This is a genomic window from Streptomyces sp. NPDC003284 (genome assembly GCF_053589675.1).
The window spans coordinates 1-54,695 of the sequence record NZ_JBSFSI010000008.1 but is presented as its reverse complement, the minus strand read 5'-3'; the positions used below and the strand labels follow the sequence as shown (position 1 = coordinate 54,695).

Annotated in this window: 61 protein-coding genes, 4 tRNA genes and 1 pseudogene; 32 read left to right on the top strand and 34 right to left on the bottom strand. The window is 70.9% G+C overall.

Annotation, left to right across the window (positions count from 1 at the left end; genetic code table 11):
* Positions 1-162 precede the first annotated feature (162 nt).
* From ACWDYF_RS18585 to ACWDYF_RS18555, 7 genes are all read right to left on the bottom strand, one after another.
* Complete coding sequence (locus ACWDYF_RS18585) at positions 163-1,113, bottom strand: DUF1396 domain-containing protein (protein ID WP_389468931.1); 951 nt, start codon at positions 1,111-1,113, stop codon at positions 163-165.
* An 88-nt stretch (positions 1,114-1,201) separates the two neighbouring features.
* Entirely contained in the window at positions 1,202-2,134 is a 933-nt protein-coding gene (locus ACWDYF_RS18580) for a LolA-like protein (protein ID WP_389468928.1), read from the bottom strand.
* 171 nt (positions 2,135-2,305) lie between these two features.
* Entirely contained in the window at positions 2,306-3,031 is a 726-nt protein-coding gene (gene rplA, locus ACWDYF_RS18575; RefSeq protein ID WP_389468924.1) for a 50S ribosomal protein L1, read from the bottom strand.
* Between the two features lie 88 nt (positions 3,032-3,119).
* Positions 3,120-3,554 (bottom strand): 50S ribosomal protein L11, encoded by a 435-nt coding sequence (rplK, locus tag ACWDYF_RS18570; RefSeq protein ID WP_018564780.1) that lies wholly within the window; start codon positions 3,552-3,554, stop codon positions 3,120-3,122.
* 170 nt (positions 3,555-3,724) lie between these two features.
* Positions 3,725-4,645 carry a transcription termination/antitermination protein NusG gene (gene nusG / locus ACWDYF_RS18565; protein WP_381736739.1) on the bottom strand — a complete coding sequence of 307 codons (921 nt, stop codon included), beginning with the start codon at positions 4,643-4,645 and terminating at the stop codon, positions 3,725-3,727.
* Between the two features lie 80 nt (positions 4,646-4,725).
* Positions 4,726-5,010, bottom strand: coding sequence for a preprotein translocase subunit SecE (gene secE / locus ACWDYF_RS18560; RefSeq protein ID WP_018564778.1), 285 nt, complete (start codon positions 5,008-5,010; stop codon positions 4,726-4,728).
* A 107-nt stretch (positions 5,011-5,117) separates the two neighbouring features.
* A tRNA-Trp gene (locus tag ACWDYF_RS18555) sits at positions 5,118-5,190 on the bottom strand.
* 273 nt (positions 5,191-5,463) lie between these two features.
* Between ACWDYF_RS18555 and ACWDYF_RS18550 the strand changes: the two genes are divergently transcribed.
* The gene (locus tag ACWDYF_RS18550) at positions 5,464-6,690 is read left to right on the top strand and encodes a pyridoxal phosphate-dependent aminotransferase (RefSeq protein WP_381736740.1); all 1,227 of its coding nucleotides are present in this window, start codon (positions 5,464-5,466) and stop codon (positions 6,688-6,690) included.
* A 132-nt stretch (positions 6,691-6,822) separates the two neighbouring features.
* A complete protein-coding gene (locus ACWDYF_RS18545) occupies positions 6,823-7,854 on the top strand; it encodes an adenosine deaminase (RefSeq protein ID WP_389468917.1) in 1,032 nt (343 codons plus the stop codon).
* Positions 7,855-7,876: 22 nt separating this feature from the next.
* Here the strand turns inward: ACWDYF_RS18545 and ACWDYF_RS18540 are convergent, their stop codons facing one another.
* Positions 7,877-8,623, bottom strand: a complete 747-nt coding sequence (locus tag ACWDYF_RS18540) for a DsbA family protein (RefSeq protein ID WP_389468913.1) — start codon at positions 8,621-8,623, stop codon at positions 7,877-7,879.
* Between the two features lie 35 nt (positions 8,624-8,658).
* Complete coding sequence (locus ACWDYF_RS18535; protein ID WP_064534598.1) at positions 8,659-9,279, bottom strand: TetR/AcrR family transcriptional regulator; 621 nt, start codon at positions 9,277-9,279, stop codon at positions 8,659-8,661.
* A 135-nt stretch (positions 9,280-9,414) separates the two neighbouring features.
* Between ACWDYF_RS18535 and ACWDYF_RS18530 the strand changes: the two genes are divergently transcribed.
* Complete coding sequence (locus ACWDYF_RS18530; protein ID WP_389468907.1) at positions 9,415-10,044, top strand: NAD(P)-dependent oxidoreductase; 630 nt, start codon at positions 9,415-9,417, stop codon at positions 10,042-10,044.
* 51 nt (positions 10,045-10,095) lie between these two features.
* Here ACWDYF_RS18530 and ACWDYF_RS18525 read toward each other — a convergent pair whose 3' ends face one another.
* The 6 genes from ACWDYF_RS18525 to ACWDYF_RS18500 form a co-directional block, all read right to left on the bottom strand.
* A complete protein-coding gene (locus ACWDYF_RS18525) occupies positions 10,096-11,151 on the bottom strand; it encodes a UDP-N-acetylmuramate dehydrogenase (RefSeq protein ID WP_018564772.1) in 1,056 nt (351 codons plus the stop codon).
* 54 nt (positions 11,152-11,205) lie between these two features.
* Positions 11,206-11,634, bottom strand: coding sequence for a MaoC family dehydratase (locus ACWDYF_RS18520; RefSeq protein WP_389468904.1), 429 nt, complete (start codon positions 11,632-11,634; stop codon positions 11,206-11,208).
* Positions 11,635-11,641: 7 nt separating this feature from the next.
* On the bottom strand, positions 11,642-12,094 hold the full coding sequence (locus ACWDYF_RS18515) for a MaoC family dehydratase N-terminal domain-containing protein (protein WP_018564770.1): 453 nt from the start codon (positions 12,092-12,094) through the stop codon (positions 11,642-11,644).
* Between the two features lie 116 nt (positions 12,095-12,210).
* Positions 12,211-12,375, bottom strand: coding sequence for a 50S ribosomal protein L33 (gene rpmG, locus ACWDYF_RS18510; RefSeq protein WP_003948671.1), 165 nt, complete (start codon positions 12,373-12,375; stop codon positions 12,211-12,213).
* A gap of 91 nt (positions 12,376-12,466) precedes the next feature.
* Positions 12,467-12,539: transfer RNA gene (locus ACWDYF_RS18505), tRNA-Met, on the bottom strand.
* Between the two features lie 45 nt (positions 12,540-12,584).
* Positions 12,585-12,657 (bottom strand) — tRNA-Thr (locus ACWDYF_RS18500).
* Between the two features lie 281 nt (positions 12,658-12,938).
* On the opposite strand from ACWDYF_RS18500, the gene ACWDYF_RS18495 reads away from it, so the two are divergent.
* Together ACWDYF_RS18495 and ACWDYF_RS18490 are read left to right on the top strand one after the other, a co-directional pair.
* Positions 12,939-14,258 carry an amidohydrolase family protein gene (locus ACWDYF_RS18495; RefSeq protein WP_381736744.1) on the top strand — a complete coding sequence of 440 codons (1,320 nt, stop codon included), beginning with the start codon at positions 12,939-12,941 and terminating at the stop codon, positions 14,256-14,258.
* A gap of 142 nt (positions 14,259-14,400) precedes the next feature.
* Positions 14,401-15,057: an SDR family oxidoreductase gene (locus ACWDYF_RS18490; RefSeq protein ID WP_018564768.1), complete on the top strand. Its 657-nt coding sequence runs from the start codon at positions 14,401-14,403 to the stop codon at positions 15,055-15,057.
* A gap of 45 nt (positions 15,058-15,102) precedes the next feature.
* Here ACWDYF_RS18490 and ACWDYF_RS18485 read toward each other — a convergent pair whose 3' ends face one another.
* Both ACWDYF_RS18485 and ACWDYF_RS18480 read right to left on the bottom strand, forming a co-directional pair.
* A complete protein-coding gene (locus tag ACWDYF_RS18485) occupies positions 15,103-15,330 on the bottom strand; it encodes a hypothetical protein (protein WP_381736745.1) in 228 nt (75 codons plus the stop codon).
* 289 nt (positions 15,331-15,619) lie between these two features.
* The gene (locus ACWDYF_RS18480; protein ID WP_389468900.1) at positions 15,620-16,516 is read right to left on the bottom strand and encodes a YDG/SRA domain-containing protein; all 897 of its coding nucleotides are present in this window, start codon (positions 16,514-16,516) and stop codon (positions 15,620-15,622) included.
* A 497-nt stretch (positions 16,517-17,013) separates the two neighbouring features.
* Between ACWDYF_RS18480 and ACWDYF_RS18475 the strand changes: the two genes are divergently transcribed.
* The 4 genes from ACWDYF_RS18475 (at position 17,014) to ACWDYF_RS18460 (ending at position 20,250) form a co-directional block, all read left to right on the top strand.
* Positions 17,014-18,201: an AAA family ATPase gene (locus tag ACWDYF_RS18475; RefSeq protein ID WP_389468897.1), complete on the top strand. Its 1,188-nt coding sequence runs from the start codon at positions 17,014-17,016 to the stop codon at positions 18,199-18,201.
* Between the two features lie 4 nt (positions 18,202-18,205).
* Entirely contained in the window at positions 18,206-18,805 is a 600-nt protein-coding gene (locus tag ACWDYF_RS18470; RefSeq protein WP_389468895.1) for a hypothetical protein, read from the top strand.
* A gap of 417 nt (positions 18,806-19,222) precedes the next feature.
* A complete protein-coding gene (locus tag ACWDYF_RS18465) occupies positions 19,223-19,669 on the top strand; it encodes a GntR family transcriptional regulator (protein ID WP_389468892.1) in 447 nt (148 codons plus the stop codon).
* Positions 19,670-19,680: 11 nt separating this feature from the next.
* A complete protein-coding gene (locus ACWDYF_RS18460; protein ID WP_389468890.1) occupies positions 19,681-20,250 on the top strand; it encodes an HD domain-containing protein in 570 nt (189 codons plus the stop codon).
* On the opposite strand, the gene ACWDYF_RS18455 is transcribed toward ACWDYF_RS18460, so the two are convergent.
* Positions 20,238-20,711, bottom strand: a complete 474-nt coding sequence (locus ACWDYF_RS18455) for an NUDIX hydrolase (protein ID WP_389468887.1) — start codon at positions 20,709-20,711, stop codon at positions 20,238-20,240. The two genes, ACWDYF_RS18460 and ACWDYF_RS18455, sit on opposite strands and share 13 nt — an antisense overlap.
* Complete coding sequence (locus ACWDYF_RS18450; RefSeq protein WP_389468884.1) at positions 20,711-21,478, bottom strand: helix-turn-helix domain-containing protein; 768 nt, start codon at positions 21,476-21,478, stop codon at positions 20,711-20,713. The genes ACWDYF_RS18455 and ACWDYF_RS18450 overlap by 1 nt, the downstream gene beginning before the upstream one ends.
* Before the next feature lie 547 nt (positions 21,479-22,025).
* Between ACWDYF_RS18450 and ACWDYF_RS18445 the strand changes: the two are divergent.
* From ACWDYF_RS18445 to ACWDYF_RS18390, 12 genes and pseudogenes are all read left to right on the top strand, one after another.
* A pseudogene (locus tag ACWDYF_RS18445) lies at positions 22,026-22,293 on the top strand (protein kilB); the annotation flags it as partial.
* Positions 22,294-22,322: 29 nt separating this feature from the next.
* Entirely contained in the window at positions 22,323-22,745 is a 423-nt protein-coding gene (locus ACWDYF_RS18440) for an NUDIX domain-containing protein (RefSeq protein WP_389468881.1), read from the top strand.
* A 209-nt stretch (positions 22,746-22,954) separates the two neighbouring features.
* Positions 22,955-23,206 (top strand): DUF6284 family protein, encoded by a 252-nt coding sequence (locus ACWDYF_RS18435; protein WP_389468877.1) that lies wholly within the window; start codon positions 22,955-22,957, stop codon positions 23,204-23,206.
* Positions 23,206-23,646: a hypothetical protein gene (locus ACWDYF_RS18430; RefSeq protein WP_389468873.1), complete on the top strand. Its 441-nt coding sequence runs from the start codon at positions 23,206-23,208 to the stop codon at positions 23,644-23,646. The genes ACWDYF_RS18435 and ACWDYF_RS18430 overlap by 1 nt, the downstream gene beginning before the upstream one ends.
* Positions 23,643-24,752, top strand: a complete 1,110-nt coding sequence (locus tag ACWDYF_RS18425; protein WP_389468870.1) for a conjugal transfer protein — start codon at positions 23,643-23,645, stop codon at positions 24,750-24,752. The genes ACWDYF_RS18430 and ACWDYF_RS18425 overlap by 4 nt, the downstream gene beginning before the upstream one ends.
* Positions 24,749-25,573: a phosphoadenosine phosphosulfate reductase gene (locus ACWDYF_RS18420; protein WP_389468868.1), complete on the top strand. Its 825-nt coding sequence runs from the start codon at positions 24,749-24,751 to the stop codon at positions 25,571-25,573. The genes ACWDYF_RS18425 and ACWDYF_RS18420 overlap by 4 nt, the downstream gene beginning before the upstream one ends.
* A 55-nt stretch (positions 25,574-25,628) precedes the next feature.
* Positions 25,629-25,946: a hypothetical protein gene (locus ACWDYF_RS18415; RefSeq protein ID WP_389468864.1), complete on the top strand. Its 318-nt coding sequence runs from the start codon at positions 25,629-25,631 to the stop codon at positions 25,944-25,946.
* Between the two features lie 3 nt (positions 25,947-25,949).
* On the top strand, positions 25,950-26,120 hold the full coding sequence (locus ACWDYF_RS18410; protein WP_389468861.1) for a pRL2-8: 171 nt from the start codon (positions 25,950-25,952) through the stop codon (positions 26,118-26,120).
* Between the two features lie 128 nt (positions 26,121-26,248).
* Positions 26,249-28,393, top strand: coding sequence for an ATP-binding protein (locus ACWDYF_RS18405; protein WP_389468859.1), 2,145 nt, complete (start codon positions 26,249-26,251; stop codon positions 28,391-28,393).
* Between the two features lie 204 nt (positions 28,394-28,597).
* Complete coding sequence (locus ACWDYF_RS18400) at positions 28,598-29,056, top strand: hypothetical protein (RefSeq protein ID WP_389468856.1); 459 nt, start codon at positions 28,598-28,600, stop codon at positions 29,054-29,056.
* A 17-nt stretch (positions 29,057-29,073) separates the two neighbouring features.
* Positions 29,074-29,364 carry a hypothetical protein gene (locus tag ACWDYF_RS18395; RefSeq protein ID WP_389468853.1) on the top strand — a complete coding sequence of 97 codons (291 nt, stop codon included), beginning with the start codon at positions 29,074-29,076 and terminating at the stop codon, positions 29,362-29,364.
* A gap of 23 nt (positions 29,365-29,387) precedes the next feature.
* Complete coding sequence (locus tag ACWDYF_RS18390; protein ID WP_389468850.1) at positions 29,388-30,068, top strand: PP2C family protein-serine/threonine phosphatase; 681 nt, start codon at positions 29,388-29,390, stop codon at positions 30,066-30,068.
* Positions 30,069-30,129: 61 nt separating this feature from the next.
* Here ACWDYF_RS18390 and ACWDYF_RS18385 read toward each other — a convergent pair whose 3' ends face one another.
* Complete coding sequence (locus ACWDYF_RS18385; RefSeq protein ID WP_389468847.1) at positions 30,130-31,143, bottom strand: hypothetical protein; 1,014 nt, start codon at positions 31,141-31,143, stop codon at positions 30,130-30,132.
* A 201-nt stretch (positions 31,144-31,344) separates the two neighbouring features.
* Here ACWDYF_RS18385 and ACWDYF_RS18380 point away from each other — a divergent pair, with 201 nt between their 5' ends.
* From ACWDYF_RS18380 to ACWDYF_RS18355, 6 genes are all read left to right on the top strand, one after another.
* Positions 31,345-32,148, top strand: a complete 804-nt coding sequence (locus ACWDYF_RS18380) for a deazapurine DNA modification protein DpdA family protein (protein ID WP_389469152.1) — start codon at positions 31,345-31,347, stop codon at positions 32,146-32,148.
* A complete protein-coding gene (locus ACWDYF_RS18375) occupies positions 32,145-33,035 on the top strand; it encodes a bifunctional DNA primase/polymerase (RefSeq protein ID WP_389468844.1) in 891 nt (296 codons plus the stop codon). Before ACWDYF_RS18380 ends, ACWDYF_RS18375 begins: the two co-directional genes overlap by 4 nt.
* Positions 33,036-33,121: 86 nt before the next feature.
* Positions 33,122-33,388, top strand: a complete 267-nt coding sequence (locus ACWDYF_RS18370; RefSeq protein ID WP_389468841.1) for a hypothetical protein — start codon at positions 33,122-33,124, stop codon at positions 33,386-33,388.
* A complete protein-coding gene (locus tag ACWDYF_RS18365; protein ID WP_389468838.1) occupies positions 33,385-34,542 on the top strand; it encodes a DUF3631 domain-containing protein in 1,158 nt (385 codons plus the stop codon). The genes ACWDYF_RS18370 and ACWDYF_RS18365 overlap by 4 nt, the downstream gene beginning before the upstream one ends.
* Positions 34,543-34,716: 174 nt before the next feature.
* Positions 34,717-34,905, top strand: a complete 189-nt coding sequence (locus ACWDYF_RS18360) for a helix-turn-helix transcriptional regulator (RefSeq protein ID WP_389468835.1) — start codon at positions 34,717-34,719, stop codon at positions 34,903-34,905.
* A 60-nt stretch (positions 34,906-34,965) separates the two neighbouring features.
* The gene (locus tag ACWDYF_RS18355) at positions 34,966-36,345 is read left to right on the top strand and encodes a tyrosine-type recombinase/integrase (RefSeq protein ID WP_389468832.1); all 1,380 of its coding nucleotides are present in this window, start codon (positions 34,966-34,968) and stop codon (positions 36,343-36,345) included.
* A 173-nt stretch (positions 36,346-36,518) separates the two neighbouring features.
* On the opposite strand, the gene ACWDYF_RS18350 is transcribed toward ACWDYF_RS18355, so the two are convergent.
* A tRNA-Tyr gene (locus ACWDYF_RS18350) sits at positions 36,519-36,600 on the bottom strand.
* A 316-nt stretch (positions 36,601-36,916) separates the two neighbouring features.
* On the opposite strand from ACWDYF_RS18350, the gene ACWDYF_RS18345 reads away from it, so the two are divergent.
* Positions 36,917-37,405, top strand: coding sequence for a YajQ family cyclic di-GMP-binding protein (locus ACWDYF_RS18345; RefSeq protein WP_018564764.1), 489 nt, complete (start codon positions 36,917-36,919; stop codon positions 37,403-37,405).
* Positions 37,406-37,492: 87 nt separating this feature from the next.
* Here ACWDYF_RS18345 and ACWDYF_RS18340 read toward each other — a convergent pair whose 3' ends face one another.
* The 13 genes from ACWDYF_RS18340 to ACWDYF_RS18280 form a co-directional block, all read right to left on the bottom strand.
* The gene (locus ACWDYF_RS18340) at positions 37,493-37,759 is read right to left on the bottom strand and encodes a GlsB/YeaQ/YmgE family stress response membrane protein (RefSeq protein WP_018564763.1); all 267 of its coding nucleotides are present in this window, start codon (positions 37,757-37,759) and stop codon (positions 37,493-37,495) included.
* A gap of 144 nt (positions 37,760-37,903) precedes the next feature.
* Positions 37,904-38,296: a YccF domain-containing protein gene (locus ACWDYF_RS18335; protein ID WP_037887668.1), complete on the bottom strand. Its 393-nt coding sequence runs from the start codon at positions 38,294-38,296 to the stop codon at positions 37,904-37,906.
* Positions 38,293-39,156 (bottom strand): zinc metalloprotease HtpX, encoded by an 864-nt coding sequence (gene htpX / locus ACWDYF_RS18330; RefSeq protein ID WP_018564761.1) that lies wholly within the window; start codon positions 39,154-39,156, stop codon positions 38,293-38,295. Before htpX ends, ACWDYF_RS18335 begins: the two co-directional genes overlap by 4 nt.
* Positions 39,157-39,345: 189 nt before the next feature.
* Complete coding sequence (locus ACWDYF_RS18325; protein WP_389468827.1) at positions 39,346-40,869, bottom strand: NADH-quinone oxidoreductase subunit N; 1,524 nt, start codon at positions 40,867-40,869, stop codon at positions 39,346-39,348.
* Positions 40,866-42,440, bottom strand: a complete 1,575-nt coding sequence (locus tag ACWDYF_RS18320; RefSeq protein WP_389468824.1) for a complex I subunit 4 family protein — start codon at positions 42,438-42,440, stop codon at positions 40,866-40,868. Before ACWDYF_RS18320 ends, ACWDYF_RS18325 begins: the two co-directional genes overlap by 4 nt.
* 6 nt (positions 42,441-42,446) lie before the next feature.
* A complete protein-coding gene (locus tag ACWDYF_RS18315; RefSeq protein ID WP_389468821.1) occupies positions 42,447-44,441 on the bottom strand; it encodes an NADH-quinone oxidoreductase subunit 5 family protein in 1,995 nt (664 codons plus the stop codon).
* Positions 44,438-44,839: an NADH-quinone oxidoreductase subunit NuoK gene (nuoK, locus tag ACWDYF_RS18310; protein WP_389468818.1), complete on the bottom strand. Its 402-nt coding sequence runs from the start codon at positions 44,837-44,839 to the stop codon at positions 44,438-44,440. The genes ACWDYF_RS18315 and nuoK overlap by 4 nt, the downstream gene beginning before the upstream one ends.
* A complete protein-coding gene (locus ACWDYF_RS18305; protein WP_389468815.1) occupies positions 44,839-45,555 on the bottom strand; it encodes an NADH-quinone oxidoreductase subunit J family protein in 717 nt (238 codons plus the stop codon). The genes nuoK and ACWDYF_RS18305 overlap by 1 nt, the downstream gene beginning before the upstream one ends.
* Positions 45,552-46,127, bottom strand: coding sequence for a NuoI/complex I 23 kDa subunit family protein (locus tag ACWDYF_RS18300; RefSeq protein ID WP_389468813.1), 576 nt, complete (start codon positions 46,125-46,127; stop codon positions 45,552-45,554). The genes ACWDYF_RS18305 and ACWDYF_RS18300 overlap by 4 nt, the downstream gene beginning before the upstream one ends.
* A complete protein-coding gene (locus tag ACWDYF_RS18295; protein ID WP_389468811.1) occupies positions 46,127-47,095 on the bottom strand; it encodes a complex I subunit 1/NuoH family protein in 969 nt (322 codons plus the stop codon). Before ACWDYF_RS18295 ends, ACWDYF_RS18300 begins: the two co-directional genes overlap by 1 nt.
* The gene (locus tag ACWDYF_RS18290) at positions 47,092-48,372 is read right to left on the bottom strand and encodes an NADH-quinone oxidoreductase subunit C (protein WP_389468808.1); all 1,281 of its coding nucleotides are present in this window, start codon (positions 48,370-48,372) and stop codon (positions 47,092-47,094) included. The genes ACWDYF_RS18295 and ACWDYF_RS18290 overlap by 4 nt, the downstream gene beginning before the upstream one ends.
* Positions 48,369-49,025, bottom strand: a complete 657-nt coding sequence (locus ACWDYF_RS18285; protein WP_389468805.1) for an NADH-quinone oxidoreductase subunit B — start codon at positions 49,023-49,025, stop codon at positions 48,369-48,371. Before ACWDYF_RS18285 ends, ACWDYF_RS18290 begins: the two co-directional genes overlap by 4 nt.
* The gene (locus ACWDYF_RS18280; RefSeq protein ID WP_381736754.1) at positions 49,016-49,444 is read right to left on the bottom strand and encodes an NADH-quinone oxidoreductase subunit A; all 429 of its coding nucleotides are present in this window, start codon (positions 49,442-49,444) and stop codon (positions 49,016-49,018) included. Before ACWDYF_RS18280 ends, ACWDYF_RS18285 begins: the two co-directional genes overlap by 10 nt.
* A 249-nt stretch (positions 49,445-49,693) precedes the next feature.
* Between ACWDYF_RS18280 and ACWDYF_RS18275 the strand changes: the two genes are divergently transcribed.
* From ACWDYF_RS18275 to ACWDYF_RS18260, 4 genes are all read left to right on the top strand, one after another.
* Entirely contained in the window at positions 49,694-50,926 is a 1,233-nt protein-coding gene (locus ACWDYF_RS18275; protein WP_018564749.1) for a sensor histidine kinase, read from the top strand.
* Between the two features lie 227 nt (positions 50,927-51,153).
* Positions 51,154-52,521, top strand: coding sequence for a sensor histidine kinase (locus ACWDYF_RS18270; RefSeq protein WP_389468800.1), 1,368 nt, complete (start codon positions 51,154-51,156; stop codon positions 52,519-52,521).
* Positions 52,522-52,843: 322 nt separating this feature from the next.
* Complete coding sequence (locus tag ACWDYF_RS18265; RefSeq protein ID WP_064534555.1) at positions 52,844-53,539, top strand: LuxR C-terminal-related transcriptional regulator; 696 nt, start codon at positions 52,844-52,846, stop codon at positions 53,537-53,539.
* A gap of 289 nt (positions 53,540-53,828) precedes the next feature.
* A partial coding sequence (locus ACWDYF_RS18260; RefSeq protein ID WP_451584284.1) for a 2-oxoacid:acceptor oxidoreductase family protein occupies positions 53,829-54,695 on the top strand: 867 nt, incomplete at its 3' end.

Here is a 54,695-nt window from a genome sequence, read left to right as displayed (position 1 = left end):
TCTTCCACAGTCACCTGCGCGGGTCGCCCGCATTTTCAGCGGATCCTTCGGCCACCGCGTCCTCATCTGAGTGCACGGCAACGACCAGCGGTCTTTGGCTTCTGTAGGAGAGTACGGGACCGTGCCGCCGCGGAGCAAATCCGCTCCCGCGGCGGCCCGCGGTCAGCTCTGGTCCGCGCCGGCGCCCTTCATCATCTCGGCCAGGTCGACGACCTCACCGGCCGGCGGGGCGGCGACCTTCACCGGCTTGTTGGTGTCCAGGAAGGTGATCGTCATGTCCAGCGGGCCCTTGGCGGCGGTGCCGCGCATCCGGAACTGCCTGGTCTGGTCCTTGCCGTCGATCCAGGCGTCCATGGTGACCTTGTCGACCCCCATGCCCTTGTACTGCTCCAGGCTCTTCTCCCGGGTCTTGGCGACCTCCGGGCTCTCGCCCGGCTGCGGCTTGACCAGGTCGGCCAGGGCGACGGTGCCCGTGTAGTGGGTGGTCGCGACGCCCTCCACGGTCTCCGAGCCGACCTTGCGCAGGTCCTTGGCGCCGGTGAGGAAGGTGGACTCGGTCGCCGGGTTCTGCTCGGCCTGGGCCGCGCCGCCCCCGCCGAGCTGGTCCATCTGCTTGCCCGCGTCGGTCCCGGACAGGTCGAACTTCATCCAGCTCTTGCCGTCCATCTCCTTGGCGGCCTCGGCCCCGCCGTTGAGGTACATGACCTTGTCGACGAGACGGATCTCCACGGTGCCGGTGGAGGGCTGGTCGGGCATCGTCATCTTCATGCTCATGGCGATGGTGGGCTTCATCTGCATCTCGGCGTCGGCCTTGATGTGGCCCTGCTCCGGCACCTGGCCGGTCATGCGGTAGCGCAGCGAGGTGATGTTCTGCGAGTTCTTGGCGGCCTTGGCGACGGCCGCGGCCGGGGTGAGCTGCGGCGTCTCGGCCGCTCCGCTCTTGCCCGCGCTCTTCGAGTCGCTCTTGGAATCGCTCTTCGAGTCGTCCCCCGAACAGCCCACCGCGCCCGCGGCAAGGAGCAGCGCGGCCAGCGAGGCCGTCGCGACCCTGCGTCCGGACAGAGCGCGGGCGGGCGTGCGGGACGAGCGGGGCGTACGTACAGAAGTGTCCATGGTTTCCCCCCAAGGAACGGATGGCTTGCGCACAGTTCCGGTGAGCTTATCCGAGCGCTGATCATCCGGTCTTGGGGGATTCTTTGATTCAGGAGGCGCCGGCACCGGCCCCCTGGGCGGCCAGCAGCTCCTTGAAGTCCGCCGTGTCGCCGCGCGGCGGTGCGCCGACCGCGACCTTGACCCCGTAGTCGCTGTAGGTGGCGGTGGTGGTCAGGGCGCCCTTGGCCGTGTCCGCCGACTCGACCTTCCTGACCAGCAGGTTCCGGTCGTCGATCCAGAGGTCGACGGTGTCCGTCGTGATGCCGGAGTCGGTCAGCTGGCGCTTCATGTCCGCGAGCTGGGCGGCGGTGAGGCTGTGACCGGTGCGGGCGGCGAGGTCCGCGACCTTCACCGTGCCGTGGTAGTGAGTGGTGTGCACGCCCGCGATCCGCTCCTCGCCCGCCCTCTTCACGTCGCCGGAGGCCAGCAGCAGCTTCACGGCCTGGTTCGGCGTGTTGTTCTGCATCTGGTCCTTGAGGTACGCGCCGGAGCCGCCGCCGAGCCGGGCCATGTCGTCGTACCCGTACCTGATCCAGTGCTTGCCGCCGGCCTGTGCGGCGAACGCCTCGCTCATCCTGGCGTAGTAGGCGTCGGGCAGATAGCGGGCCTGGACCGAGGTGGTGCCGGTGGCGCGCATGGTGTCGGCCACCGTGCCGCCCGTGTAGGTGAGGCTGAGCGTGCCGGACAGGCCGTGGCCCCAGGAGAGGGCGCCGTGGCCCTTCATCGACATCAGCGTGCCCATGCTGACCGTCATGTCGACCCGGGCGGAGTCCGCGCGGCCGGTGGAGTCGGCGGCGGTGCGCAGGGCCGTCAGCGGGCCGGCCAGGGTGGCGGTGCCGCCCCGGGCGGTCTCCCCCGCCGCCTTGCCGTCCCGGTCCGCCGCCGCTCCGGAGGATCCCCCCGAGCCGCAGGCGGCCGCACCCGCCAGCGCGGCCGTCACCGCGATCGCCGATGCCGTACGGCGCACGGTCGTGCTCTTCATCCGGTCCCCCACCCCTGAGCGGTCTGTGTGCCGTGCACGCTAGCGCAGGGCACCGACAGCAGGGGTGCGCGCCGGGGGGATCGGCCGGTTCGCGACGGAACGGGACGAGCCCCGCCCCTCCGCTCGCGCGGAGGATGCGGGGCTCGTCGCCGACCTGGGTGAGCCGATGGCTCAGACCGCGGCCGGGTCCTCCTCGACGAGGAGGTTCCGGGTGCGGTTCGGGTCGAGCTGGATGCCGGGGCCCATCGTGGTGCTGATGGCGGCCTTCTTGATGTAGCGGCCCTTGGCGGCGGACGGCTTCAGACGGAGGATCTCCTCCAGCGCGGCGCCGTAGTTCTCCACCAGCTTGCTGTCGTCGAACGACGTCTTGCCGATGATGAAGTGCAGGTTCGAGTGCTTGTCGACGCGGAACTCGATCTTGCCGCCCTTGATCTCCGTCACGGCCTTGGCGGTGTCGGGGGTCACGGTGCCGGTCTTCGGGTTCGGCATCAGACCACGCGGGCCGAGGACGCGGCCGAGGCGGCCGACCTTGCCCATGAGGTCCGGGGTGGCGACGACGGCGTCGAAGTCCAGACGGCCCTTCGCCACCTCGTCGATCAGCTCGTCGGCGCCGACGATGTCGGCGCCCGCGGCACGCGCGGCCTCGGCACGGTCACCGGTCGCGAAGACCAGGACCCGGGCGGTCTTACCGGTGCCGTGCGGGAGGTTCACGGTGCCACGGACCATCTGGTCGGCCTTGCGCGGGTCGACACCCAGGCGGAAGGCGACCTCGACGGTGCCGTCGAACTTGGTCGTGGAGGTCTCCTTGGCGAGACGGACGGCCTCGAGCGGGGCGTACTGCTTCTCCCGGTCGACCTTGGCGTCCGCAGCGCGGAGAGCCTTGCTGCGCTTGCTCACAACTGCTCCTGTGGGTTCTGAAAGGAGTCGTGGTACGGGCCGAGCAGGCCCTGCCACGGTTCTACGAGGGTGGGACGGAGGCTGGGGTTCAGCCCTCGACCGTGACGCCCATGGAACGGGCGGTGCCGGCGATGATCTTCGCGGCGGCGTCCAGGTCGTTGGCGTTGAGGTCGGGCATCTTGGTCTGGGCGATCTCGCGGACCTGCGCGTCGGTGATCTTCGCGACCTTGGTCTTGTGCGGCTCGCCGGAGCCCTTCTCCACGCCCGCGGCCTTGAGGATCATCTTGGCGGCCGGGGGGGTCTTGGTCACGAAGGTGAAGGAACGGTCCTCGTAGACCGTGATCTCCACCGGGATGACCCAGCCACGCTGCGACTCGGTCGCGGCGTTGTACGCCTTGCAGAACTCCATGATGTTGACGCCGTGCTGGCCCAGCGCCGGGCCGACCGGCGGAGCCGGGTTCGCCGCACCGGCGTTGATCTGGAGCTTGATGAGCCCCGTGACCTTCTTCTTCTTGGGAGGCATAGCTCTCCGGGTCCTTTCGGTTCGGGTCCATGCCCGCGCTCGGGGACCACCCGGACGCAGGCATACCGCACAACGATAACGGGTATAGATGCGCGGCTGAAAACCGCGCAGGTCAGACCGGCTGTCACCAGCCCGCCTGACCTGCGCGGAAGCAGTACACCCAGAAAGAACTAGTTCTTCTGGATCTGGTCGAAGCTCAGCTCGACCGGGGTCTCGCGGCCGAAGATCTCGACGAGGCCCTTGACCTTCTTCGAGTCGGCGTTGATCTCGTTGATGGTCGCCTGGAGGGTGGCGAACGGACCGTCGGTGACGGTGACCGAGTCGCCGACCTCGAAGTCCAGCACCTGGACCTCGACCTTGCGCTGCGGGGCGGGCTTGCCCTCGGCCTCGGCGGCCTCGCGGGCGGCCTTCTCCTCGGCCTCCGGGGCGAGCATCTTCACGATCTCGTCCAGGGACAGCGGGTAGGGGTCGTAGGCGTTGCCGACGAAGCCGGTGACGCCCGGCGTGTTGCGGACGACGCCCCAGGACTCGTTCGTCAGGTCCATGCGGACGAGGACGTAACCGGGCAGCTTGTTCTGCCGGACGGTCTTGCGCTCGCCGTTCTTGATCTGGACGATCTCTTCCTCGGGGACCTCGGCCTGGTAGATGAAGTCCTCGACGTTCAGCGAGACGGCGCGCTGCTCCAGGTTGGCCTTCACGCGCTTCTCGTAGCCCGCGTAGGTGTGGATGACGTACCACTCGCCGGGCAGCGTGCGCAGCTCCTCGCGCAGCTTGGTGACCGGGTCGACGTCGGGCTCTTCCTCGACGGCCTCGGTCTCGTCCTCGGCGGCCGCCTCGTCCTCGTCGCTCTCCTCGGCGTCGGCAGCGCCCTCGGCGGCGTCGTCGTCCTCGACGTCGGCAGCGTCCTCGGCGCCCTCGGCGCCCTCAAGGGTCTCGTCCTCGACGTGGACGGCGGCCTCCTCGGCCGGCTCGCCCGCGGCGGCGTCGGCAGCCTCGGCCCCGTCCGCCTCGTCCGCACCCTCGACGATGTCGAGCTCGTCATCCACGGACTCGGTCGGCTCGATGGCGTCGTTCAGGTTCGGGTCAGACACGGTGGCTGCTTCTTCCTGGTACATAGGGGTGGAACATGCGAAAACGGGCGCCGGTAACCACGGCGCCCTTCGCTCTGGACTCAGCCGAAGACGTACTTGGCCGCGTGGTTGAGCCCATAGTCAATCACGGTCACCAGGGCGATCATGACGACGACGAAGCAGATCACCACAGTGGTGTACGACGTCAGTTCGTTGCGCGAGGGCCAGACGACCTTGCGCAGCTCGGCGATGATCTGCCGGTAGAAGGTGGCGAGACGCTTCAGCGGGCCCTTCTTGGCGCGCTTGCCGCCCTTGCGGGGCTTCTTGGACTCCGCCACCTCGTCCTGGGCATCAGGCGTGTCGATGGAGCCCACGGCGTCCGTCATTCGTCCTCACCTGATTCCGGGTCGTGGCCGTGCCGCGCCCGGTCGAGCCGCACGGCGGTGCATTGCTGTACGTACATGCGCACACATCCTGGCGAAGGTGTGTGTAGCAGGGCCGGAGGGACTTGAACCCCCAACCGCTGGTTTTGGAGACCAGTGCTCTACCAATTGAGCTACGACCCTTTGTGTGTCCCCCAACGTACCGCATCCGACCGCGAGTCCGGTGTGCACCGGGTGCGGCGGCCGCTTGCTGAAGGCCAACGAGGTGAGAGTGTACGTGGTCCGGGGCCGGGCGTCGAACAGAAAATGGTCTTCGGCGCCCGCCGGGGCCGATCCGTCCGGAAGATCACCTGGCCGGGGACCGGATCCGGACGCGTGTTCAGCACCCGACCCGCCTCCGCCCACTGTGTGAAACCGGTGTGCCCGCGGCGTTCGGGGTCTGGAACGATGGGCGGTATGAGCGCTGCAACTCCTCCGACCGAGCGCCGGGTCTCCGCCCGTATCGGCGCGATCTCCGAGTCCGCCACCCTCGCCGTGGACGCCAAGGCCAAGGCCCTGAAGGCCGCCGGGCGTCCGGTGATCGGCTTCGGCGCCGGTGAGCCCGACTTCCCGACCCCGGACTACATCGTCGAGGCCGCCGTCGAGGCCTGCAAGAACCCGAAGTACCACCGGTACACGCCGGCCGGCGGTCTGCCCGAGCTGAAGGCCGCGATCGCCGCGAAGACGCTGCGCGACTCCGGCTGGGAGCCGGACGTCTCGCAGATCCTCGTCACCAACGGCGGCAAGCAGGCCATCTACGAGGCCTTCGCCGCGATCCTCGACCCGGGCGACGAGGTCATCGTCCCGGCGCCGTACTGGACGACGTACCCGGAGTCGATCCGGCTGGCCGGCGGTGTCCCCGTCGAGGTCGTCGCCGACGAGACCACCGGCTACCGGGTCTCGGTCGAGCAGCTGGAGGCCGCCCGCACCGAGAACACCAAGGTCGTCCTGTTCGTCTCGCCGTCCAACCCGACCGGCGCGGTGTACTCCGAGGCCGAGACCGAGGCGATCGGCCGCTGGGCCCTGGAGCACGGCCTGTGGGTGCTCACCGACGAGATCTACGAGCACCTGGTGTACGGCGACGCGGTCTCCGTGTCCCTGCCGGCGCTCCTGCCCGAGCTGCGCGACAAGTGCGTCGTCGTCAACGGCGTGGCCAAGACGTACGCCATGACCGGCTGGCGCGTGGGCTGGGTCATCGGCCCCAAGGACGTGGTCAAGGCCGCGACCAACCTCCAGTCGCACGCCACGTCGAACGTGTCGAACGTCGCCCAGGCCGCCGCGCTGGCCGCCGTCTCCGGTGACCTGGAGGCGGTCGCGGCGATGCGCGAGGCCTTCGACCGCCGCCGCCGCACCATCGTGCGGATGCTCAACGAGATCGACGGCGTGATCTGCCCGGAGCCCGAGGGCGCGTTCTACGCCTACCCCTCGGTGAAGGCGCTGATCGGCAAGGAGATCCGCGGCAAGCGCCCGCAGAGCTCCGTGGAGCTGGCCGCCCTCATCCTGGAGGAGGCCGAGGTCGCGGTCGTCCCCGGCGAGGCGTTCGGCACCCCGGGCTATCTGCGGCTGTCCTACGCCCTCGGTGACGAGGACCTGGTGGAGGGCGTGAGCCGGATCCAGAAGCTGCTCGCGGAGGCGCGGGACTGACGTCCCGGGCGCTTCCCACGCGCGCGTGCGGGCCGTCTCCCTCCGGGGAGGCGGCCCGCTCCTGCGTTCGGGCAAGACCACGAACGGGGAAACGGCTTCCGGTCACGGCCCCGAGTGCGGCAGGATCGGCGGATGGAGCGTGTACGTGATGTCTCTGAGCTGCCGAAGGCCCATCTGCACCTGCACTTCACCGGGTCGATGCGGCCCGCCACCCTGCTGGAACTGGCCGACAAGTACGGCGTACGGCTGCCCGAGGCGCTGACCGACGCCCTGTTCGGCGGGGAGCCGCCGAAGCTGCGGGCGACCGACGAGCGGGGCTGGTTCCGCTTCCAGCGGCTGTACGACGCGGCGCGTTCCTGCCTGCGGGAGCCCGAGGACATCCGGCGGCTGGTGCGCGAGGCCGCCGAGGAGGACATCAGGGACGGCTCGGGCTGGCTGGAGATCCAGGTCGACCCGACCTCGTACGCGCCGCGTCTTGGTGGGCTGATCCCGGCGCTGGAGGTCATCCTCGACGCGGTGGACTCGGCCTCGCGCGAGACGGGCCTCGGGATGCGGGTCCTGGTGGCGGCCAACCGGATGAAGCATCCGCTGGACGCGCGCACGCTGGCCCGCCTCGCCGTGCGCTACCGCGACCGCGGCGTGGTCGGTTTCGGGCTCTCCAACGACGAGCGGCGGGGCATGGCCCGGGACTTCGACCGGGCGTTCGCCATCGCGCGCGAGGGCGGCCTGTTCGCGGCCCCGCACGGGGGCGAGCTGGCGGGCCCGGCCTCGGTCCGCGACTGCCTGGACGACCTGCACGCGCACCGGGTGGGCCACGGGGTGCGCGCCGCCGACGACCCGCGCCTGCTGCGGCGGCTGGCCGAGCGGGGGGTGACCTGCGAGGTCTGCCCCGCCTCCAATGTGGCGCTCGGGGTGTACGAGAAGCCCGCCGACGTGCCGCTGCGGACCCTGTACGACGCCGGTGTCCCGATGGCCCTGGGCGCCGACGACCCGCTGCTGTTCGGCTCCCGGCTGGCCGCCCAGTACGACTTCGCCCGCCGCCACCACGGCTTCACCGACGCCCAGCTGGCGGAACTGGCCCGCCAGTCCATCCGCGCCTCGGCCGCCCCGCAGGACGTCCGGGCCAAGCTGCTGTCGGGCGTGGACGACTGGCTGGCCGCCTGAGCGGCGGCGGCACGGCCGCGGGTCAGGACTGCGACAGCGCCCCGATGACCAGGGGCAGCGCCTCCTTGTCGAAGAGCGAGCCGTTCATCGACGCGGGGACCGCCTTGCCGTCGACCTTCAGGGTGGGCGTGCCGGTCACCCCGGAGGTGTCGAAGGCGCGTTCGGAGGCGGCCACGTAGTCGCCGTACTTCAGGTCCTTGACCGCGCGGTCGAAGTCGGCGCCGCGCAGCCCCTTCACCCGGGAGGCCAGCTCCAGCAGGTACGCGTCGGTGAAGCCGTCGACGCTCTCCTCGGGCTGGTGGGCGAAGAGGACGGCGTGGTACTCGGCGAAGCGGCCCGCCTCCAGCGCCGCCCGCAGCGCGTTGGCGGCCTTCTTGGAGCCCTGGCCGCCGAGCCGGGCGTCGAGGAAGGAGGCGAGCGTGTACTCCACCCGGACCTGGCCGGAGCGGACCAGCTCGCGCAGGGCCTCGCCGCCGCCCTCGGTCTCGAACTTCTTGCAGACCGGGCAGCGCAGGTCCTCGTAGACCTGGACGACGGTCTTCGCGCTCGCGGAACCGACGCGGACGGTGGTGCCGTCGGCCGCCAGGGTCTCGGTGGCGCCCGGTGCGCGGCTCGCCGCGGCGGCGGGGCCGGTGCCGTTCCCGCCGTCGCCGCCGCGCGCGGCGTCGTCGCTCCCCTTGTCGCACCCGGTGGCGAGCGTGCCCACCAGTACGGCCGCGGCCGTGATCACGATGCCCCGGCTGCCTCGCAGGCCTCGTACGCCCCGCATGATGCTTCCCCTCCCTGTCCGGACGGGGACCGACCCTATGCGATGTCTGTGCCCCGCCCCGCCCCGCCGGTGGTGAGGCCGGTCAGGAGTGTGCCCACCAGACGGGCGGCGAACGCGTCGGCGTCCGGGCGGGCGTCCGCCGCGTCGTACGCGAAGGCCCGCTGGGCGCAGGCGCCCAGGAGCAGGGAGGCGGCGGCGAAGGTGTCGGCGCCGGGGGCGATCCGGCCCAGCGAGCGCTCGGCGCGGAGGTAGGCGTCCAGTTCCTCGATGGGCAGGTGGGGTCCGGAGCCCATCCGCCGCATCGCCTCGTCGTGACGGCGCTTGAGCTGGGTCTCGGCGTACAGCGAGGCCGCGATCGGGAAGCTCTGCTCGTAGAACAGGGCGGCCTGGCGGGCGATCTCGGTGAGGTTCTCGGCCACGGTGCGCCGTTCCGGCTCGGCGGCGAGGGCGCGCAGCAGCGGGGTGAGCCGGGGCAGCCGCTCGTGCAGCACCTGGATGAACAGCTCCTCCTTGCTCGCGAAGTACTTGTAGAGGGCCGCCTCGGAGCAGCCGGCCGCCCTGGCGATCTCCTTGGTGGTGGCACGGGCGAGCCCGACGGTGCGCATCAGCTCGTGGGCGGCGTCGAGGATGCGGACGCGGGCCGGTCTCGTCTCCATGTCACGTCCAATCGGCCGGTCGGCCTTGACGGGTGGGTGAGTGCTTACCCACTCTAGGACCAGACGAGGTGAGTGAATACTCACCCACCTCCGGTGGTCCGGGGCGTCCCCGGACAGGCAGGCAGGAGCGGGATCGTGAACCTCACTGTTTTCGGCGCCACCGGCGGCATCGGCCGGGAGATCGTCCGGCAGGCGCTCGACGCCGGGCACCGGGTCACCGCCGTCGTCCGCGACCCGGCCCGGCTGACCGTGACCGGTGACCGCCTGGAGGTGTTCAGGTCCGGGCTGGTGGACCCGGAGGCCGTGCGCCCGGCCGTCGCGGGCCGGGACGCGGTGCTCTCCGGTCTGGGCGCCCGCAGCCGCAAGGACGCCGGGGTCGCGGCCCGGCTGACCCGTACGGTGCTGCGCGCGATGGAGGCGGAGGGCACGCGCCGCCTGCTCGTGGTGAGCGCGGGCCCGGTGGGCCCCGGACCGGAGGACGGGTTCCTCGACCGGACGGCCCGGAGCCTGGTCTCGGCGGTCCTGAAGGACGTCTACGCGGATCTGCGCGAGATGGAGGCCGAGCTGGCGCGCAGCGCCACGGACTGGACGGTGGTCCGGCCGCCGCGCCTCCAGGACAAGCCGCTCACCGGCACGTACCGCACGGTGACCGGCGGCTTCCCGCCGCACGGCCGCTTCATCGCACGGGCGGACGTGGCCCACGCGATGCTGGCGCTGACCGACGACCCGGCGGCGGTGAAGCAGGGCGTGGGGGTGGCGTACTGAGGGGATCGCGTACGGAGGGGGACCCGTCCGGCCGCCGCCGGAGGCCGGCCGCTACAGGCTGACGCCGACCGTCACCGGCTCGTTCACCAGCGTCACGCCGAACGCCTCGCGGACCCCGGCCACCACCTCGCGGGCGAGGTCCAGCAGGTCCTTCGTGCTCGCGCCGCCGCGGTTGGTGAGGGCGAGCGTGTGCTTGGTGGAGATCCGGGCCGGGCCGGTGCCGTAGCCCTTGGCGAAGCCCGCCCGGTCGATCAGCCAGGCCGCGGAGGTCTTGGTGCGCCCCTCCCCCGCCGGGTACGCGGGCGGCTCGGCGTCCTCGCCCAGGCGCTCGCGCACCCGGGCCCGGAAGGCGCCGAACTCGGTGTCCGTGAGGATCGGGTTGGTGAAGAAGGACCCGGCCGACCAGGTGTCGTGGTCCTCGGGGTCCAGGACCATGCCCTTGCCCGCGCGCAGCTTGAGCACGGTCTCGCGGGCCCGCTCCAGCGGGACGCGGTCGCCCGCCGACACGCCGAGGGCGCGCGCCGTCTCGGCGTACCTGAGCGGCGCCGACAGGCCGTCCGCGTCCTGAAGGCCGAAGCGGACGCGCAGCACGACGTACCGCTCGGGGTGCTCCTTGAAGCGGCTGTGCCGGTAGGAGAAGGCGCACTCCTCGTTGGAGAGGGTGACCGTCTCGCCCGCCGCGCGGTCGTAGGCGACGACCTCGGTGATGGTGGCGGAGACCTCCTGGCCGTACGCCCCCACGTTCTGGATGGGGGTGGCGCCCGCGGAGCCGGGGATGCCGGAGAGGCATTCGACGCCCGCGAGTCCGGCCTCGACGGTGCGGGCGACGGCGTCGGTCCACACCTCGCCCGCGGCCAGCTCCAGCGTGGTGCCGCGCAGTGCGAAGCCGGTGGTGGCGATGCGCAGGGCGGTGCCGTCGAAGCCCTGGTCGCCGATGACCAGGTTGGAGCCGCCGCCGATCACCAGCAGCGGGGTGCCGGCGGCGTCGGCCGCGCGGACGGCGTCGACGACCTCCGCGTCCGTGGTCGCGGTGATCAGCCGGGCGGCGGGGCCGCCCAGGCGGAAGGTCGTCAGCGGGGCGAGGGGCGCGTCGTGGAGTTCCTGCACGCGCCCAAGACTACGGGGGCCCCGCCGACGCCCTTGCCGACGCTCCCGCCGGGCTCAGGCCAGGCGGACGAGGGCCTGGGAGCGGCCGAGGACCTTCTGCCCCTCGCACAGGGCGGTCAGGTCGATCCGTACGGTGTGGTCGTCGAGCTTGGCCGCGACCTTGCCGACGACGTCGATCCGCGCGCCCTTGTCGTCGTTCGGGACGACGACGGGCTTGGTGAAGCGGACGCCGTACTGCACCACGGCACCGGGGTCGCCGGCCCAGTCGGTGACGACGCGGATCGCCTCGGCCATGGTGAACATGCCGTGCGCGATCACGTCCGGCAGTCCGACCTCCTTGGCGAACTTCTCGTTCCAGTGGATCGGGTTGAAGTCCCCGGAGGCGCCCGCGTACTGCACGAGGGTGGCGCGGGTCACGGGGAAGGCCCGGCCCGGAAGCTCGGTGCCGACCTCGACGTCGTCGTAGGCGATCTTCGCCGTCATCGGATCCTCACGCCTCCTCGGCGGCGCGGGCCACCAGCTTGATCCAGGCGGTCACCACGTGCTCGCCCGCCGCGTCGTGCACCTCGCCGCGGATGTCCAGGATGTCACTGCCGGCCATGGTCCTGATCGCCTCGATGGTCGAGGTGACGGAGAGCCGGTCACCGGCGTGCACGGGGCGCGTGTAGGCGAACTTCTGGTCGCCGTGCACCACGCGGCTGTAGTCCAGCCCGAGCTGCGGGTCCTGGACGACCTCTCCGGCGGCCCGGTAGGTGATCAGGAACACGAAGGTGGGCGGGGCGATCACATCGGGGTGGCCGAGTGCCTGCGCGGCTTCGGGGTCCGTGTACGCCGGATTGGCGTCGCCCACCGCCTGGGCGAATTCACGGATCTTCTCCCGGCCCACCTCGTAGGGGGCGGTGGGCGGGTAGGAACGCCCCACGAAGGACTGGTCGAGCGCCATGGCTCGGCACCTCCTGGTGTCAGCTGCGGTCGTGCGGAGGGAGCTGGTGAAGACGGTGGTGAAACAACGTGAGGCCGCCCCCATGGTGCGGGGGCGGCCTCACGTATGAGCCTGATTTATCGCGTTTCGCGGTGCGCGGTGTGCGCGTTGCAACGCGGGCAGTGCTTCTTCATCTCCAGGCGATCCGGGTTGTTACGCCGGTTCTTCTTGGTGATGTAGTTCCGCTCCTTGCACTCCACGCAGGCCAGCGTGATCTTCGGGCGGACGTCGGTGGCAGCCACGTGAGTGCTCCTAAGACGAACGGATGGACTAACTTCAACGCAGAAAAGAGTAGCCGATCGAAGGACCGACCCCGCAATCGGCTACTGTCAGTAGCGGTGACCGGACTTGAACCGGTGACACAGCGATTATGAGCCGCTTGCTCTACCGACTGAGCTACACCGCTTTGATGAGATCGGCCCCGCCTCGCGGCGGGAACCTCTCACACCAGAGCCCCAATACGGAATCGAACCGTAGACCTTCTCCTTACCATGGAGACGCTCTGCCGACTGAGCTATTGGGGCGAGCGATGAAGACATTACACGGTCCGCAGCCGTTCGCCCAAATCCGTTCCGCGGCCCCCGCCGGACAGCTCCGGAGACCCTTCTCCGTACGGCCACACCGGTACGACTATTGCGCTCCTCCCGTCTCCCGGCGCGCCGCCGCCCTAGGCTCGACGCACTCTGCGTGATCTTGCGCGGCCCCCCGCGCGCACCACGCCCCGGCACCGTCCGCCCCCGCCCGACCACCGCTTCGCGCCCCGCCTGTCGTCCGCCGTCCGTCCCCCTGTCGTACCTGGAGTGCGATGCCCCCCGGTAAGCCGCAGCCGCCTCACTCGTCGTCCTCCCCCGGCCCGTCCGGGCCGCCGGACCCGGACACCCTGCTGCTGTGCGGGGCCCGGCTCACCGACGGGCGGACCGTGGACGTACGGCTGTCCGGCGAGCGCATCGAGGCGGTGGGCACGGCGGGCAGCCTCGGCCAGGGCGGCGGTCCGGGCCAGGGCGGCGGCGCGGGCCAGGGCGGCGAGCGCGGGGCGGACGGGCCCGGGGACGGCGGATCGCGCGTCGACCTCAGCGGCTACCTGCTGCTGCCCGCCCCGGCCGAGCCGCACGCCCACGCCGACACCGCCCTGACCGCCGACACGGACGGCCCGGTCTCCTACGACCCGGAGGACGTCCAGCGCCGGGCCACGGAGGCGGCGCTGCTCCAGCTCGGGCACGGCGCGACCGCACTGCGCGCGCACGTGCGCGTGGGCGACGTGCAGGGGCTGGGCGCCCTGACGGCGGTGCTGCGGGCGCGGCGGGCGCTGCGCGGGCTGGCCGAGCTGTCGACGGTGGCGGTGCCGCGCGTGCTGACCGGGGTGGCCGGCGCGGACGGGCTCGCGGTGCTGCGGGACGCGGTGAAGATGGGCGCGTGCGTGGTCGGCGGCTGCCCGGACGTGGACCCCGATCCCACCGGCTACGTGGAAGCGGTCCTGGAGGTGGCCTCCGAGCACGGCTGCCCGGTCGACCTGCACACCGACGCCACCGACCCGGCCCGGCTCGCCCGGCTCGCGGCGATGGCGGGCGGGCTGCGCCCCGGCGTGACGCTGAGCCCCTGCGGCGGCCTGGCCCGGCTGCCCGCCGAGGCCGCGGCCCGGACCGCGGACCAGCTGGCCGCCGCCGGGGTGGCGGTGGTGTGCCTGCCGCAGGGCGGCTGCGCGGGCGCGGAGGGGCCCGGGAGCGCGCCGGTACGGCTGCTGCGGGCGGCCGGGGTGCGGGTGGCGGCGGGCAGCGGCGCCCTGCGGGACGTGTCGAACCCGGTGGGCCGCGGCGATCCGCTGGAGGCCGCCTATCTGCTGGCCTCCCGCTACGGTCTGCGCCCCGGCGAGGCCTACGAGATGGTGAGCGCGTCGGCCCGCGCGGTGCTCGGTCTGCCCGAGGTGCGGGTGGAGGCGGGCTTCCCGGCCGAACTCCTCGCGGTGCGCGGCGAGCGGCTCGCGGGGGCGCTGTCGCTCGCGTACAGCCGGATCGTGGTGCACCGGGGGCGCGTGGTGGCACGTACCAGCGCGGTGCGCGAGTTCTGCGACTCGGCCGCCTCGGTGGAACTGGGGCTGCCCCGGCAGGGGCGGGGCGAGCTGTCGTAGCCGCGGGGGGGCGCGGGGACGCGCACGGGGACGAGAGGGCGCGGGAAGGCGCGGGAGAGGGCGCGGGAAGGGGTGCGGGGCCCGGCCGGGGCGGGCCGAAGTCGTGCGGCGGATACGGCCGTCCGGGCGTACGGTCGAAGACATGCGCATAGTCATCGCTGGTGGTCATGGTCAGATCGCGCTGCGGCTGGAGCGGCTGCTCGCGGCGCGCGGGGACGAGGCGGCGGGCATCATCCGCCGGGCGGAGCAGAGCGACGACCTGAGGGCGGCGGGGGCCGAACCGATCGTGCTGGACCTGGAGTCGGCCTCGGTCGAGGAGGTCGCGGAGCGGCTGCGGGGCGCGGACGCGGCGGTGTTCGCCGCGGGCGCGGGACCGGGCAGCGGCACCGCGCGCAAGGACACGGTGGACAAGGGCGCGGCGGTGCTGTTCGCCGACGCGGCGGTCCGGGCCGGTGTGCGGCGCCATGTGGTCGTGTCGTCGATGGGCGCGGACGCGGCGCACCGGGGCGACGAGGTCTTCGACGTGTACCTGCGCGCCAAGGGCGAGGCCGACGACCACGTCCGCTCCCTGGACGGCCTCGACTGGACGATCCTGCGCCCCGGTTCGCTGACGGACGGGCCCGGTACCGGCCAGGTGCGTCTGGAGGCGCACACCGGCCGCGGGTCGGTCCCCCGCGACGACGTCGCCGCCGTCCTGGCCGAGCTGGTGGACACCCCGGCGACGGCCGGGCTGACCCTGGAACTGATCGGCGGTTCGGCCCCGGTGCCGGTGGCGGTGAAGTCGGTCGCCGGCAACTGACGCCGCGCCGCCGTGTCCTGCGCACCGGCGCGTCCTGCCCCGGTGTCAGAACAGGCTGAGCTGCCCGGGGAATTCGGGGACGGCGTATCCGTCCAACGACGGCTGCACGGCACCCAGTTGCGCCGTACGGCGGGAGCCGGGGCAGGAGACCAGCTCTCCTGACTCCCGCGCCCCGGGCGGGTCGTGCCGCGCGAACCGCCCGGCCACGACGGCGATCTCACGGCGGCACACGGGGCAGGATCTGCGGCGCGCGGACGGGGACGACAAGGACATGGCTCCAGTGTGCACCGCACCACTGACACCACCGCTCTGCCGTCGGCGGTCCACCATGGAGGCGGCCACAACGAAGAACCCCCTCCGGTCCACCATGAGGTGGATCGGAGGGGGTCTTCCCCAGTGTGGCGGCGCCAGGATTCGAACCTGGGAAGGCTGAGCCGGCAGATTTACAGCGGGCTCAGCTCACCCCTTGCAACCTGCGGGATTCCGCTACCACCCCGGCGCTGGGGAACACCTGGGGGAACGGGCCCCAACCTGGTCCGTCGCGGTCGGGCTGGGGCGTGGCCTACTGGCGCCAGCGTTCGCGGTGGTGGCGGACGCACTCCAGGTCGATCGTGTGTCGGGGGTCGGTACGCAGGAGGCCGGCAGACTGGCCGCCGCGGATCACTGCGAGGTCGTCTTCGATCACGATGGCGCCGGCGTCGAGCATCACGTGGCAGTTCGGGCACAGGCAGAGGACGTTGCCGGTGGTGTCCGGGCCGTTGTGCGGGGCCCCGAGGGCTCGGATGTGAGCTCCCTCGCTGTAGCTACCGCCAGGGACCTCGATGCGCTGGTCGCAGATCTGACACCGATTGTCGTGCCACTCCTTCACCTGCCGCTTCACGGCGCTGCTCCGAACGATGCGCTGCACGGTCGAGGTGATGCGCTCCGGAGTCTCGTTCCCCACGACGCCCGCGGACTCCGACTCAGCAGGCGCGCTCGGGAGCTCCGGCTGCTGCGTCGCCTGCGGCGTGGGGGTGTCGTCATAGGCTTCAAGGCGGAACTGCCAGATCAGGAAGCCGTCGATGCCAAGCTTGCTGCCGTAGTTGGTGACCCGGTACAGACCGTCGTACCGGTACCCAGATGCTGGGGCGTAGGGGGTGCCAGCTTGGTAGCCACGCAGGACGCGGACAGGCAGTCCTTCGAGGTAGCTAGTCACGAGCGCTGCGTTGCCGGAGTCGTCCAAGCTCTGGTCGCTCACCTGGTTGCCGGCGCTGTCCTGGCCACCGTGGCCGGTGTAGACGATGACGTCTCCGTAGTCCTCATCGTCCTTGTAGCCGCCGGACACGACGATGGACTCGGCCCCGGCCTTCTTCGTCCCGCAGATGCCGGCCTGCAAGGGTCTGTGGACACCCGCCTCGTGCGCCTGCCGGCGCGTGCTGAACTCCTGGCTCGCTTCAACGTTGGGTACGTCACCAATCATGGCTACAGCCTGGCATGCAGCACTGACACTCCCCCCAACGGTTTGCATAGCCGCCTCTGTGGGCCAGATGAACGTGCCGATCTGCCCGGGAGCCGGTCACCGTTCAGTTCGCCAGACATTGACTGCAGCCGACCTAGTGAACGCAGTACAGCCACAACTGATCACGAGCGGCCGTGACCTGCGGCCGCCTAACCGATCAACGCCCTGACCTGCTGCCGATCTGTCGGCACCTGTCGACGTTGAGCGCCCTTCCACGGCACTAGGATGGCCCGGGAGCGTGCTTGTGCTTGAGACGCATGCCAGCGTCACCTGTTTCAACAGTCCAGCGCTGAGGCTGTGAGCTGTTGACGGATGATGCGAAGAGCACTGACTGCTCAGAGACCGGTCCCAGGAGCGCTTAGCTGCACCGCGTCTGAGGAATGTATCTAGCGACCTGTCACATGTAGTCGGAGATAGAATCGTTTTGACGCTTGCGACCCACGACTGGGATGGCCTTGATGAGTGAGACCAACGAAGAACAAGCCCCGGAAGCTATTGAGCGCAAGAATCTCCGGTTCACAAGCTTGCAGGTAACCAACTGGCGCAATTTCGCACGATTCTCTGTGGACTTGCGACCTAGGATGTTCTTGGTTGGGCCAAACGCGGCAGGTAAGTCAAATTTTCTAGACTGCTTTCGATTTCTTTCTGACATTGTCTCCGTGGGTGGAGGATTCGAGGCCGCCGTTGCGCGACGTGGGGGCGTCAGCATGATCCGATCACTTGCGGCCCGCCGATACCCTTCGATTTCTATTCACGCCACGCTTGGAAATGACACCATCTTCGATGAGTGGACCTATGAGCTGAAATTCAAGCAGGATAACAATAGGCGCCCGATCGTCGAATCAGAAACGGTCAAGTATCGAGACCTCATTGTCCTCGCCCGGCCGGACGAGTCGGACTTGAAGGATTCGGAGCGTTTGCGGCAGACTAATCTGGAGCAGGTCAATGCCAACCGGGACTTTCGCACGGTCTCCGATTTCTTCGCAAGCTTGAGCTACTTGCATATCGTCCCCCAACTCGTCCGCGAACCTGACCGATCTGTCGGGAAAAAAGATGACCCCTTCGGTGGAGATTTCCTCGAACAGATTGCTCGAACCCCTAAAAAGACGCGAGACGCGCGACTTCGAAGGATCGTTGACGCGTTGCGGGTGGCGGTTCCACAGCTTCAAGGGTTGGAGTTGCAGCCTGACGTTCGCGGCGTTCCGCACCTTCGAGGCAAGTACCAACACTGGCGTCCTCAGGGAGCGTGGCAAACAGAGGACCATTTCTCCGACGGTACACTTCGCCTACTCGGACTGCTGTGGGCCGTAGCCGAGACGAGGGGTCCGCTTCTTCTAGAGGAGCCCGAACTTTCACTGCATCCAGAAGTGGTGCGGTATATCCCGCAGATGTTTGCGCGCGTGCAACGGAAGTCAGGACGTCAGATTCTTGTGAGCTCGCACTCTCCAGAAATCCTGAATGACCCTGGAATTGGCACTAATGAAGTATTGGCGCTTATTCCAGAATCAGAAGGAACGGCCGTAACTCTCCTCTCGGAGAGAGAAGATCTGCAGACTATGCGAGATGCCGGGGTGCCACTCGGTGATATCTTGCAGGGGCTAACAGCCCCGCGTGACGCCGGGCAACTCAGCTTCTTCGTGGGGTAGGCGCGTGATTTCAATTACGGCCGCAGTTGAAGGGCCGTCTGACGAGGGTGCCGTTACTGCAATCCTCAGAGAATGTGGCTTTACGGTTGGCATGTTCTTGGGCGGTGGTGGGCGAACCGGCATCCTCAAGAAGATTGGTGCCTACAACTTGGCAGCCAAGCATTCGCCCTGGTTCGTCCTGGTGGATCTTGATTCTCCCGACTCTTGTGTGGTCGAGAAGCTCGGTAGTTGGCTCCCTGATCCCTCCGAGATGATGGTATTCCGCGTTGCAGTCGCGGAGTTGGAGTCCTGGCTACTGGCAGATCGTGAGGCCATAGCTAATTTTCTGGGAGTTTCTCAGGACAAGGTGCCCAGAAATCCGGATTCGCTTCTCGATCCTAAGCAGACGATCGTCAATCTCGCTCGAGCCTCCCGTAAAAGAGACATCCGGGAGGGGGTCGCCCCTAAGGCTAAGAGCGGTGCCACTGTGGGGCCTACTTACGTTTCAGACCTTCGAGAGTTCGGTCTAAAGCAATGGCGGCCAAGGATTGCGGCCTCCGAATCACCTAGTCTAAACCGGTGTATCAGGAGGTTGGACGCGCTAGCCGCCCGGCTCCGAAACTGAGGTCGGTGGAGCGGCTTTGGGCTGGAGCCGCTTTGGGGCGAGTGATCACGGCCCCCGTAAGCCTGTCGCCAACCAGGGTGCGTGACCGTGCTGGCATAAGGGAGAGCGCATGACAGGCAACGTGCCAAGCCCCCGCGCACGCGGTCAGACATCCGCGCATCCCTTCGGTGTGCACGCTTTCCAACTGTCCGCGCCCCTGTCCGGGGGAGTTTGTGGGGGTTCGCGCGGCAGGTCAGAGTGGGTGCGCGTACTGCGGGTGAACGGTGGGGCCGTCGGCGCACTGGACAAAGAACAGAACAACGAGCACTGCCGGACGGGCGAGAGGCAAGCCCCTGGGGCAGTCGCGCGCGCCATGGGAAACTTGATTCCGCGAGGTGCCCACCGGGACACCGACGTGATCAAGGAAGGGGTGGCCGAGTGCCGCAGGCCAGTCCACGTGGAACCTACCGGGTCATCGCAGAGGCACTGCGAACCGAGATCGAAAGCGGGGAGGGCATCGACACCCTTCCGTCGGAAGCCGAAATGATGCGCTCGCACGGGGTTGGCCGGAACACGATCCGTCGTGCTCTCAAGGTCCTCGAAGCCGACGGCATTGTCGAGTCTGCGCCCGGGATCGGATGGCGCCCCGCCCGGGGCGGCGGCCGACGACCACTAGCTGAACGCATGACTGACGTGATCACGGAGGAGTCCCTGTCAGTAGGCGACACGTACCCGTCAGAGGCCAAGCTGTGTGAGCGGTTCGGCGCATCGCGGACCGCTGTACGGCGCGTTCTGGCGCAGATGGAGGGGAACGGCTTGCTCACCACGGTTCACGGCAAGGGGCGCACGGTGCGCGCCCTCCCGACTCCGACCACGCGGCCGTAGGCTTGGTCGCCATGGGACTGACTGAGTGGGCGTACTCGCTGTCTGAAGCGATGCTGTCCGAACCGTTGCCACGCCGCTGGGCACACTCGCTTGGGGTGGCCAAGTGCGCGCGCTCTCTAAGCCCCATCCTGGGCGACGACGCAGAACTTCTGGAAGCCGCTGCTGTGCTGCATGACGTCGGCTACTCGCCAGCCATTGCTACCACCGGCTTCCATCCGCTGGACGGCGCGAGATTCCTTAGGGACCAGGAAGCGGCGGACGAGCGCGTCGTGCGACTGGTCGCCCATCACTCCTGCGCCCTTCTGGAGGCTGAGGAACGTGGGCTGAGGAAGGAACTGGAGACCGAGTTCCAGCTTGAGCGTCCGGACCTCGTTGACGCACTGATCTACTGCGACATGACGACGACGCCGGACGGGACGCGGACCACGCCGACCGAACGGCTGGACGAGATCGTGAAGCGATACGGCCCGGAAACGATCGTGGGCCGCTTCATCGAGCGTGCTGCCCCCGAGATTCATGCAGCCGCGAGGCGTGTAGAGGAACGGGCCCGGGAAGTCTCCGCCGGCAGTCAGCCGATGTAGGGCTGTCGCCACGCTTCATCCAGGCCGTGCTGAATCCGAAGCATCATCGACGGATGGATGTCCAACCGGTCGAGGTCCGCTGGGTCGACCCAGCGGACCTCTTTCGATTCGCTGCTCGTACGCAGGGAGCCGCCGACGGGGTGCGCGCGGAAGCAGATGGAGAACTGCTGCCGGACCTCCCCGTCGTCGTACGCCAACACGTGCTCAGGGTCGGTGTAGAGCCCGACAATGCTGTCGACCTCCACCTGAATCCCCGTCTCTTCCAAAACCTCCCGAACGGCGGTGTCACTGATGCGCTCGCCGATGTCGTGGCCTCCGCCGGGCAGGGCCCAGAGGTTGTTGTCGGTCTTGTGGATGAGAAGGAGCCGTCCCGCCCCGTCCCGGACAACCACCGTGACTGAGGGCACCACAGAGTTGGCCGTCGGCGCATCCGGGTCGCGGAAGTAGTCGATACGGGTCATCACTGCGGACCTTCCCAGTCGGCGGGCGAGGAGATCGGGCGGGCGGTTTCCCAGATCCTCTCGACGCTTTCAGCGTAGGCGTCGAAGAGTTCGCCACCGGGCACCCGCCGCAAGTGCAGCACGGGGGCCATGTAGGCGCCCACACCGTAGAGGTGGCCGTTCGCCAGCAACTCGTCATCGGCTCGGTAGAGGGAGTTGTACAGGGTGGTCGCGTGCAACCGGAACTCAACACCGGGCAGACCGAAGAGCGGACCGTAGTTGATGAGGGCGTTGCGGATTTTTCCCGCCATCGTGGTGCCGATGCCCTCGTCTTCTCCACGGATGGCTACGGCTGCTGACGTGGGCTCTCCCAGCATGAATCGGATGGGTACGCCGTCGGCAGACTTCTCCTTCACGATGCGATGGAAAGCCGCGTCTTCCGTTAGCCAGAACCCGGAGTACACCAGCACATCGAACTGGCGCGTCGCCTTGGCGTAGAGGCTGGTCCACAGCGATGGTGCGACGACTGACCGATGCGGATACAGACGCACCAACTCAGCGTTGCCGGACGCCGTGACCTCAGCAGAGGTGCGTTCGTCGGGCCATAGGTACGACACCTCGCACTTGAGCAGTGAGGCAGTCGCGTACTGGAAGCGACGGTACGGCTTCCGCTCGGGGTCATTGATCCAACGTTCGACCGTCTTCGCAGCGACCCCAAGCCGTTCGGCGACCTCGTCAAGAGTTAGGCCCAGGTCAACGATCGCGCCCCGCAGTCGCTCGTTCGCCATGCCAACCTCCGTCTGCCTGAGACGACTTGGTACGACTTCACGCTAGCCAAGAACGACCCAAGTCGTACAGATGCGGAGTCGAGTGTCGTCGCCGACAGCGCGAGTCTGTGGGTACGTCGCGGTGAGGGGATCGCCGAACTCCACAGAGTCGAAGGACTTGACGGGGCGGACCGCTCTCTGCATGATGAGGAACACGTACTACATGTTCCTCAGTCAGTGCCCGGATGGCTTGGCCCGGATTCCGCACTGCGAAGAACTCAACAGAGTGCCGACCCAGCCGCATGAACATGTGCGGTCGATGGGTGCGGGTCACCACCCCGACCGCCCATGTCGGGCCGGGTGACCTGCCCGGATCCGCCCCTGCGGGGGCGGCGACTGGCATCGCGTGATCTGAAAACCGCAGAACCTTCGCGGCACCTGCCGCGCTTCGAACCTCAGCCCTTCCGCCGTGCTGGTCGCGGCGGCCGGTTGCCTCCGCTGCTCGTCTCGTACGAGCGGCGCCGAGGGGAGCCGGAAACGCCGAACACCGTTTCAAAGGGGGTTGCTCATGTGGGAGAGCGTGATTGCCGTGGTGGGTGCTCTGCTGGGTTCCGTGACGATGTGATGTGCTTCAGCAGCGGGGGACGGACCGGTCGGCGCTGCGGCGCGACCGTCTGGCGGCGGTGACCGCGTTGACGGTGGCGCTGGCCGACCACCGTCGTGCGATGTGGGTCCGTGAGGATCTGCGGCTTGCCGGTGCGGATGTGGCCGGCTACGAGGCGGCGCGGGCGGAGAGCCACGCGACTCGAAGCTTCCAAGCTCTTCTGACCCGCCCCCGTCCGCCCGATACCGAAGGGAAACAGAGTTGAGCACCACCGAGGCGTTCGAGACGATCCGCTACACCGCCGATGTCGTGGCCTGCACCCCTGATGGGCGAGTGCTGCTGATCGAGCGAGGCTGGCCGCCTTTCGAGGGGGCGTGGGCCCTGCCCGGCGGGCATGTGGATCCGGGCGAGACCAGCCGTGCGGCGGCCGTGCGCGAGCTGGCCGAGGAGACCGGCGTGCACGCGGAGGCGGCCGGCCTGCGGCAGATCGGCACCTTCGACCGCCCCGACCGCGACCCGCGCGGCCGGTACGTCACCTGCGCCTACCTCGCCCTCGTCCCAGCCGGGACCCCGGCCACGGCCGGGGACGACGCGAGCGCCGCCCGCTGGTGGCCCCTGGACGCGCTGCCGCCGCTCGCGTTCGACCACGCCGCGATCCTCGCCGCCGCAACCCAGACCGCCTGAACAGCTCAACCCGCACACCTGCCCCAGTCCCGCCTTCGGCGGGGTCGTGAAGGCGCCGGATCGGATCCGGCCCGGGGCACTGGCCGCCTCGCGTGCGGCCCGCCGCACTACTCGTGCGGCCCTCTCATCTCAACGGCGAGCGCCCCCGGTGCGGGAACACCGGAGGCGCAGTTCGGGCCGTTGCCACCTGCTAGGGAGAACCACGACCCATGACTCACATTACTGTCCAGGGCGCCGTCACCGCGCTCGCTTCGTGGAAGGAACCCACGGACGCGGAACTGGACGCCATCGAGCACGAGATGCCCGTGATCCTGGCGGACGTCGAGTTGCTGGACGCGCAGATCGTCACCCTGGACCGCATCCCGTCCGAGCTGGACGTGCGGCGGATCCGGCGGGCGCGGCGGCGGGCGTTGGCCGCGCGGGTCGCGCTGGTCAACCGCACCCCGGGGGAGGCCGCGTGATGACCCGCTCCCGCTTCGACCTGAGCCGCTTCGAGCGGTGCCGGGTGGCGGCGGCCCGCGAGACGCTGGCCGCTGCCCAGGACGTGGACCTGCTGGACGGGACCGCCATGACCCGCATGATCGGACGCCTTGAGACCTCCCTGGTCGACCTGGTCGACGGGGACGGTGGGCAGGCGGCCGGGCCGGGGCCGGTGGTGTCCCGGTGCCCGGCCGCGCACCCGGAGGACCCTACCCCCTGTGACGGGCCGGTCGTCGTGACCGTCCTGGACCGCGCGAACGCCGGCGTCGACGGCTGCGAGCACCACGCTGTGCGCCTGCTCGCCTCCGTCACCGGGACCCACCCGGTCCCCAAGCCGGGAGCTCCCGTGGGGCTGGCCGTGCGGCTCTTCCGCGCCGCCCACCACACCCGGCCCTTCCCGTGGCGGGAGGGCCGGTCGTGAGCACCGTGAAGACCCTGACCACTCCGCAACGGATCGTGCTCGGGGCCGCGTTCGTCATCATGGCCGCTGTCGGCGGCATCGGCGGGTACGGCACGTTCAGCAACATCGGGCACGCGTATGGGGCCGGGACCGCGTTGGGTGCGGTCGCGGCCGGTGAGGGTGCCACCGCTGTTCTCGGTCTGGTCCTGCTCGGGCTGACGATGCTGGGCCAGTCCTCGCCGAGGATCGTCCGTCTCGGGCTGTGGGCCCTGCCCGCCGCCGCATCGATCATGGCGGCCATGGCAGGCCCGGACGCCGGACGCACCGTGATCTACGCGGTGACTCCGATGGGCATGTGCGTGTCCGCCGAGGGCATGGCGTTCCTGGCCCGCAGGATCGTGGTGCACACCGATGGCCGCGATGCCGAGGCAGAGGCCCGCGCGGCGTCGGTCGTGCGGCAGTTGGCCTATCACCGGGCCGTGGCCGCCAGCCATCCCAGCGACCTGGTCAAGAAGTGGTCGGAGCGCAAGTCGTGGCGTCTGGCCCGCCGGGTCGGCACCGGTGACCACACGCTGGGATCGAGGCTGCTGGACGTGCAGCGCGAGCGGGTCACCGCCGGCGCGGATGCCGCACTGGCGTCGATGTTCGGCGGCGCCGTCCCCGATCCCGCACCGGTCACGGATGCGGAGGAATCTACCGAGACCGATACGAAACAGTCTATGGCTGACCTGCCGGAATCGACGCCGGACCCGGTGGTGACACTGACCCGGCTGACCGTGCCCGATCCGGTCGCGGTCGACCTGGGTAAGTCGACTCCGCACCTCAAGCCGCTGCCGCCGGCCGGCCCCGCTCCGGTCGCCTCGATCGAGCGGCGCGCGGTGGCGGCGGAGTCGACCCGGCCGCGCCGCGCCACCGGCCGCGTACCTGACGCGGCCAAGCCCACCCGGCCCAAGCGCACGCCCGATCAGTTGCTCGCTGAGACGCGCACGGTGACGGCCGACTGGCCGGACGCGAAGGTGACCGCCGAGGGCATCCGCCGGACCCTGCGCACCTCCCCGGCCAACGCCCGCATGCTGCGGGACACCCTGCTCACCGAGCGGGCCCGCACGGTGGAGGTGGCGGGATGACCACGCCCACGACGGACACGGTGACGTCGTTCAGTTTCGGCGGCGGGGTGCAGTCCACTGCCGCCCTGGTCCTCGCCGCCCGCGGTGAGCTGGACTACCGCACCTTCCTGATGGCCAACGTCGGGGACGACTCCGAGCACCCCGGCACTCTCGCCTACCTGCGCCGGTACGCCATCCCCTACGCCCTGGAACACGGCCTTGAGCTGGTCGTTCTGGACCGGGTGATGAAGCGCTCGGGTGAGGTTCGCACCCTCTTGCAGGACCTGACCCGGGAGGGATCGCGGTCGCTGAAGATCCCGGTGCGCATGTCGAACGGGGCCCCCGGCACCCGCTCCTGCACGGCCCAGTTCAAAATCAAGGTCATCGCCGACGAACTCAAACGGCGCGGTGCCACCAAGGACGCCCCGGCCACGGTCGGCATCGGGATCAGCCTGGACGAGATCGGCCGCGCGAACAACCGGCGCTGCGAGCCGCACGAGCGGATCGAGTACCCGCTGCTGGAACGCGGGATCCGCCGGATCGACTGCGCCCGCATCATCCGCGCCGCCGGGCTGCCGGTGCCGCCGAAGTCGTCGTGCTGGTTCTGCCCCTTCCACCGGCCCGAGACCTGGCACGACATGCGCCGCAACCAGCCAGAGCTGTTCGAGAAGGCGTGCCAGCTCGAAGAACTCCTCAACCGGCGCCGTGACGAACTCGGCAAGGACCACGTCTGGCTGACCCGGTTCAACCGGCCTCTGCGCGCCGCGATCCCGGACGGCGTGGACACCCTCCCGTTCGACGAGTGGGACTCCGGCTGTGATTCCGGCTGGTGCATGACCTGACGGGCCCCGCCCCGGCACCTTCCCCACTCGTGCATGTCTTTGGAGGAGACCCATCATGGGCAAGCCCGACACCCGTCGCCTGGACCGTGCGATCCGGGAGACGACCCGCAAGCTGGAAGCGGTGCGGCAGAAGGAGCTGTGGCCGCTGGACGGCCGCGAGCGCCGCGCGATCCTCGGCGCTATGGCCGGCGGCTCGTACTCGGTGCTGCGGGGCCGCAGCACCGACCGCGCCGACCACCGCCTTGAGACCGCCTGGTCGAGTGCCGAGACCCGGCTGATCGCGGAGATCACCGCGCTTCAGACCGAGCGGCAGCGGATCGTGAACGAGGCCGCCGCCGCCAAGTCCGCCAAGAAGTCGTCCGGCTGGTGGTGACCCGTGGCCCCGCAGCAGACGCCGCCGGGTGAGTGCCCGCAGTGCTGGCAGCACGCCCACGACCGGAGCATCCACCGCAGGCTCAAGCCGCGCGAGGACTGCCCCGCGTGCGTCGACCACATGCGCAACGGCCACCCGTACCTCGTCCCGGGCAAGCCGTCCCGCTGGTGGTGACCGCGCCCGCCCGCGCCGCCTGACCCGCACGGCCGCGCGTCTCTCGATCGCCCGGGGCCGCCACGGCCGCCCCGGGCCCCCTCATCTTCCGCCCCCTTGGCCGGGGGCAGTCTGGAGTGTGTTCCGTCATGAGCGGAACCGTCGTTCACCTGCACAAAACCCCCGACTCGTCCCAGGAAACCGCCCGCCCGGACCTGACCGTGGTCCCCGACCCGCCCGCCACACCGCCGGCCGTGCCCCTGTGGGTGCGCTCCGGACGCGCGGTCCGCGCCGCCGTCTCGCACGAGAACACCCGCACCGCCGCACGACTGGCGGTCCGGCACGGTCTCTACGTCGTCGGCGGGGCCCGGATCGTCGCGAAGCGGACGTGGGACGGCCGCACCGCCGCCCGCTATGAACGCATGCTGCGTGCGGCGGAAGCCGCGGGCAACTACGAGGCGGCGGCGGAGTGGGAGGAGCGCGGGCAGCGCTACCGCGAGGCCCGCCACCGGCGCCGTATGGACCTGCTGCACTCCCCGCTCGCCGCGGCGAAGGGCGCCGCTGTCGGCACCGGCGCCGGGATCGGGGGCCTGGTCCTGCTCGGTGTCGCCCTGGCCGTCGCCACGAAGGACCCGGCCGAGGTGGTCACGCCGCTCATGGCCGTGGTCGAGTTCATCAGCCTCATGGTCACGATCGTGCGGGTGGTGTGGGGGCCGCTGGTCTCGGTCGGCCCGTTCCTGGCATTGCTGGCCCTGTGGGCGGTGGGCAGCAAGCAGCAGGCCGCCCCGCAGTGGGCGCTGCCCGCCCACGCCCGGTCCGGGGAGGGCGAGCCGGTCACGCCGTCCATCGTGGTCAAGGCCCTGCGCGACCTCGGCGTCTCCGCGCTGCGCAACGCCATCAAGGAGATGGGCGACGCCGGCGCCGCCATGCTCGGCCCCATCACCATCGCCGGGTGCGGCGTCGAGGTCGATGTCACCCTTCCCTCCGGGGTGTCCACCAACGAGATCCAGGCCAAGCGGCGCAAGCTCGCGGAGAACCTGAGCAGGCATGAGCACGAGGTGTTCATCACCATCCCCCAGGCCGCGCGGACCGTGCGGCTGTGGGTCGCGGACTCGGGGGCGTTGGACGAGCCGATCGGTCCGTCCCCGCTGGTCATCGACGAGACGATGACCGCCGACTACGCCAAGGGCCGTGCGCCGTGGGGGCAGGATCTGCGCGGCGACGCGGCGGCCCTGTCCGTCTACCAGCGCCATCTGCTGATCACGGGTCTGTCGAACCAGGGCAAGACCGCCGCGCTGCGGGCGCTGGCCCTGTGGCTGGCCCTGGACCGCTCTGTGCAGTTCTGGCTTGGTGACCTCAAGGGCGCCGGCGACTGGGCGATGTTCGACGGGCTCGCCTCCCGGCTGATCCAGGGGCCGACCGACGACCACGTCATCGAGGTGACCGAGATGGTGGAGGACGCGGTGGAGGAGATGAACCGCCGTCTCCAGGCCCCGCCCGGCACCGTCTTCCCGCTGCTGGTCGTCATCGTGGACGAAGCACAGGTCGCGTTCATGTGCCCCGTCAGGACCAGCCACGTCACCGAGGACGGCAAGGTCAAGGAAGGCGCCCCCTACGGCGGCTCCAAAGCCACCAGCCGGTACTTCATGGCCGTCCGCAAGATCCACAACCAGGGGCGGGCCGTGAACGTCCTGATGTGGCAGGGCACCCAGGACCCCACCGACCAGAATCTCCCCAAGCTGGTCCGCGAAGGCGCCCACACCCGCGCCAGCCTCGCACTCGGCACCGAGTCACAGGCCCGCATGGCGCTCGGGGACAAGGCCGTGGACGGCGGCGCCGCCCCGCACCTGCTGCGCCCCGGACTCGACAAGGGCACGGTCATCGTCGCCTCGGACGGCATCGAGATCCCCAAGGGCCAGTCGTCCGTCACGGTGCGCACGCACTACATCAGCACCGACGACGCGGCCGGACTCGCGGAGCGCGCCAAGGCCCTGCGCGACGGCGTCACCACCCTCACCCTCATCGAACACGGCCAGGAACGCGACCCGCTCGCGGACATCGCCGCCGTCCTGGGGGACGCGTCCCGGCTGGTCACGCAGGACGTGCTGAAGCGGCTGTCCGCCCTGGACTCCGAGACCTACGGGACGTGGTCGTTCCTGGACCTGAAGCGTGTCCTGGCCGGGACCGGCGCGGAGCCGTACAAGTCCGATGGCCGCATGGTCGTCGCCCGCGACCGGATCGCCCGCGCCCTCGCCGACCGCGACAACGCGGATTCCGCTTCCGCTGCCGAGTAGCAGGGAGGCCAGCCCCGGCGGGCCAGGGAGGCAGGGAGAACTCCCTGACCCCCTCCCTGCCCCGCCCACCTGGCCCTGACCAGCCCAAATGATCCATCAGGGAGGCAGGGAGGCGGCCGGTCCGGCGCCCCTGAAACCCCCTCCACAGCCCACCCGGCAGGCTGTGTCTCCGCCTCCCTGACCGAGCACCGGAAGGGATTCCGCATGCACCCCGAACACGCCCCCCACCCGCCCGCGATCCGGGCCCCGCAGGTCCACCGGCCCACACCGCTCCCGCCCGCGACCACCGCCCCCGCGCCGCTCGTCCCGGTCCAGCCGGAGCAGGTTCCGGCGGTGGCGAGCATCGTCCTGCCGGACGGCCGGGTCGTCACCGGCTACGCCGTCCACCCCACCCAGCCGGCCGCCGCGAAGCCGGCCGTCTCCCGCACCGCCGTGAACGTCGCCCTCGGCGGGATCGGGTTCGGCGCGGTGTGCGGGGGGCTGTTCCTGCTGACCGCGTTCATCGCCGCCCTCACCGCGTTCATCACCCAGCTCATCATCCTGGCCGCCGTCGTCTTCGGCGGCTGGATCGCCGTCCAGGTCCTCGGGACGAGCGGGCACCGGGGCGGGACCACGGTGAACATCCGGCGCGCGGTCTTCAAACGCAACCACTTCCACGGCTGACCACGACAGGAGACCCCGTGCGACTTCGCTTGCAGCGCGTCACGCTGCCCCGCCCCGCCCTGATCCTGGCCGACACCCCCGACCCGCGCTGCGCCGACTGCGGCGGCGCGGGCGGCCATCAGTACGACTACGGCGACCACGAGACCGGCGAGTACGCGGGCACCGACTGGGACCCCTGCCCCTGCTGGGACGAGAACCGCCGCCTCGTGCTGCTGCCCCTGCCGCGCCTACCCCGCCGGCTGCGCCGCCGCACCCCCGGCCGCGACCCCTGGTCCACCAGCCGGTACAGCGACGAGCCCCCGTTCTGAACACCCCCCGCGAAGGAGCATTCGTGATTCGCACCGCAATGGCGACGCGCGAGGGTACGGCCGCCGACAACGCCGACGCGGCCAGGGTGTACGTCCTCGCTGACGGCACGGTCGGCGCCGCCCTGGTAGACGGCATCGGCCACGGCCCGCACACCTCCGCCACCGCACCCCTGCTCGCCGAGGCCGCCGCCCGCTACACCGCCCATCGCGGCGCCCTCGCCGGACTCCTCAGCGCCGCCCTCCTCGTCGCCGACACCGGCGCCGACGGCGACGAGGCCAACGCCGTCGGGGTCGTGGCCTACACCGGCTGGCCGGGCGGCATCCGCGTCGCCTGGGTCGGAGACTGCCGCGCCTACGGCTACGACGGCCACCGCCTCACCCAGCACAGCACCGACCAGACCATGGGCCAGTGGCTGCGCCAGTACGGCCCGCCCGTGGAGATCGCCGCCCACTACGACGACTGGGTCCGCGTCTCCCTGCACTCCGCCACCGTCGCCACCACCCGCGAACTCGACATCATCGAGCCACTGGTCATCCTTACCTCCGACGGCGTCCACGACCAGGTCCCCCACGGCCGGCTGGAAACCCTCACCCGCCAGCACGCCGACGACCCGCAGACCCTCGCCAACGCCCTGGTCGCCGCCGCGCAGCCCGACGACGAGGGCTACCGCGACGACGCCACCGTTATCGTCATCCGCCGCTAGCTGAACGATCCAGGGCGGTCCGGCTCTTCGGAGAGCCGGACCGCCCTGACGGCGGGGTTGGTCAGTCGAGGGGCCAGCCGGCGAAGCCGTCTTCGGTCTGGTAGACGAGGGCGATGTGCTGCTCTGCGAGGAGCTGCTGCACGTCGGGGGTGGGCGGGCTCGGCAGGAGTACCGCGACGCGCAGGGTCTCCTTGTTGGGGACGCGGCGCCGGTAGTCGGCAAGCTGTCCGATGGCCATGCGAACGTTGGCCCGGGTCGTGAGGCCCTTCGCCTCGTACAAGGCGTGGTCCGTCGCGTCGTACAGATCGGGCCTCAGGGTTCCGGGCTCACCTTCGATGGCGAACTCGAAGCCGTGCGTCTCATGGCCGGCCGCGGTCAGATGCGCGACGAACGCATTGACCAACTCGCCCTCACGCAGCAGGATCTTGCGCTGACTGGCCTGGATCTCCGCGACGGTTTCCGTCGCCGTGTGCTGCTCGGTCTTCGTCACCTTCGCGCTGCTCTGCTTGGGCAGCACTACCGGCTCCGGAACCGGTACGACCGGGGCAGTGATCACGCTTCCGGACTTGCTGGCCGGCTTCTGCCAGTCCGCGTCCGTCCACGCCGGCGTCGTTCCCGGCGCCGGCCGGAACCGGAAGACGAGGACGTTGCGCATCACGCCGTCCTTGTCCGGACTGCGGTGCACCTCGTAGGGCGTGATCTTGTCCACGATCATCTGCCCGATGTACCGCTGCTGCTTGGCTCCGCTGTCGGGTGCCTTGCCGTCCGCGACGAACAGATGGATCTCCCGGTTCTTTGCCTCCGCGGTCAGCAAGGACCCGTTCCGGTCCGAAGGCTTCTGGTCCCCCTTCGTACCGGCACCGGTGTACAGGTACAACGGTCCGAATTCGTCGTCCTCCGCGCGGCCATCGAAGGTGTAGCCGTACTCCGCGCCCGCGGACGGGTCGGAGTACACGAACACCTTGCCTGCTTCGGCGGCCGGCTCGATTCCCTGAAACGTGCCGCAGCCGAAAGCCGCCGCGATGGCCTCGCGGCTCGTCACCATGCCCGGCACAAGTTCAACGGTCGTCAGCATGCGCTGACCATAACCGCCACCACTGACAACCCGCCGACCCGCTCTAGGCCGGCAGCGGGCAAAAGGGCGACCCCCCTCACGCCAATGAATCGGGGCCGCCCTCCACTCCACCCATCCAACTGAACAGTGGAGGTCTCCAGCATGACGCAACCCATCTCCTTTCCGCGGGGTTTTCCGGCAGGAGCTCCCGCCGTGGACGGGATGCGGTTCTACCTGACCACGCACAAGCGGCACTGGCTGCGGCTCACCGACGTGCCGCTGTTCCTGAAGTCGGAGCACTGGGACCGGGCCGTCAAGTGGGACGTGGCCCGCGGCCCCTACGCCATCGACTCCGGCGGATTCATGGAGCTGAAGAACAAGGGCGCCTGGACCCGCACCCCGCGCCAGTACGTTGACTCGTTGCGCCGCATTTGGGAGCACGTCGGCCCTTACGACTGGGCCGCGCAGCAGGACTGGATGTGCGAGGCCGCCATCATCCACGGCGGCACCTTCGGCGGACAGCGCTTCGTCGGCACCCACCTGAGCGTGGAAGAGCACCAGCGCCGCACGGTGGACAACTTCCTCGAACTGCGCTCCCTGGCCCCCGACCTGCGTATCGCGCCTGTTGTGCAGGGAGACAGCATCCCGGCGTACGAGCGCTGCCTTGAGCTGTACGACAGGGCCGGCGTCGACCTGCGGGCCGAACCGATCGTCGGTCTTGGGTCCGTGTGCCGGTTGCAGTCCACCCGGCAGGGCGCCGTGATCGTCACCGCCATGGCCGCCCACGGCCTCAAACTGCACGGCTTCGGCTTCAAGATCCTCGGACTGGAACGCGTCGGGCACCTGCTCGCCTCCGCAGACTCCGCCGCCTGGAGCTCCCACGCCCGCCGCCGGCCCCCGCTTCCCGGCCACACGCACAAGAACTGCGCGAACTGCATCGACTACGCCCTGAACTGGCGCACCCGCGTACTCGCCGCCATCCCCAAGCACCGGCAGACGCTGCTCGCCGAAGGGAGCGCCGCATGAACGGGTCCCTGATGCGTGCCGCCCTGGATGCGGCCGGACGCGGCTGGCACGTCTTCCCCCTGCGCCCCGGCACCAAGCGGCCCGCCCTCCACGGAGAGACCGCCTGCCCCCGCACCGGCCCGTGCGCGCACGGGCATCTGAAATGGGGGGAGCGCGCCACCACCGACCCCGACCGCATCCGTGCGGCGTGGTCGCGGGCGCCGTTCAACGTCGGGGTGGCGACTGGGCCGTCCGGGCTGCTGGTCGTGGACCTGGACATGCCCAAGGACAAGGGCAGTTCGGACGCGCCTTGCGGCGCGACGACCTTTCGGGCGCTCTGCGAGCGCGCCGGGCACGCCGTCCCCGACACCTACCGGGTGCGGACCGCGAGCGGCGGACAGCACCTGTACTTCGCCGCTCCGGACGGAGTGCGGCTGACCAACACCGCAGGCACCATCGCGGACTCGGTGGACACCCGTGCGTGGGGCGGCTACGTCGTTGCCGCCGGCAGCGCGCTTCCCACCGGTCCGTACGAGGCCCTGAACAGCACCGCGGCCACCGTTCTGCCCGCCTGGCTACACGCCGTTCTGCAACCGGCCCCTACCGCTCCCCCGGGACCGCTCAGACTCCCCGAAGTGGGCGGGAGTCGCGCGGCCCTGGCGGCACTTGAGGCGGAGTGCGCGGTGGTCACCGCCGCTCCGGACGGGCTGCGCAACGTCACGCTGAACCGGTGCGCGTTCAAGGTGGGGCGGTTCGTCGCGTGGGGCGACCTCCCCCGGCCGGTGGTAGAGGACGCCTTCCAAGGGGCGGGAGAGGCCCGGGGGCTGACCGCTGCCGAGTGCCGCGCCACGATCCGCAGCGCCCTGGACAGCTCCCTGCGCAAAGCCCGCCCCCGGGAGGCGGCATGAGCCCCCGTCCAACCTCCCCCTTGGAAGGCCAGTCCTTCACCCCCGCTGGCCCCCATGCCGCCGAACCCGCGGTACCCGCGGTGGGCGTGGGCGGGCCGAAAGTCGCCGCCCGTCAGGGCGTCCGCACTACTCTTCGCCCTGACCCGCGCCCGGGAGACGGCCGCTACCCCGTCGCCTGGCTGCACATCAGCACGCCCCGGGGCGCCACGCCCACCGCGACCTCGCGATGCCTGTGCGGCTGGGACCGCAGCGCCGTGGGCCACACCCGCGTCCTCGCGCTGATCGACGCCCACACCACCCACCGCGACACCTGCCCCCTGCGCACCACCCAGGAAGAAAGGGCCGCAGCATGACCGCCACCATCGACGGGGCAGCGCTGCTCAACGAGGTCGAAGCCTTCCACCGACGCTTCAACGTCTTCCCCACCGAAGCCGCCTACGTCGCCGTGGCGTTGTGGGACGCCCACGCCCACCTGCTCGACTGCTTCGACTCCACCCCGCGTCTCGCCTTCCTCTCCCCCGAACCGGGGTCGGGGAAGTCGCGGGCGCTGGAGATCGTGGAAACCCTTGTGCCACACCCGATGACCGCCGTCAACGCGTCCGCTGCTGCCCTGTTCCGGGCCGTGTCCGGCGCCGATGGACGCCCCACGATCCTCTTCGACGAGATCGATACGATCTTCGGCCCTAAGGCGGGGGACAACGAGGAACTGCGCGGGTTCCTGAACGCCGGCCACCGGCGCTCCGGGGTCACCTACCGGTGCATCGGGGACGGGGGCAACCAGACGGTGCAGGCGTTCCCCTCGTACTGCGCGGTCGCGGTCGCGGGACTCGGGTCCCTGCCCGACACGATCATGACTCGCTCCGTCATCGTGCGTATGCGCCGCCGCGCCCGCAACGAGAAGGTGGAGCCCTTCCGCGCCCGCGTCCACGAGGCCGAGGGGCACAAGCTCCGTGACCGGCTTGCCCAGTGGGCCGAGCACGCACGGGGGTTCGTCATGGGTGCGTGGCCGGAGATGCCCGACGGCATCACCGACCGGCCGGCGGACGTGTGGGAACCCCTGCTCGCCGTCGCCGACGCCGCCGGCGGGGGCTGGCCCCGCCGCGCCCGCGAAGCGTGCGTGACGCTGGTCACCGCGTCGCAGACCACCGACAAGCACAGTCTCGGAATCCGGCTGCTGACCGACCTGCGCGATCACGTGCTTATCGGGATCGACCGCCTTCCCACCATCGCCATCCTGGACCGGCTCAACGCCCTGGACGACGCGCCGTGGGCCGACCTGGACGGCAAGCCGCTCGACAACCGGCGCCTTTCGCGGCTGCTCGGGGAGTACATGACGGCCGACAACGAGCCGATCCGCTCCCGCAACATCCGCACCGCCGGCGGAGTCCTCAAGGGATTCCACGCGGACGACCTGACGGACGCGTGGGCACGCTACTGCCCGCCACCCCAGGAGAGCGCTACTGCCGCTACAGCGCTACAGCCCAGCTCAGAGGCCCCGAATCTGTAGCGGCACCGAAGCGTGTAGCGGCTACGCCCGTCACCCCGTGGCGCGTGCGTAGCCGCTACACGCCACACCTCCGCTACAAAAACCCACCCGCTGACCTGCAATGTAGCGGCGTAGCGGATGTAGCGGACTTCTGAGACGGACCCCGACGCCTCCCCCTGAGAAGGAGTCGCCACCTTGGCCGGCACCAAGATGCTCAAGCTCCCCGAAGTCCTCGAAGAGATCGAGATGAGCCGCGCCGCCTTCTACCGCATGCGCGCCCGCGGCAACGCCCCCAAGCTCATCAAGCTCCCCAACGGACAGCTCCGCTGCCGCCGCAGCGACCTGGACGCCTGGTGGTCATCCATGGAAGAGACCGCCGCCTGACCGCCTCCCGCACCAAACCCGTGAGGGCCCGCCAACCGGCGGGCCCTCTTTGGAGTACGCATGGCACTGACCTACGACATCCGCGTCTACTCGCTCGAAGTGCGCAAAGACCGCCCGAAGCCCTTCCGCGTCCGGTGGCTGGTCGGAGAGCGGAAGCACTCGAAGAGCTACAAGCTCAAGGTGCAGGCTGACGGCCGACGCTCAGAGATGATGGCCGCTGTCCGACGCGGTGAGCAGTTCGACGAGGAGACCGGCCTTCCCGTGTCCGAGCTGCGGGCGAAACAGGGCTCCATCACCTGGTACGACCACACCCGCTCCTACATCGAGCGCAAGTGGCCGCAGGCACCGGCGAAGTCCCGGAAGAACTACGCCGACGCGTTGGCCACGATCACGCCTGCGCTCGTGAAGACGAAGGTCGGGATGCCGGACGCGGCGCTGCTGCGGCGCGCGCTGTACGGGTGGGCCTACAACCGAAACCGGTGGGATCAGACACCGCCGGACGACATCGCCCAAGCTCTCCGTTGGATGGCCAAGCACTCCATGCCGGTATCGGCCCTGGAGGACCCCGCGACGGTCCGTCTAGCCCTCGACGCCCTGTCCCTGAAGATGGACGGGAAGACAGCCGCGCCCCGCACTGCCAAGCGGAAGCGCGCCTGCCTGAGTGATGTGCTGGGACTCGCCGTGGAAGAACACCTCTTCACCATTCCGGTGAATCCCCTGACCGCGGTGAAGTGGACGGCGCCGAAAGCCGTGGAAGAGGTCGACCCCGAGAGCGTCGCCAACCCGCGGCAGGTGCGGGCCCTGTTGGTCGGGGTGCGCGAGCAGGGGGCGCGGGGACGACAGCTCGAAGCGTTCTTCGGGTGCCTGTACTACGCGGCCATGCGGCCGGCGGAAGCCACCGCGCTCCGCTCCACTCAGTGCCACCTGCCCGACAAGGGCTGGGGCACCCTCACCCTTCGTCAGGGAGTCGTCCGGGCCGGACGGAACTGGACTGACGACGGGACGGCCCACGAAACCCGTCACCTGAAGGCGCGCGCTGTGAAGGACTCGCGCCCGGTGCCCATCCCTCCCCACTTCGTGCGCATGCTCCGACAGCACCTCGCGACGCACGGCACAGCACCTGACGGCCGACTGTTCCGGACCACCCGCGGGGGTGTCCTGCAAGAGACCGGCTACGGGGAGGTGTGGGCCAAGGCCCGTGAGAACGTCCTGACCGAAGCTGAGACGACGTCTCTACTCGCCCGACGCCCATATGACCTCCGTCACGCTGGCGTCTCCTTCTGGCTCAGCTCGGGAGTGGACGCGATGGAGTGCGCGCGCCGGGCCGGTCACAGCATCGCGGTACTGCACAAGGTGTACGCCAAGGTCTTGGACCAGACCCGCGAGCGAGCGAACAGCCGGATCGACGCGGCACTGCGCGAGTGGAACGAGCCCGAGTGACCGGGCTTCCCCCGGGGGACACCTGGGGGACACACCCTGATCAGAGCTGGGATTCAGGCGGTACAGGGTGAGACAGCCCGCCCGAATCCCACACTGAATCGAGCAGCAGCCGAAAACGAAGAGACCCCCTCTGACCAGCCGAAGAGGCTGGCCGGAGGGGGTCTTCCCCAGTGTGGCGGCGCCAGGATTCGAACCTGGGAAGGCTGAGCCGGCAGATTTACAGTCTGCTCCCTTTGGCCGCTCGGGCACACCGCCGGGGTTTGCTGCCGTCGCACTGCCTTTCGGCGGTGCTCTGTGGCAACGACGTAAACAATACCCGATGCACAGGGGTGCTTCGCCACCCGATTGACCGGTGTCCCGGAGCCGGGCCGTCCGCGCCCGGGAGCGGGCGGCCGGTGGACCGGGGACGGCCGACAGGCACCCCGGGGACGGGCGGGAAGACCACGACAGGGCCTAGGCTGGGGCGGATGCGGACCCGGGCCTGCCGGCCGGGGGCAGGCGGCTTCCCCACGCCCGCCGGCCCGCACGCGTCACGTACTTCGACCCACCCCGATACAAGGAGCCACAGGACATGGCCGACTCCAGTTTCGACATCGTCTCGAAGGTCGAGCGGCAGGAGGTCGACAACGCCCTCAACCAGGCCGCCAAGGAGATCTCGCAGCGCTACGACTTCAAGGGCGTGGGCGCTTCGATCTCGTGGTCCGGCGAGAAGATCCTCATGGAGGCGAACTCCGAGGAGCGGGTGAAGGCGGTCCTCGACGTCTTCCAGTCCAAGCTGATCAAGCGCGGCATCTCGCTGAAGGCCCTGGACGCGGGCGAGCCGCAGCTGTCCGGCAAGGAGTACAAGATCTTCGCCTCCGTCGAGGAGGGCATCTCCCAGGAGAACGCCAAGAAGGTGGCGAAGCTCATCCGCGACGAGGGCCCCAAGGGCATCAAGGCCCAGGTGCAGGGCGACGAGCTGCGGGTCAGCTCCAAGAGCCGGGACGACCTCCAGGCCGTGATCGCGCTGCTGAAGGGCCAGGACTTCGACTTCGCGCTCCAGTTCGTGAACTACCGGTAGGACCGGCACAGCGCACACAGGGGTGGGCACCGGGAGTACCGGTGCCCACCCCTGTGTGCGTCCGCCGCGCCGTGGCAGCGCCTCGCGTCAGTCGCGTGAGTTGCCGAAGAGGAGGCGGTAGGCGATCAGCAGGACGAGTGAGCCGCCGATGGCCGCCGCCCAGGTGGCGCCGTCGTAGAAGTGCTTGGTGACCGGGTGGTCCAGCCAGCGGGCGGAGATCCAGCCGCCGACGAAGGCACCGGCGATGCCGATGAGGGTCGTGCCGATGAAGCCGCCGGGGTCGCGGCCCGGCAGCAGGATCTTCGCGATGGCCCCGGCCAACAGTCCCAGGATGATCCAGCTGATGACGCCCATGTCCCGAACCTGCCTTTCCCGGCGACCTCGGTCGTCGCCCGTGAGTGCCACACGCGTGTTCGCACCGTGTCGTCGGGGAAGACGCCGCGGCCGGTCCCCACGGTTGCATCCGGCGAGGGTCCCGGCACGCCGGGATGCGCCGGTTCAGCGGGTCGCGAAGGGCTGGTCGGTACGGACGATCTCGCGGCCCAGCGGGAGCAGCGAGACCGGGATGAGCTTGAAGTTGGCGATGCCGAACGGGATACCGATGATCGTGACGCAGAGCATGACGCCCGTCACGATGTGGGCGAGCGCCAGCCACCACCCGGCCAGGACCAGCCAGAGCACATTGCCGACGCAGGACGGCGCGCCCGCGTCGCGGCGCTCGACCGTGGTGTACCCGAAGGGCCACAGGGCGTAGACGCCGATGCGGAAGGACGCTATGCCGAACGGGATGCCGATGATCGTGATGCACAGCAGCACCCCGGCCGCCAGATAGCCGAGGAACAGCCAGAAGCCGCTCAGCACCAGCCAGATGACGTTCAGGATTGTCTTCACTGTCGGCGACCTGCCATCTGTTCGAGTCGGGCGATGCGCTCCGCCATGGGCGGGTGCGTGGAGAACATTCTCGACAGTCCCTGTCCCGGGCGGAAGGGATTGGCGATCATCATGTGGCTCGCCGTCTCGATGCGCGGCTCCGGGGGCAGCGGGAGCTGCTGGGTGCCCGCCTCCAGCTTGCGCAGGGCGCTGGCGAGGGCGAGCGGGTCGCCGGTGATGCGGGCGCCGGAGGCGTCGGCCTCGTACTCCCGGGAGCGGCTGATGGCCAGCTGGATGAGGGTCGCAGCGAACGGGCCGAGAATCATGATCAGAAGCATGCCGAAGATGCCGGGGCCCTCGTCGTCGTCCGAGCGGCCGACCGGGATCAGCCAGGCGAAGTTGACCAGGAACATGATCACGGACGCCAGGGCGCCGGCGACGGAGGAGATCAGGATGTCTCGGTTGTAGACATGGCTCAGCTCATGGCCGATGACACCGCGCAGTTCGCGCTCGTCCAGGATGCGCAGGATGCCTTCCGTGCAGCACACGGCGGCGTTGCGCGGGTTGCGGCCGGTGGCGAAGGCGTTGGGCGCCTCCGTCGGGGAGATGTATAGGCGCGGCATCGGCTGGCGGGCCTGGGTGGAGAGGTCGCGGACCATCCGGTACAGGGCCGGTGCCTCGAACTCGCTGACCGGGCGGGCCCGCATCGCGCGCAGGGCCAGCTTGTCGCTGTTCCAGTACGCGTACGCGTTGGTGCCGAGGGCGATGAGGACGGCGACGACCAGGCCGGTGCGGCCGAAGAAACTGCCGATGACGATGATGAGTGCGGACAGTCCCCCGAGGAGTACTGCGGTCCTGAGCCCGTTGTGCCGGCGGTGCACGGTACGCCCTCCAAGTGGTGCGGCAGGGGAACCCTTCGCTTGCTGTGCGGTCCACTGGTGTGTGGTGTCACGTCCAGTGGACCCTTCCGTACTGGTCAACGCCAGGCGAACGCCCCGGGTTCCCCGGTCGGTGCGACGGCGCGCGGGCCGTCCGGGTGAGTGCGCGTCGGGTGCCCGGGGCCGGGCGGGTCAGAACAGGCCGCCGCCCGCGAAGCGCAGCACGAGCTGGGGCGCGCCGGACAGGGCGACGCCCAGGACGCCCGTCAGGGCGAGCGCGGCGGTGAGGGGCGCCGGGACGCGGTGCCGGACGGGTTCGCCCTCGGGCGCGCGGAACAGCAGGGCCGTCCACCTCAGGTAGTAGTACAGCGCGACCACGACGTTGACGGCCATGAGGACGGCGAGCCAGCCGAGTCCGGCGCCGACCGCGGCGGAGAAGACGGTGACCTTCGCGAACAGGCCGATGACCCCGGGCGGGAGCCCGGCCAGGCACAGCAGGAAGAAGGCCAGCAGCAGGGCGCACACCGGGTGGGCGGCGTACAGGCCGCGGTAGTCGGCGAGGCGGTTGCCGGGCCGGGCGCGGCCCACGAGCGCGGCCACGGCGAAGGCACCGAGGTTCACGGCGGCGTACATCAGGGCGTACGCGACGGTGGAGCCGACGGTCCCGCGCGGGTCGTCGGTGTACCCGGCCGCCGCGAGCGGCACCAGGAGGTAGCCCGCCTGGCCGACGGAGGACCAGGCGAGCAGCCGGACCGCGCCGTACGCGCGCGTGGCGCTCTGCCGCAGGGCACCGGCGTTGCCGACGGTCATGGTGAGCGCGGCCAGCGCCGCCAGCGCCGGGCCCCAGACGTCGGCGTACGAGGGGAACGCGACGACGGTGACGAGGATCAGGCCGGTGAAGCCGACCGCCTTGCCGACGACCGACAGATAGGCGGCGATCGGCAGCGGCGCGCCCACATAGGTGTCGGGGACCCAGAAGTGGAACGGGACGGCGGCGAGCTTGAAGGCGAAGCCGACGAGGGTGAGGACGACGCCGGTCTGGGCGAGGGTGTGGAACTGCCCGGCGACGTGCGGGAGGCGGTCGGCCACCTGGGTGAGGTACAGGGTGCCGGTGGTGGCGTAGACGAAGCTGACGCCCAGCAGGCTGACGGCGGTGGCGGTGACCGAGGACAGGAAGAACTTCAGGGCGGCGTCGGAGGACCTGCGGTCGCCGTGCCTGAGGCCCACGAGGGCGAAGGCGGGCAGGGAGGCGACCTCCAGGGCGACGATCAGGGTGGCCAGGTCGCGGGCGGCGGGCAGCAGGGCGGCTCCGGCGGTGGCGGACAGCAGCAGGAACCAGTACTCCCCTTCGGGGAGTCCGCCGCGCGCGTCCTTGAGGGCGGTGACCGACAGCAGGGCCGCCAGCAGGGCGCCGCCCAGCACCAGGAACTGGATGACGAGGGTGAAGTGGTCGGCGGTGTAGCTGCACACGCCGGGCTGCCGGTACCGGCAGAAGGTGCCGCGGTCGCCGTCCAGGAGGGGCAGCAGGAGCAGCGCGGAGGCGGCGAGTCCGGCGACGGAGACCCAGCCGAGGAGGGGTTTGCGTGCCCGCGGGACGAAGAGGTCGGCGACCAGGACCGCCAGGGCGGTCACCGCGGTGAGGGCGGGCGGCGCGACGGCGAGCCAGTCGACGGACTGGACCGCCGACGCGACCGGCGACTGGGCCAGGACGCTCATCGGGTGCCTCCCGCGAGGAGTTGCTGCACGGCCGGGTCGGTGAGCCCGAGCAGGGCCTTGGGCCAGAGCCCGGCGAGGACGGTCAGGGCGACGAGCGGGGTCCAGGCCGCGAACTCGAAGCCGCGCACGTCGGGCAGTTCCGGGGTCTCGGACGCGGCGGCGCCCATGCAGACGCGGCGGACCACGGCGAGCATGTACGCGGCCGTCAGCAGGGTGCCGAACGCGCCGATCGCCATGAAGGTGAGGAAGGCGGGGCGGCTGAGGCCGTCGGCGGGCCGGAACGCGCCGAACAGGGCCAGCATCTCGCCCCAGAACCCGGCCAGTCCGGGCAGTCCGAGCGAGGCGGCCGCGCCGAAGGCGAGCAGGCCGCCCAGGCGCGGGGCCCTGCCGTACAGGGCGGCGCCGGACTCCTCGGCGAGGGTGTCGAGGTCGGTGCTGCCGGTGCGGTCCTTGAGGCCGCCGACCAGGAAGAAGAGCAGGCCGGTGATGAGGCCGTGGGCGATGTTGGCGAACAGGGCGCCGTTGACGCCGGTCGGGGTGGCGGTGGCGATGCCGAGCAGCACGAAGCCCATGTGGCCGACCGAGGAGTAGGCGATGAGCCGTTTCAGGTCGCCCCGGGCACCGCGCCGGGCCAGGGCGAGGCAGGCCAGGGAGCCGTAGACGATGCCGACGACGGCGAAGGCCGCGAGGTAGGGCGCGAAGGTGTGGAAGCCGTGCGGCGCGACGGGCAGGAGGATCCGGACGAAACCGTATGTCCCCATCTTCAGCAGGACGCCCGCCAGCAGGACCGAGCCGACGGTCGGGGCTGCGGTGTGGGCGTCCGGCAGCCAGCTGTGCAGGGGCCACATCGGGGTCTTGACCGCGAGCCCGAGACCGATCGCCAGAACGGCGATGACCTGCACGGACGCGGTCAGCGACCGGCCGTTGTCAGTGGCGAGTGCCACCATGTCGAATGTGCCCGCCTTGATCCCGATCAGGAGCAGGCCGAGCAGCATGACGACCGAGCCCAGGAGGGTGTAGAGGATGAACCGCCAGGCCGCGGCCCGCCGGCCCGCGCCGCCCCAGCGGGCGATGAGGAAGTACATCGGGATGAGCACCGTCTCGAAGGCGAGGAAGAACAGCACCAGATCGAGGACGGCGAAGGTGGCGAGCGTGCCGGACTCCAGCAGGAGCAGCAGAGCGACGAACGCCTTGGGGCTCGGGCCCGCGGGCGGCTTGAAGTAGCTGTACAGCGCGCAGAGGAAGGTCAGCAGCGCGGTCAGGACGACGAGGGGGAGCGAGATGCCGTCGATGCCGAGGTGGATGCGCACATGGAGTGCGGGGATCCAGCTGATGTCCGTCGTGGCCTGCATCTTCGACGGATGGTCGTGGTCGAAGCCGAGCGCGAGGACGAGCGCGGCGGCGAGCAGGACACCGCTGACGGTCACCCCGTGCCGGAGCACGGCCTGCTCGGGCGACTTCCCCTTCAGTCCGGGCGGGGCGGGCAGGAGGGCGGCGGCCGCGCCCAGGAGCGGGCCGGCCACGAGGAACGCCAGAAGGAACTGCATCACTGACTCGCTGATATCGATCACGCCTGCTCACGCTCCCGTGGCGACGAGGACGACGGCGACCGCGAGGACGACGGTGCCGGCGAGCAGCGCGCTCACATAGGTCTGCACATTGCCGGTCTGGGCGCGCCGTACGGCGGCCCCGAGCAGCCGGGGTGCGGCCCCGGCGCCGCGTACGTAGGTCTCGACGACCTCGCGGTCGAGGAACCGGACGAGGCTCGCACCGGCCAGGACCGGGCGGACGAACAGGATCCGGTGGACCGCGTCGAGGTGGAAGCCGGTGGCCGCGTGGCGGTGCAGCGGGCCGAGCAGCAGCCGTGCGGGGTCGGCGGGGTCGGGCGCTCCGGCGAGGTCCCCGTAGGCGGGCCGGTGGGTGGCGATGGCCTCGGCCTCGACCAGTCCGGCGTCGGCCTCCGGGTGGGCGGCGACCGCGCCCATCGGGGTGCGGGCGGCGAGCGCGGTGGTGTGCCGCCAGGCGCCGTAAAGGAGCACACCGCCGGCCAGGGCCAGGCCGGTACCGAGGACGGAGGTGGTGGTCGTCGGGGCGAGCGAGACACCGTCGAACCAGTCGGGCAGGACACGGAAGGCGAGTCCGCCGAAGGCGAGGGAAGGCACGGCCAGCACCCACAGGACGGCGTTCATGGCCAGGGGCTGCCGTCCGTGGTCGGGGGCCTGCGCACCCCGGCCGTGGAAGGCGAGCAGCCACAGCCGCAGCGCGTAGGCGGCGGTCAGCAGGGCGGTGAGCAGACCGGCGACGAGGACGATCCAGCCGGCCGCGCCGGGGGCGTGCCCGGTGTGGCCGTCTACCACCCGCTCGGCGGCGCCGAGCACGGACTCCTTGGAGAAGAAACCGCTGAAGGGAGGGATCGCGGCGAGCGCGAGCAGGGCGACGGTCATCGTCCAGTACGCGTCGGGGACGCGCTCGCGCAGGCCGCCGGTGCGGGACATGGCGGCCAGCGAGTTGGTCCCGGCCGCGTGGATGACCACCCCGGCGGCGAGGAAGAGCAGCGCCTTGAAGGCGCCGTGCGACAGGAGGTGGAAGACGGCGGCGCCGGGGGCGCCCACGGCGAGTGCGCCGGTCATGTAGCCGAGCTGACCGATCGTCGAGTAGGCGAGGACGCGTTTGATGTCGTCCTGGGCGAGCGCGGCGAGCGCCGAACCGGCCATGGTCACGGCGGCCATGACGGCGAGGACGGTCATGGCGGCCGAGGACGCCTGGAAGACGGGGAGGAGCCGGGCCACGAAGTAGACACCGGCGGCGACCATCGTCGCGGCGTGGATCAGCGCGGACACCGGGGTCGGGCCGGCCATCGCGTCGGGCAGCCAGGTGTGCAGCGGGAACTGCGCGGACTTGCCCGCCACGCCCGCCAGGAGCAGCAGGGCGACCAGCGTGGGGTGGTGCAGGCCGCCGTGCGCGACGGTGGTCAGGACCGTGGTGATCCGGAAGGAACCGGCGTCGGCGGCGAGCGCGAACAGGCCGATGAGGAAGGGGACGTCACCGAGCTTGGTGACCAGGAAGGCCTTGAGGGAGGCGGCGCGGGCCTCGGGGGTCTCCCAGTAGTGGCCGACCAGGAAGTAGGAGCAGATGCCCATGACCTCCCAGCCGACCAGCAGCACGATCAGGTCGCCGGAGTAGACGACGAGCAGCATCGCGGAGGTGAACAGGGAGACGAGCGCGGCGTAGGACGGGTAGCGGGGGTCCTCGCGCAGATAGCCCGTGGAGTAGATCTGCACACAGGTGGCGACGGTGGCGACGAGGACGGCGACGAGCGCGGCGTAGCCGTCGATGTGCAGGGCCAGTTCGACGGGGACCGAGCCGGTGGGGGTCAGTTCGGTGGCGGCGTCGACGGCCCGGCCGCCGCCCTGGCGGGCCGCGACCAGCACGGCGAGGACGAGGGAGGCGAGGGTCGGCAGGATCGCCAGCGGCCGGACGAAGCCGGGGGCGGTGCGGCCCAGGAGCAGTCCGGCGGCGGCGCCCAGGAACGGCAGGAGGGGGACGAGAACGGCGAGGGTGGTCGTGGTCACGCGGTGGCCTCAGCCTTCCCGGCGGCCCGCGCGGTCGCGGCGGCTTCGCCGTCGGAGCCGTCGTCGAAGTCGTCGTCGGGGTGCTCGGCGGCGTCGCGGAGCCGGTCGATGTCGGAGGTGCCGCGGTTGCGGTACACGGCCAGGACGATCGCCAGGCCGATGCCGATCTCGGCGGCGGCGATGGTGATGGTGAACAGGGTCAGGGCCTGGCCGGAGTGCAGGGTGTCGGCGGCGGCCCTGCTGAGCCAGACGTCGAAGGCGACCAGGTTGAGGTTGACGGCGTTGAGCATCAGCTCGACCGACATGAGGACCAGGATCGCGTTGCGGCGCGCGAGGACGCCGTAGAGCCCGGTGCAGAAGAGGAGGGCGGAGAGGACGGCCGGGTAGACGAGGTGCATCAGCGGGTGCCCTCCTCGGGGGACCGTTCGCCGGGCCGTTCGCCGAGCTGTTCGGCGGTGCGTCCGTCGGGCCGTTCGGCAGCCGGGGCCGCGGTGCGGAGGCCGGGGGCGGCCGGGGCCGCGGAGCCGGGGGCCGCCGCGGAGCCGGGGGCCGCCGGGGAGCCGGGGGCGTCCGCGTCCGCCTTGGCCTTGCGGGACAGGACGATCGCTCCGACCAGCGCGGCCAGGAGCAGCACGGAGAGGGCCTCGAAGGGCAGGACCCAGTTCTGGAAGAGGCTCTCGCCGGTGGCCCGGGTGGTTCCGGCGGCGGCGCCGTCCAGGTCGATCCAGGTGGTGCGGAAGGCGTCGGCGACGACCCAGACGAGGGTCCCGGCGGCGGCGAGGGCCACCGCGAGGGCGGCCCACCGGTTGCCGGAGTCGGCGTCGGCGGAGCGGCCGATGGGGGCCTTGGTGAGCATCAGTCCGAACAGGAGGAGGACGACGACGGAACCGACGTAGATGAGGACCTGCACCCAGGCGATGAACTCGGCGGTGAGCAGGAGGTATTCGACGGCGAGGCCGCCGAGGGCGACCACCAGCCACAGGGCGGCGTGCACCAGTTGCCGGGTGGTGACGGTGAGGAGCGCGGCGCCGAAGGTGGCGATGCCGACGAGCAGGAAGGCGATCTCGACGCCGGTCGGCGAGAGGAAACCGGGGTGGGCTGCGGCGAGGGTCACGCTTCTCCTTCCTCCTGGGCGGCGGCTTCCCGCTCGGCGGCGGCCTGTTCCTGGGCGGCGAGCTTGTCGGCGCTCTTGCGGGCGGCGGCGATCTCCTTCGGTTCCTCCGCGCCCGGGTCGAGGGCGGGCGGCGCCGGGACGGTCCACATCCACTCGCGGAGCTTGTCGCGCTCGTGGGTGAGGTCGCGGATGTCGGTCTCGGCGTACTCGAACTCCGGTGACCAGAACAGCGCGTCGAAGGGGCAGACCTCGATGCAGATACCGCAGTACATGCACAGGGAGAAGTCGATGGCGAAGCGGTCGAGGACGTTGCGGCTGCGCTCGCGGCCGCCGGGGACCGCGGCGGGCACCGTCTCCTTGTGGGAGTCGATGTAGATGCACCAGTCCGGGCACTCGCGGGCGCACAGCATGCAGACCGTGCAGTTCTCCTCGAACAGGCCGATCACACCGCGGGTGCGCGGCGGCAGGTCGGGCTGGGTGTCCGGGTACTGCTCGGTGACGGTCTTCCTCGTCATCGTGCGCAGGGTGACGGCGAGGCCCTTGGCCAGGCCGGAGCCGGGAAGGGGAGCCATCAGGAGATCACCACCTTGACGATGCCCGTGAGGGCGATCTGGGCGAGGGCGAGGGGCACGAGGAGGGTCCAGGAGAGCTTCTGGAGCTGGTCCTCGCGCAGCCGCGGGTAGGTGACGCGCAGCCAGATCACGACGAAGGCGAGGACGGCGGTCTTCAGCAGCGTCCAGACCCAGCCGAGGCCGTCCGCGCCCCAGGGACCGTGCCAGCCGCCCAGGAAGAGGACGGTGGTCAGGCCGCACAGGACGACGATCCCGGCGTACTCGGCGAGCAGGAACAGGGCGAACCGCAGCCCGGTGTACTCGGTGTACGCGCCGAAGATGATCTCCGAGTCGGCCACCGGCATGTCGAAGGGCGGGCGTTGCAGTTCGGCGAGACCGGCGACGAAGAAGACGACCGCGCCGACGATCTGCCAGGGCAGCCACCACCAGTGGAACGCGTCCAGGATGCCGGGCAGCGAGACCGTTCCGGCGGCCATCGCCACGGAGGCGGCGGCGAGCAGCATCGGCAGTTCGTAGGCGAGGAGCTGCGCGGCGGTGCGCAGGCCGCCGAGGAGGGAGAACTTGTTGGCGGAGGCCCAGCCGGCCATGAGCGAGCCGAGCACGCCGACGCCCATCACGGCGAGCACGAAGAAGAGGCCCGCGTCCAGCACCTGGCCGACCGCGCCCGCGCCGGGGCCGATCGGCAGCGCGAGCAGCACCAGCAGGTACGGCAGGAGGGCGACGGCCGGGGCGAGCTGGAAGACGCGGCGGTCCGCGCCCGCCGGGACCACGTCCTCCTTCTGCGCGAACTTCACGCCGTCCGCGACGAGCTGGGCCCAGCCGTGGAAACCGCCCGCGTACATCGGGCCGAGGCGGCCCTGCATATGGGCCATCACCTTGTGCTCGGTCTGACCGACGATCAGGGGGAGGACGAGGAAGGCCACGAAGACGATCAGGAGTCGCAGGGCGACGTCGGCCACGTCGTTCACCGCTGGTCTCCTTCCGGGTCGTCGTCGGGGGCGGGCGGGGAGGGGGGCTGCTTCGGCGTCTCCGGGTTCTGCGGGTTCTCCGGTTCGTCGAAGGCCGGGCGGGCGTGGTGCCAGGGCGCGTCCGCGCTGCGCGGGGGCGTGGGCGGCTGCGGCTGTGACTGCGGCTGCGATTCCTGGGTGGCGGGGTCGGGGGCGGGGGCGGGCGGCGACTGCTCCGCCCGCTGCGAGGCTGAGCCGCCGCTCGCGCTGCGCGAACGGCGCGGGGCGGACGGCGGGGACGGCGGAGCCGCCGGATTCTCCGGCTTCGCCGGGGTCTCCGGGGGCTCTGGGGTCTCCGGGCCGGCCGGGGTCTCCGGGCCGGCCGGGGCAGCCGGGGTGGCACCGGCGGCTGCCGTCTGGCTCGCCGAGCCCTGGCTCGCGCTCCGCGTCCGGCGCGGCCTGGCGGTCGCCCCGCCTGCCGCGCCCGGGGTCGCGGGCGGCTCGGCTCCCCCGGCCTCCACCGTGTCCGCACCCGTACTCATGTCCGTACCCGTACTCGTGCCCGTACCCGTGCCCGCGCCGGTGTCCCCGCTCGTCTGGCTCGTCTGGCTCGCCGAGCCTCCGGCGGCCGTGCGGGTGCGGCGTACCGGGCGGTCGCCGGGCGCGCGGGCGGGGCGTTCGGCCGCCGGGCGGGCGGCGCCCCGGGCGGGGCGGGCCGGGGCGGCCGGGAGGGTGCCCTTGAGGGGGCCCCACTCGTTGGGGTCGGGGACGCCCGGCGGCAGCATCTGGCGGCGCTTGGGGCCGCCGTGGTCCGACTCGCCCGGCTCCTTCGCGCCGGGCCACGCCTTGGCGACCCGGGCGGCCAGGACGAAGTCCTTGCGCAGCGGGTGGCCCTCGAAGGTGTCCGGGAGCAGGAGGTGGTCCAGGGCGGGGTGGCCCGTGAAGTCGACGCCGAACATCTCGTGGGTCTCGCGTTCGTGCCAGGCGGCGCCCGCGTAGACCTCGACGGCGGTGGGCAGGACCGGCCGCTCGTGCGGGACCGTCGTACGGACCAGCAGCCTCCGTACCGGGCCCAGCGCCACGACGTGCGCCGCGATCCGCAGGCCCGTGCCCGGCTCGTCGACCGCGCTCAGCCAGTCGAAGTAGGTGCAGCCCAGCGTGTCGCGGGCGGTCCGCAGGGCGGACACCCAGGAGTCGGCGGGTACGTCGACCGTCAGGACCTCGTAGGACTCCTCGGCCGTCGCCCCGGCGCCGAACAGTTCCTCGGCGGCCGCGGGCAGCCACCCCACCCCGCTCATCGCTCGCTCCCCGCACCCGCACCCGCACCCGCACCCGCACCCGGCGGCCGTACCAGCCCGCTCTGGAGTGCCGCCGCCGACGGACGCGCCGTCCCGGTGCCGTACCGCTCCGCGAGCGACTCCCTGGCGATCTTCTCCTGGAGCTTGAGGATCCCCTGGAGCAGCGCCTCGGGGCGCGGCGGGCAGCCGGGGACGTAGACGTCCACGGGGATGATCTGGTCGACGCCCTTGGTGACGGAGTACGAGTCCCAGTACGGGCCGCCGCAGTTGGAGCAGGCGCCGAAGGAGATGACGTACTTCGGCTCGGGCATCTGCTCGTACAGGCGTTTGACGGCGGGGGCCATCTTGTCCGTGACGGTGCCGGAGACCACCATCAGGTCGGCCTGGCGCGGACCGGGGGCGAAGGGGATCACCCCGAGGCGGATGAAGTCGTGGCGGGCCATCGAGGCGGCGATGAACTCGATCGCGCAGCAGGCCAGGCCGAAGTTGAAGACCCACAGCGAGTAGCGGCGGCCCCAGTTCAGGACGACCTTCATCGGCTCGGGGGCCAGCCGGGACAGCGCGCCGAGCCGCTGCGGCGCGGGAAGCGCGACGGGCTCCGGCACGGCCGGATCAGGTACTACAGGCTCGGGTACGGCGGGGTTCACGTCCATGTCAGGACGCCCTTCTTGTATGCGTACAGCAGGCCGATGGCCAGGAAGCCGAGGAAGACGAACATCTCCACCAGCGTCGCCGCGCCGTAGCCGGGGGCGGCGAAGACCGTCGCCCAGGGGAACAGGAAGATCGAGTCGACGGCGAAGATCACGTACAGGAAGGCGTAGACGTAGTAGCGGACCTGGGTGTGGGCCCAGCCCTCGCCGACGGGGTCGACGCCGCACTCGTACGTCAGGAGCTTCTCGGGCGTGGGGACCACCGGGCGCAGCAGCCGGCCCGCGCCGAACGCGACGGCGACGAACAGCACGCCGACGACGGCGAGCAGCCCGACGACCGAGTACGAGTGGAAGTAGTCCGACGCGACGGCGACCTGCCCCCGCGCCGTCTCGCGCGCCGCCCCCCGCACCGTCTGCGTCACCGTCCGTCCCTCGCTCCCTGACCCGTGGTGCCCGGTGGTGTCCGTGCTGCCTGTGCTGCCGATGCTGCTTGTGCTGCTGATGCTGCCCGTGTCGCCCGTGCGACGGTCTGTACGCACGGGAGTCTAGGCCCTGTTAAAGAGCGGGTAAGCAGCCCGTCGCGCGCTGGGACGCGGGGTGGGGTTTTCCCCCGTCCACCAAGGCGGGGGACCTCATGGCGTCCGCGGCCGCCGCACGGCACGCTAGCCCGTATGAGCGCACCCATCTCCTCCGCCGGCCCGGCGGCGCGCGGCGCCGGGGACGACCGCGACCGGCCGCCGCCGGCTCGTTTCGCCTACGGCCTGCCCACCTGGAAGGAGATCACGCATCTCCTGGTGAACCTGCCCGTGTCCCTGATCGGCTTCGTCTACGTGGTGTCCGTGCTGTCCGTCGGCGCGGCGCTGACCGTCACGGTGGTGGGCCTGCCGCTGCTGGCGTTCGCTCTGGCGGGCGCCCGGCTGCTGGGCCGGCTGGAGCGCAAGCGGGCGCGCGCCCTGCTCGGGGTCCGTGTCGACGAGCCGAGTCCGCTGCCGATGGGCCGTACGACGGGCTGGCTCAACCGGTTCTGGCTGATGCTGAAGGACCCGGTGGGCTGGCGCACGGTGCTCTACGACTTCATCCGGCTGCCCTGGGGTGTCCTCACCTTCTCCGTGACCCTGGTCTCGCTGTTCGTGCTGTGGCCGGTGCTGCCGTTCATCGCGCGGGGCCTGACGAACGTGGACCGGGCGCTGGTGCGGGGTCTGCTGTCGCCCTCCGACGAGCTGGAGCGGCGGATCGCGGAGCTGGAGTCGGACCGGGGTGTCGTGGTGGACACGGCCGCGGCCGACCTGCGGCGCATCGAGCGGGACCTGCACGACGGCGCCCAGGCCCGGCTGGTGAACCTGGCCATGGGGCTCGGTCTGGCCAAGGAGAAGCTGCTGGAGGACCCGGACACGGCGGCCGAGATGGTCGCGGAGGCGCACGGCGAGGTGAAGCTCGCGCTCCAGGAGCTGCGTGACCTGGCCCGGGGCATCCACCCGGCCGTGCTGACCGACCGCGGCCTGGACGCGGCCCTCTCCTCGGTCGCCTCGCGCTGCACGGTGCCGGTGAAGGTGACGGCCGATCTGCCCGCGCGCCCGGCGGAGGCCATCGAGGGCATCGCCTACTTCACGGTGTCCGAGCTGCTCCAGAACGTCAGCAAGCACAGCGGGGCGCGCTCCGCCTCGGTGGACGTGTGGCGGGCCGACGACCGGCTGATGCTCCAGGTCGTCGACGACGGGCGCGGCGGCGCCAGTCTGGACGGCGGTACGGGCATGCGGGGGCTCGCGGAGCGGCTGGGCGCCGTCGACGGGCTGTTCGTCGTGGACTCGCCGCCGGGCGGTCCGACGACGGTCACGGCGGAGCTGCCCTGGCGGGACCGTACGCCCGCGCCGGGCGGCGCAGCGGTCCCGCGCGGCCGGAGGTAGGGAAAACCCCCGGACCGAGACGCCGACGCGCTCCATGGTTGCGCGGGCCGCGGTCCAGCACTCTGGAATCACGCCGGGGAGACCGCCACGGCCCGCGGCCCGGCCGCACCGGGACAGACACCGCAACCGGAACCGGCACCGGGACGGACGCCGGGACAGGCACCGCGACAGCAACAGCCGACAGCAGCCGCCGACAGCGCAGCACACCAGGGGAACGGACGACGCCGATGACCACCCAGTACGGATCGCAGTACGGACAGGGGTACGGGTCCTACAGCGGGACCGGGTTCCACGACGAGGAGCGCGGTCCGCGCCGGCACCGGCTCCCCGCCGGACTGCGGGCGCCGTTCGAGGCGCGCAGCTGGAAGGAGCTGGCGTACGTCCTGCTCAGCCTGCCGATCAGCATCACGCTCTTCTGCTGGGCCGTCACGATGGTGTCGCTGGGCGCCGGTCTGCTGGTGACCTTCCTGGGCATCCCGGTGCTGGCGGGCGCGCTGGCGGGCTGCCGGGGCTTCGGCGCGCTGGAGCGGGTGCGGGCGCGCGGGCTGCTCGGCCTGGAGGTGGGTGAGCCGGAGCCGCTGGTGATGAAGGGCCGCGGCCCGCTGGCCTGGACCGGCGCGGTGCTGAAGAGCGGCGCCTCCTGGCGGGCGCTGCTCTACGCGGGGCTCCAGTTCCCGTGGGCGGTCTTCTCGTTCGTGGTGGCGATGGTGCTGTGGCCGATGGGCTGGTCGCTGCTGACGTATCCGCTCTGGTACTGGATCTTCCCCATGTGGGCCGGGCAGAGCGGCATCCAGCTCTACGGCGACGAGCACCACCAGATCTTCCTCGACAACCCGTTCGAGATCACGGCGACCGCCCTCGCCGGGCTGGTGATCACCCTGGCCACGCCGTGGATCCTGCGGGCGCTGACCACGGTGGACCGGGTGCTGGTGCACGGGCTGCTCGGCCCGTCGCAGCTGTCGGCGCGCGTGGTGGAGCTGGAGTCCGACCGCGGTGTCGTGGTGGACACGGCCGCGGCCGACCTGCGGCGCATCGAGCGGGACCTGCACGACGGCGCGCAGGCCCGGCTGGTGGCGCTCGCCATGGACCTGGGTCTCGCCAAGGAGAAGCTGACCGAGGACCCGCAGGCGGCGGCCCGGATGGTGGACGAGGCGCACGGCGAGGTGAAGACCGCGCTCCAGGAGCTGCGCGACCTGGCGCGGGGCATCCACCCGGCCGTGCTGACCGACCGCGGCCTGGACGCGGCCCTCTCCTCGGTCGCCTCGCGCTGCACGGTGCCGGTGCAGGTGGACGTGGACCTCGCGGAGCGCCCGGCGGCGGCGATCGAGGGCATCGCGTACTTCACGGTGTGCGAGCTGCTCCAGAACATCAGCAAGCACAGCCGGGCGCGCTCCGCCTCGGTGGACGTGTGGCGGGTCGAGGACCGGCTGATGCTCCAGGTCATGGACGACGGGGTCGGCGGCGCCGATGTGTCCGCCGGGTCGGGCCTGGCGGGGCTGGCCGAGCGGCTGGACGCGGTGGACGGCATCCTCGTCGTCGACTCGCCGGCCGGCGGTCCCACCCGGGTGACGGCGGAACTGCCCTGGCGGCGCTGAGCACACGGGCGCGGCCGGCGGAACCGGACGCGCGGCGGCCTGCCGCCCACGGCCTCTCCCGGCCGCGGGCGGCAGGCCGCGCGACATGGCCATGACCCGGCCGGAAGATGGACACAAACATCACATACCCCCCCTCCCCCTTCGCCCGGAGCACCCTGGGACACCCCCCCCCCCGACGCCCCCGGACGCCCCCGGACACTCCGGGATTCGCGCGGTTTCCCCCCTGGGCCCCGGCGCGTCAGGGCCCGGATCCTGGAATGCTGGGCCGTGTCGTACCCAGTCGCACGGACTGGGGCGTACGGAGTCGCATGGACTGCCGGAAATGGGCTGTGGGGGGCCGAAGATCGTGGAGGACAGGGTGCGGGTGGTCATCGCCGAGGATTCAGTGCTGCTCAGGGAGGGCCTGACCCGGCTGCTGACCGACCGCGGGCACGACGTCGTGGCCGGTGTCGGTGACGCCGAGGCGCTGATCAAGACCATCACCGATCTGCACGGCCGGGGCGAGCTGCCCGACGTGGTCGTGGCCGATGTGCGGATGCCGCCGACCCACACCGACGAGGGGGTGCGGGCGGCGGTCCGGCTGCGCAAGGCGCACCCCGGGCTCGGGGTGCTGGTCCTGTCCCAGTACGTGGAGGAGCGGTACGCCACCGAGCTGCTGGCGGGCTCCAGCCGCGGGGTCGGCTATCTGCTCAAGGACCGGGTGGCCGAGGTGCGCGAGTTCGTGGACGCGGTGGTCCGGGTGGCCCAGGGCGGCACGGCCCTCGACCCGGAGGTGGTCGCCCAGCTGCTCGGGCGCAGCCGCAAACAGGACGTGCTGGCGGGGCTCACCCCGCGCGAACGCGAGGTGCTGGGCCTCATGGCCGAGGGACGGACGAACTCGGCGATCGCCCGCCAGCTCGTGGTCAGCGACGGCGCGGTCGAGAAGCACGTGAGCAACATCTTCCTCAAGCTCGGCCTGTCCCCGAGTGACGGGGATCACCGGCGCGTTCTCGCCGTCCTCACCTATCTGAACTCCTGAGCGGCCGACACTGAACTCCTGAGCGGCCGACACGGAGCGGGGCGGGGGCCCGCCAGGGGCGCCGGGGGTACGCCGGACGGGCGACTGTGGCGCAACGTCCTTGAAGGAGGTCCACGAGGCCGCAACGGCGTGACAGAACAGGGCACAGGACCGTCGCGCGGGCCCGTCCAGCATGCGACAGCCGCCGGGAGGGCAGAGCTGACGGTCGTAGGGTTGACATCGGGAAGGTCTTCGCCAGGACTTTCGGGAAGGCCGTTCACCACAGCCGCCTCGGAGGAGGTCCAGTTCAGTGACCAGCCAGGTCAGCAGTCCAGCGGAACAGGCCGACGGAACCGTCGTAGGGGAACAGCGCAGGGCGGCCGGAACGAAGGACGTCCGCCGTGTGGATCGGGTGGTGATCCGGTTCGCGGGTGACTCGGGTGACGGGATGCAGCTCACGGGGGACCGGTTCACGTCGGAGACGGCGTCGTTCGGGAACGATCTGTCGACGCTGCCGAACTTCCCGGCGGAGATCCGGGCGCCCGCGGGGACGCTGCCGGGGGTGTCGTCGTTCCAGCTGCATTTCGCCGACCACGACATCCTCACCCCGGGTGATTCCCCCGACGTGCTGGTCGCGATGAACCCGGCCGCGCTGAAGGCGAATCTGGGGGACCTGCCGCGGGGCGCGGAGATCATCGTGAACACGGACGAGTTCACGAAGCGGGCGTTGCAGAAGGTCGGGTATGCGGCCTCGCCGGTGGAGGACGGGTCGCTGGACGGTTTCCGGGTCCACGCGGTGGCGCTGACGTCGCTGACGGTGCAGGCGCTGGCCGGGTCCGGCCTGACCCGCAAGGAGGCCGAACGCAGCAAGAACATGTTCGCGCTGGGACTGCTGTCGTGGATGTACCACCGGCCGACCGAGGGCACGGAACGGTTCCTGAAGACGAAGTTCGCATCGCGCCCGCAGATCGCGGCCGCGAACGTGACGGCGTTCCGGGCGGGCTGGAACTTCGGGGAGACCACGGAGGACTTCGCCGTCTCCTACGAGGTCGCCCCGGCGGCACGCGCCTTCCGCCCCGGCGTCTACCGCAACATCTCGGGAAACCTGGCACTGGCCTACGGACTGGTCGCGGCCTCCCGGCAGGCGGGACTGCCCCTCTTCCTGGGCTCCTACCCG

Bases quoted from the DNA above. Each gene is read 5' to 3' on its own strand.
- ACWDYF_RS18385 (WP_389468847.1), bottom strand. From the start codon at position 31,143: ATGCTGACGACCGTTGAACTTGTGCCGGGCATGGTGACGAGCCGCGAG.
- ACWDYF_RS18480 (WP_389468900.1), bottom strand. From the start codon at position 16,516: ATGATTGGTGACGTACCCAACGTTGAAGCGAGCCAGGAGTTCAGCACG.
- ACWDYF_RS18270 (WP_389468800.1), top strand. From the start codon at position 51,154: ATGACCACCCAGTACGGATCGCAGTACGGACAGGGGTACGGGTCCTAC.
- ACWDYF_RS18485 (WP_381736745.1), bottom strand. From the start codon at position 15,330: ATGTCCTTGTCGTCCCCGTCCGCGCGCCGCAGATCCTGCCCCGTGTGC.
- ACWDYF_RS18520 (WP_389468904.1), bottom strand. From the start codon at position 11,634: ATGACGGCGAAGATCGCCTACGACGACGTCGAGGTCGGCACCGAGCTT.
- ACWDYF_RS18455 (WP_389468887.1), bottom strand. From the start codon at position 20,711: ATGACCCGTATCGACTACTTCCGCGACCCGGATGCGCCGACGGCCAAC.
- ACWDYF_RS18325 (WP_389468827.1), bottom strand. From the start codon at position 40,869: ATGAGCGTCCTGGCCCAGTCGCCGGTCGCGTCGGCGGTCCAGTCCGTC.
- ACWDYF_RS18585 (WP_389468931.1), bottom strand. From the start codon at position 1,113: ATGGACACTTCTGTACGTACGCCCCGCTCGTCCCGCACGCCCGCCCGC.
- ACWDYF_RS18265 (WP_064534555.1), top strand. From the start codon at position 52,844: ATGGGCTGTGGGGGGCCGAAGATCGTGGAGGACAGGGTGCGGGTGGTC.
- ACWDYF_RS18580 (WP_389468928.1), bottom strand. From the start codon at position 2,134: ATGAAGAGCACGACCGTGCGCCGTACGGCATCGGCGATCGCGGTGACG.
- rplK (WP_018564780.1), bottom strand. From the start codon at position 3,554: ATGCCTCCCAAGAAGAAGAAGGTCACGGGGCTCATCAAGCTCCAGATC.
- ACWDYF_RS18285 (WP_389468805.1), bottom strand. From the start codon at position 49,025: ATGGACGTGAACCCCGCCGTACCCGAGCCTGTAGTACCTGATCCGGCC.
- ACWDYF_RS18340 (WP_018564763.1), bottom strand. From the start codon at position 37,759: ATGGGCGTCATCAGCTGGATCATCCTGGGACTGTTGGCCGGGGCCATC.
- ACWDYF_RS18275 (WP_018564749.1), top strand. From the start codon at position 49,694: ATGAGCGCACCCATCTCCTCCGCCGGCCCGGCGGCGCGCGGCGCCGGG.
- ACWDYF_RS18365 (WP_389468838.1), top strand. From the start codon at position 33,385: ATGACCGCCACCATCGACGGGGCAGCGCTGCTCAACGAGGTCGAAGCC.
- ACWDYF_RS18375 (WP_389468844.1), top strand. From the start codon at position 32,145: ATGAACGGGTCCCTGATGCGTGCCGCCCTGGATGCGGCCGGACGCGGC.
- ACWDYF_RS18400 (WP_389468856.1), top strand. From the start codon at position 28,598: ATGCACCCCGAACACGCCCCCCACCCGCCCGCGATCCGGGCCCCGCAG.
- ACWDYF_RS18540 (WP_389468913.1), bottom strand. From the start codon at position 8,623: ATGCGGGGCGTACGAGGCCTGCGAGGCAGCCGGGGCATCGTGATCACG.
- ACWDYF_RS18475 (WP_389468897.1), top strand. From the start codon at position 17,014: ATGAGTGAGACCAACGAAGAACAAGCCCCGGAAGCTATTGAGCGCAAG.
- nuoK (WP_389468818.1), bottom strand. From the start codon at position 44,839: ATGCACCTCGTCTACCCGGCCGTCCTCTCCGCCCTCCTCTTCTGCACC.
- ACWDYF_RS18430 (WP_389468873.1), top strand. From the start codon at position 23,206: ATGACCCGCTCCCGCTTCGACCTGAGCCGCTTCGAGCGGTGCCGGGTG.
- ACWDYF_RS18355 (WP_389468832.1), top strand. From the start codon at position 34,966: ATGGCACTGACCTACGACATCCGCGTCTACTCGCTCGAAGTGCGCAAA.
- ACWDYF_RS18495 (WP_381736744.1), top strand. From the start codon at position 12,939: ATGCCCCCCGGTAAGCCGCAGCCGCCTCACTCGTCGTCCTCCCCCGGC.
- secE (WP_018564778.1), bottom strand. From the start codon at position 5,010: ATGACGGACGCCGTGGGCTCCATCGACACGCCTGATGCCCAGGACGAG.
- ACWDYF_RS18460 (WP_389468890.1), top strand. From the start codon at position 19,681: ATGGGACTGACTGAGTGGGCGTACTCGCTGTCTGAAGCGATGCTGTCC.
- ACWDYF_RS18550 (WP_381736740.1), top strand. From the start codon at position 5,464: ATGAGCGCTGCAACTCCTCCGACCGAGCGCCGGGTCTCCGCCCGTATC.
- ACWDYF_RS18450 (WP_389468884.1), bottom strand. From the start codon at position 21,478: ATGGCGAACGAGCGACTGCGGGGCGCGATCGTTGACCTGGGCCTAACT.
- ACWDYF_RS18405 (WP_389468859.1), top strand. From the start codon at position 26,249: ATGAGCGGAACCGTCGTTCACCTGCACAAAACCCCCGACTCGTCCCAG.
- ACWDYF_RS18380 (WP_389469152.1), top strand. From the start codon at position 31,345: ATGCGGTTCTACCTGACCACGCACAAGCGGCACTGGCTGCGGCTCACC.
- ACWDYF_RS18415 (WP_389468864.1), top strand. From the start codon at position 25,629: ATGGGCAAGCCCGACACCCGTCGCCTGGACCGTGCGATCCGGGAGACG.
- ACWDYF_RS18300 (WP_389468813.1), bottom strand. From the start codon at position 46,127: ATGGCTCCCCTTCCCGGCTCCGGCCTGGCCAAGGGCCTCGCCGTCACC.
- ACWDYF_RS18545 (WP_389468917.1), top strand. From the start codon at position 6,823: ATGGAGCGTGTACGTGATGTCTCTGAGCTGCCGAAGGCCCATCTGCAC.
- ACWDYF_RS18515 (WP_018564770.1), bottom strand. From the start codon at position 12,094: ATGGCGCTCGACCAGTCCTTCGTGGGGCGTTCCTACCCGCCCACCGCC.
- ACWDYF_RS18490 (WP_018564768.1), top strand. From the start codon at position 14,401: ATGCGCATAGTCATCGCTGGTGGTCATGGTCAGATCGCGCTGCGGCTG.
- ACWDYF_RS18535 (WP_064534598.1), bottom strand. From the start codon at position 9,279: ATGGAGACGAGACCGGCCCGCGTCCGCATCCTCGACGCCGCCCACGAG.
- ACWDYF_RS18345 (WP_018564764.1), top strand. From the start codon at position 36,917: ATGGCCGACTCCAGTTTCGACATCGTCTCGAAGGTCGAGCGGCAGGAG.
- ACWDYF_RS18290 (WP_389468808.1), bottom strand. From the start codon at position 48,372: ATGAGCGGGGTGGGGTGGCTGCCCGCGGCCGCCGAGGAACTGTTCGGC.
- ACWDYF_RS18435 (WP_389468877.1), top strand. From the start codon at position 22,955: ATGACTCACATTACTGTCCAGGGCGCCGTCACCGCGCTCGCTTCGTGG.
- ACWDYF_RS18420 (WP_389468868.1), top strand. From the start codon at position 24,749: ATGACCACGCCCACGACGGACACGGTGACGTCGTTCAGTTTCGGCGGC.